Consider the following 57,671-nt stretch of genomic DNA (forward strand, 5'->3'; position numbering starts at 1 on the left):
TTCTCATACCGCTTCCCTGTTCTCAGAAGAATGCTCTGGATCCGTTGCTTGGCTACTTTGGTGTCTTTCTTTGCACAACTTCTGGCTCGAACAAGATCCCGCATAGCTTCATGTGTCATGTCTGGCACCCAAACATCAACCAACTCGCCAGCTCTTAGCAAACGCGCTAGAGCAACAGCATCTCGATGATCATTTTTGATCTTGTTAGTCGATATTTTGGGAATTCTGGAAGGCGCCACAACAGTACAGTCTATATTCATGCTGAGTAGCAATCGATAGAGACCATAGCCAGTAGGTCCCGCTTCGTAACACACAAGAATTGTGCCGTGGAGTTTGATGAGCTTCTTCATCAGCCGAATGACGGCATCTTTCGCTGAAGAAATATTTCCATAGAATCGAACTTCCCCTTGGCGTTCCGGATTTGCAACCGCAACGGCAATGGTGTCCTTGTGTACATCTAGCCCAATGTAAGCAGAGTAGTTGACGGATTTCATATTGATGACCTCCAAAAACGCACCATAGGTGAGTCTTAGTATATAAGGTCATACCATCTGGTTGTTCGCGGATAACTCGCGAGGTGCTGATGCCAGCGCAATGCTTTACAGCATCATCGAAACGGCAAAAGCGAATGACCTAATCCTCTACAACTACATGGTTCATTGCCTGAAAGAGCTTGCCAAACCTGAGCCAGATATCGACTCGCTGCTTCCTTGGAACTTCGATTATTAAAGCGCACCACGTGGGATCGTGGGGCGCTTACAAAAGATTAAATAGATCAGCTAGATTTTGTCACCACAAACCCCCGAATTCAACTGCGAAGTGCGACACTCTCCAATATCAAGCAGCTAAAGCCATTTTGGTAAATACAATGGCTGGCTGTTTGAAGCCTAAACACTTTCTTGGTCGATAATTTATCCGCGATAAAGCAAACTCTATATCAATGTCCGTCACCGTCGATAGATCGGTTCCTTTCTTCACATATTGCCTCAAAAGGCCGTTCGCATTCTCATTAGCACCTCGCTCCCAAGAGCTATAGGGATGAGCAAAGTACACATCTGCCTCCAACTCTTTTGCGATAGTTTCATGACCTGCAAACTCTCGCCCGTTGTCCGCGGTGATGGTATGCACATGCTCCTTGTAAGGCATGAGTAGCTCTATTGTCGCCTGGGTAACGTCATCGGCTGACTTAGATGGTACTTTCTTTACCAAGTAAAACCGGGTCTTACGCTCTAAAATAGTTACCATTGCGCCTGTACCATGCTTACCTAGAACAGTGTCAATTTCCCAGTCACCAAACCGCTCTCTGCCGTCAACAATGCTTGGTCTGTCATCAATTGAAACGGCATTCTTAATCGCAGGAGCTTTCTCTTTTTGTAAGCGTTCACCTGCCCCCTATTGACACAGAAAATGTGACTAAGAGCACTTGATCCACTTTTGCCTATTGATTGATCATTCCGCTGGCTCATGCTGGAAACCATGAAAAAGAAAAAAGCCAGCTTTAAACTAGCCCCGCCTGAGGTCTCTAATCTAAGTGAGGCAAAGGCGCTTATTGACGAGCTCTGGGAGCAGCTTCGGTTTTATGAGGATAAGCTTGCGACCAGTTCACGGAACTCCTCAAAATCACCTTCATCGGACGGCCCTAAAGAGCGAGCCGAAAGAAAAAAGCTCAAAGCCCTAGTAGTGGCAATACGCGAGGAGCTCAACAAGGCCACACAGGGCATCGACGAGAAATCAGCAAACTAAAACCCACTGACAACGTTGTTAAATGCTTGCCTGACTCTCAATGTCCATGTTGTGGAAAACCCGACGTCAAAATAAACTCGTCGCCATTTTATCGCCACCAAGTTCACGAAATACCCGAGCCTGTTGTTCACATCATCGAATATCAACTTTATTCTGGCCATTGCTCCCACTGTCAAACCCAAGTTCGAGCCAAGAAACCAGATGATGCCCCACAAGGTATCTTGGGTCCGAATTTATTAAGCTACATCGCCTTGCTTGCGGGGCAGTATCATCTCAGTGTCCGTAAAATCCAATCTCTACTCAAAGAGCATTTGGGAACAACCTTTTCGATTGGTGCTATCAGTGAAGCTCAAACCAAAGTGGCCTCAATGCTAACACCACTGCACCAAGCCATTAAACTGGCAGTGAACAAAGCGCCGTTAGTTCATATCGATGAAACCTCACACATCCGTAATGATGAGCAGAGTCTAAGATGGTGTTGGCTGGTTGCCAGTGAGGATCTTGTTTATCAGAAGATCTTATACTCCCGCTCCATACACTCTGCCAAGCTTGTGCTCGGAGAAAAATACACAGGTATCGTTGTCTCTGATCAATATGCCAGTTACAACTGGCTACCTAGCGAAAACCACCAACTCTGCTGGGCTCATGTAAAACGAAACTTACAGCAGATGGCCGACTACAGTGGTGGTGGGCATACGGCCTTTATTGGTCAGCACCTATGCTTTATTGTCAACTTGGTCTTCCGTAATCGTCACAACTTAGAAGAAGGCCACATCACAGAACTTGTCTACCTTCGCAGAATGCAGCGCTTGAGGAAATCGTTACATAGTTGGCTCAACAAAGGCACAGATGTGATGGTTAAGCGATATCGAGGAAGGTGTGCTCACTTACTTAAGCATGAAAGTAGCTTGTGGGTCTTCCTCAAGGATCTCACGATCCCTCTGACCAATAATGAGGCGGAGCGACGTCTTCGAGGTTGCGTGATCATGCGTAAAATTAGCTATGGAACCACTTCTGATGCTGGTGACAAGTTCCGAAGCCGGATCCATACGCTTATCGAAACCTGCAAGAAACGCGGCCTATCAACAATGGATGTGTTGAGTCAGATTATCACTGCTGTTGTGCACCGCCAACCATACCCTGATGTCTTTGAGCTTGCTACTTGAGTCAAGCTACTCCGGTGAACGGTTACCTCTTTTTTACCGCGACGATACCGCTTATGGCCTTGCCTCAAGTGGCGATATAATTTACCGCCTGAGCGCTTGTCGCTAGCAACAAAACGATAAATCCACTCATGGCTGACTGCTGCGCCGGCTTTCGTTAAGACGTTGGATATCTGCTCTGGACTCCAATCCGCCTCTAGAAGAAGACGAATAAAGTCAACACGTTCCTTTGGAATTCGGTATTTTAGTGCAGCTCTCCGTCTGGTGATGGACACCATCTGTGCCGTGCTTGGACAGTAATGATTGCTCTTACGGCCTCTTTTTAGCTCTCGATAAACCGTCGAGCGATGGCATTGAACTGTTTTAGCGATTTCAGAAACTGAAATTCCCCGTTCCAAAAGAGCAGAAATCTGGTATCTTCTGCCCTCGGTCAACTGCTGATAATTCATGGTAGTACTGCTTGTTTCTTTGGCGAGAAGAGCGTACCACTTTCAGCAGTTGGCTTCCTCTTCTACACCTTCCCATGAATGTCGCACTTATTATCTGAAATCGGGCCCATCTTTCTTCACACACTCTATTAGCTTGAAAATGTTCCTCATGAACAATCTTGTTTCATGCCCCGTCAGCAAGCCTTTGGACAAAACTGTTTTATAGGTTTTCCTAAATTAGCACTTGATGGATTACCTGATGTATAGCGAATCTTCTAAACAATAGACTAAAACCAGTCATCCACTACAATTGGACGATTTCGGACGAAAGGCGGTAAGCAATGGTATTTATAAAGATACTGGTCTTGTCACCCTGACACAGTAACTTTTTGAACAGCATCCTAGAATCTTACGAAAATGTAGAATTTCTCATTGAAAAATAAACTCGGCCTTCCGGGCGAGTTTATTTTTTATTAGTCTGGAGCGGTATTAAAACCTCTTACGACCGTTCGAAGAAACAACAAACTAACTTAATCCGTAAGTGCTTCAACTTGTTTTTCTTGTTTTTTTGAAAACGCTTTTTCAAGCTCTTCAACACATGCAGTACCACTATTGATTAAACCAGCAAGTGCCACGGCCATTGCACTATCAGATTTGGTTTTGCTCATCAGGTTTTCTAATACACCTTGAATGCTTTCCCAAGCGCCAAGGAAGATGCTGGCACTTGATGGCTCTGTAGGCCAATCAGGAATAGGAGAGGGGTCAAATGTATGTGTTGGCTTTTTTCCTGCCTCCATATCTTTGATGCCATCAATAAATTCTTTATCTACACCCTGCAGGGCAATATGAACCGAGGTGATCACACCACTTACTTTTTTAAAGTCTGAAGCCTTCACTTTTTTCTTACAAATCCCCATAGTCGTCAATAAAAGTCCATCGACGGCTAAAAGATAGTGAGTATAACCAGTCCAAACCTTGATTTGTTCTTGATATTGGTTGGTATCGTTCATCGCATATTTCCTTATGTAATGGATAATTATCACCTTTATAAAAAGTGAAGCCTATTTAATCCTCGAAACTGATATATCCAGCTTCCTCGGCATCCTTTTGAATTTGTGTGAGTAAGTCTTGAGCCTTTGTAGCTAGGGCTTGATCGATAAAACTATTCGCAATAGTGATCGTTTCACCTGCTTTATTGGTTGATGAGAACGCCTGTGTGTGCTTCATGGCTGCAGGTAAGTCATGCAACGCTGCTTGTAGCCCCACTTGTGCTTGGTTAAAGGTTGCTTGTTTCTCTTGTACTTGCTTTTGGATGACTGCAATATCGCGGGTGATTCTATCGGTGTGTAGTTCATATGAAAGAGCGGACTCCAGTAATTCTCTAAGCACTTTATCCTGTTTGGAAATAAGTGTATTTGCAGTGTTTTTGAAGGTTTCAATACTACTTGCCGCACCTTGTTTAACCGGATCATGTTTATCAACACAATCTAGATGTTGTAACAAGCCTGATAGCGGGTCAAGTATAGAGACGAGGGTATGTAGGATATGCATTGATTTTGCGATCTTCGGCTGCGCAATAGATGCGATGAATTCAGCGTCGTGGCTTAACGCTGAGAGTGCAGAGGCATAGTCAATCAATATTTCATGAATGATTTGGCTGGAATTTAAAGATTGATGAGCTAAGTTCTCAACGTTTTCGATTTGTTCAACAACACATTGAACACTGTGATCCAACTCTTGCTCAAGTGATTTTAATCTGAACTCATATTTTTTATTCAATTGATTATCTAGCGTATAAGCTTGTGCTATTGCAGAAGAGAGTGTGGCAGCGCCGAGCGCGATTTCATCAAAATAATCTAACGAAACGGCCAGAGTTCGTGAAGAAGGAACTAAGTCAGTCGTTTGTTTTAAAAGGCTATCCATGACTTTTCCTGCTTGAATCAACTCATCACAAGCTTTCACAATATCGAGCATTCCTTGTGCTTGATGAGTGAGAGGCGCTTTTAAATCTTCAATCAGTCGGTTTAAAAATCCAAACTGTTCAATGAAATCAAAGCTTTTTGCACAGTCTTCCATAAGATTTTTTAAATCAATAGAAGCCAAATGGAAGTTTGCAGGTACTGTACACGCAGTATCATAGGTATTCAGATCTTGAACGAGTCTTGAGCCTATCTGACGGAGGACGGCTAAATCATCATGAGCTTTACTAGCACGGAGATGAAGCTCATGTAGTGGTGTGATGCAATCAATAGGTGTTGCGGCATAGACAAGAGCAGAGATATGCTTGGTAATACTGACGTCTTGTGTATCTATTTGATAGGCTTGAGTCGAGCGCTTGCTAATGCTTGCAAGGGACTGAAATCCTTGTAAAAGCTGTGTGCCATACATGGCTTTACTGAGAGGAGCTGATTGTGTCAGTGATTGTAATTGAGCAACCGCACCTTTTCGGTGGGTATCTAAGGGGTATGTATCACTTGCAACATTTACGTTAGGTTGATTTGGCCAATCAGGAAGCGTTGCGGGACTATTAGGATCAATGGCCGTACCCGAAATTGCGCTAATAAGTAAATTGATATCCAGACTGAAGTTTTTATTGTCACGTGTATTGTATTGCTTCATTATACTTGTGACTTCACTCCAAGCTTTAAGGCCTTCGTTTGCTGTATCTTCACCACCTTGAGATTTCCATTGCTTAGGACTCCCATCATTGATATTATCTTGGAGCAGATCAATAATCGGCTTAATCCCGATTTTTTCCTCAACTTTTTCCGTTAATTCATTAATTAAATTCTCAAGCCCTGTGTATTTCAAAATTTCATGAATAATAGGTTTGCAGACTTTTTCAAATATCCAATGGACAGCATCTAAGGCCCAGCGAATAGGTTTAATGGCATGCACCACTTTATGAAAGCCATCAATAATCGGCTGAAAAGCATGCTCAACCCATTCAAGACCCTGATCGATCATCTTCATCGTCGATTTCATCTTTTTAAAAGCATGGCTTAATGCTTCACCAATTGAGCCTATAACTTTGGTGATTTTATTTAAAAATTCAGCCAAAGGCGCAAGTGCTTTGCCTACATCATCTTCTACTTTATTAAGTGCAGTTAGCAACTTATTTAATCGCTCAGCAGGTTCGCTCCCTTTTAATATTTTAGTAAGAGGGACTGCAATTTCTGATAAATAATGAAGAATTTCAATTGTGTTGAGGTAATCCGGGATCGTCATACTAATGGTATTTACAATGTCATGCGCTTTGGATAACCCTTTATTTAAGTCATCAAATGCAGTTTTACAGGGTTTAATAACACTATGGTCGATACTCTGGCATGTATCATTAGTTTCAGTGACAATTTGTCGACTCGTGTCAACGACTTGGGTGCAAGGTCCTGTGACAACATCAACCAAAGGCACAGCATCAAGGATGTCCAAAACGCCTTCAAGCCCGGTGAGCATTTCACCAATACCGCTAAGCAAACTAGGAACTTCATGAAGGTCAATCAGAACTCTATCCACAACATCTACAATTTCATGTGCTTCATCGATTGGGAGTTCGAGTGCTTGAACTTTTTTTGCTGACTGACTTAAGGCGTCTAACGTATTAATAAAAGGTTCTGAGCGGGTGATTAAAGCAACAGCCATAGATATTATTCCTTATATAAGTAAAGGGACATGATTTCTAAAATCGCGAGCAGTGTTCTACTTTATTTATAGTAAAAACAATTGCTAGTGAATGGTGTTTTATTTATATATTACTCACCTCTTTCACTCATTGCTTTTGATGCAGTGAAATATAAAGCGTAATTTGTTACTAAGGTGGTGGAATTTTGTGAGCTTACGACAGAATAGCTCAACCTAGTCGATTAAGCATTCGTATCACCCCAGGAATCTATACACGATCTAATTCATAAAACACAGTCTTTCATAATCAATGTTAGTATCATTGCATACTTTTTTAGGCAAGTAACTATTTCAAATAGTAAAGTTGGATTAGTGACAAAAAATGAGACGAACCGCATGCAAATTGGTAGCGGGCTCAAACTGACTAGATGTTAAGTTCAAATTAATACCCCTCAATATCTTCAAAATCATCATCAGATAATTGCCCTGAGACATCGAACACTACCGTAGTTTCTTGTTTAACTGGAGTCGAATTGATTGAGCTTGGCCCGTCTGATCCCACATCATTAAACTTTGCTAATTTTGAAGTATTGCCCGTTTTGGGCAAGCTAGCCTTATTGCTTTTTGCACTGCGGAATCTATCGGTCTCTTCCTGAATACGTTTTTTCATGTACAGGAACGTATCCGCAAGCGCCTCATCATCAGCAAGCTGCTTAGTATTAAGCCTACGTACTTTTTGTATTCGCTCATGCTCAAAAAGGGACAGCCCTTTTGTATATCCGCTGTTGTCTACCGCTGGAACTTTTGTGTACCTCTTTTCCGATTCTAGGTAAACATGAATAGAGCTGATATCAGAAGGGTCTGTTTTGGTCTTAACAAAAAGCTTTTTACCATTATTGGATGCCCAATATTTACGGTATTCAATAAGTTCGGAGGACTGATAGCGTAGGTTATGAAGCCTAATTCCTGCTACTCCGATGGTTCGGTGTCTAAGTAAGCCTAGCTCAACTCTAAGCTGCTCCTCCTCGGCACTATCGTAGTAGGAGGGAGTCCACTCTGATTGATTCCACTTGTGATATGGAATGTCACGTTCTCTTGAGTCTGGTGCCATATGGTAGTAATCGATAATCCACTTGTGGAGCAACTCAAGAAACACAGAAACTCTAACCACCGCATCCTTCTTTGGGTTGTATTCTTGCAGTTGAGTGGGATTGGTGAATGTTTTTCCAGGCAGTGCATTCACTAACCCTTTGTTCATCTGATCAAACAGCTTTTCGATCCCAGACTTTCGCCAAGGCTTAGCTGCTTGACTGTATTGGATGTCTGATACCAGAGGCCGCAAAGAATCTTCCAAGCTTTGACTCCAAAACTCGGCACCATTATCGACAACTAAACAGTCAATCTTACCGTGACAAGGCCATTCATTTTTAATTGCGTATTTCGGAGCATTCCGATCAGTCATTTCGGGATTATCCGATCACCTATTTCGGTTTAAACCGATCACTGATTCCGCGATTATCCGATCACTTTTAACCTAACTCTGAAATCGGTGATCGGAATAGCGAAAACCGCGATCGGAAAGTCCGAAATCCTACCTTTTTCTCTTTTAAATCAATAGCTCGCTATTCTTTACTTCTTAAACAAGAAGGTAAGGAAGCGACAATGGCAAAAAAGAGAACTCCAATGAACAAAATCAAAGAGGTATTACGCCTTAAGTACGACTGTGGTCTCTCAAATCGCAGCATCGCTTCTTGCCTTAAACTCGGCCCTTCCACCATATCGGAACTCCTTACTCGCTTTAAACAAAGCAAACTTGGTTGGCCTCTACCTGAAAGTTGTAGCGATGCTGAGATCACTCAAGCTCTGTATCACGGCAAGAAAGCCAGTCGCGATAAAGTCATGCCAGACTTCACTCAATACGCAGTCGAACTCAGACGTAAAGGCATGACGAAGATGTTGCTCTGGCAGGAATATCATGAGCAATATCAAGAGCAAGCTTACGCTTACACTCAGTTCTGCGAGCACTTCACTCGTTGGTTCAAAACCCAAAAGCGCAGCATGCGTCAGCTCCATGTTGCAGGTGACAAGCTGTTTATCGATTATTGTGGACCTCGACTTCAAGTGGTCAATCCTGATACAGGTGAAGTACGCGAAGCAGAAGTGTTCGTGGCGACCTTAGGTGCGTCCAATTACACCTATGTTGAAGCCTTCCCTAGCCAAGGGAAGTCCTACTGGTTGGAGGCTCATGCGAATGCGTTCGAACACTTCGGCGGCGTGCCACAACTCTTAGTTCCCGATAATCTACGTAGCGCGGTCACCAAAGCGAACCGCTATGAGCCAAGGCTTAACGACAGCTATCAGAAACTGGCGAATCACTATCAAACCGCAGTGATGCCAGCTCGCCCCTACAAACCGAAAGACAAAGCCAAGGCAGAGAATGCCGTGCTCCTAGTGGAACGCTGGATCATGATGCGGCTGCGACATCAAACCTTCCATACCTTCAAAGAACTGAACCTTGCTATCCATGAGCTTATGAATGACTTAAACGAACGTGAGATGAAACAGTATGGCGCGAGTCGTAAAGCGCTGTTCGACAAACTCGATAAACCCGCTCTAAAGCTTCTGCCCAAACAGCGTTACCTGTACACCGAAACCAAACGAGCCAAAGTTGGGCCTGATTATCACATCGAATATCGTCGTCACTACTACTCGGTTCCACATCAACTTGTTGGTCACCATGTCGAACTGGAAGCCTCCAACCGTCTGGTGCAGATCTACCATCAAGGTAACTTGGTCGCCCAACATCCACGCAGCCAAAGAGAGCGCGGCAACAGCACACAGCCTGAGCACATGCCAAGCAATCATCAACATCAAAAGTGGTCACCTGGTCGGTTACTCAACTGGGGCGCCAATATTGGCCCAGCCACACGAGAAGTCATCCATAAGATGCTGAACTCTAAGCCTCACCCAGAGCAGTCTTATCGCTCTTGTCTTGGGTTACTCAACCTAAGCAAAGCCCATGGTAAATCGCGCCTAGAGCAAGCCTGTAAAGATGCGCTGATGCTAACAAAACCCAATTACACCTTCATCAACAACCTGCTGAAGCACAATCGTGAAGGCCAACTAAGCAAAGACAAAGTGAGTACACCAAACCTCGTTCATAGCAATGTTCGTGGCCCGAACTGTTACCACTAGGAGAAGAAAGATGAACGCACTGAACGACCAACTCAAAACTCTGCGCTTGAGCCATGCCGCGAAAGCGCTAGAGCAGCAACAAGAGCAACTAACCACCTACGCAGAGCTGGACTTCGAGGAACGGTTAAGCCTGCTTCTGGAAAGTGAGATCTTGAACCGTAACCAGTCCAAAATCCAAAGGCTAAAACGGCAAGCCAAGCTGAGAGTGGATGCTCAGCCGAGTCAGCTCATCTACAAGGAGGGACGAAACCTGAACCGCAAACAGATGAGTGAACTACTAACGGGCAGTTATCTACACAAGCACCAGAACATCTTGATCACAGGCCCAACGGGAGCAGGCAAAACGTATCTTGGCTGCGCACTAGCAACCAATGCCTGTGACCAGCAGCAAACAGCAAGGTACTACCGACTAAGCAGACTACTGGACGACCTGACCGCAGGTCGTCTGGATGGCAGCTATCAAAGGCAACTTCAGTCCCTTGCTAAAAAAACACTGCTAATCCTTGATGACTGGGGAATGGAAAAACTGACTCAAGAGCATGCAGGCCATCTTCTGGAAGTGCTGGAAGACCGCTACCAAAACAGCAGTACGATCGTTATCAGTCAACTGCCCGTTAAGGAATGGTACAACATGATCGGTAATGCAACCGTTGCAGACGCTCTCATGGATCGGCTGGTACACAATAGTCATCGAATAGAACTGGGAGGTGAGTCAATGAGAAAACTGGCGTAATCCGATCACTTAGAGTAAAAATAGGAAGAGAGAAAAACGGCAGACTCATGTGATCGGAATAAACCGAAATGAGCGATCGCAATCACCGAAATACGCATTAATCGATGGGTACTTTCGCTTGACCCAGTTCTTGTCTAGCAGTGAGTTCAATAGTGCCTTTCTAACAGAGTCAAAACTAGGCTCTCTAAAGTTGACACTGCATCCCACGATACATTTACTGAAACGGTCATAAAGCATCGTCAGATAGGGCCGCCCTAAAGGAATCTCTAACTCATCATCAATCAAAATCACTGGAACTGGGGTATGGTCAATTTCGACATATTCCATTGGTTTAGTCGCAGCAACTTGTTGACCAATCGCTCGAAACTCCCGATCTGCATATCGTTTGCCAAACCTTGCAATCGCTACTTCATAAGGAGGTAGTTTGTGTATTCGATTATAAAAAGAGCGCTCAGAAATTGGTTTGATTTTCTCCTCGACAATCCCGCGATTTATTTGAATCACTCGACTCTTATAGTACCGATATGCTTCAGCAACACTTAGTCGTTCACGAGTCAGATATATATTGTTAATTGCTTCATCAATTAGGGATTGAGAGTCGATTTCTCTTTGTCTGTTCCCCTTATAGGTATGCTTCGGAATAAGTGCACAAAGGTCTTTACCCGCTTCAAAGTAAGATTTTTTCCAGGTTGCTAAAGTTCGCCAACTCGGGGGAGTGAGCTGTAATTCCGATTCCACGAGACTTAAGATAGGGTTCAAGTTTTTCTCGGTCCATCCACCTTTTAAACGCTTCTCCACGAAAACGATGATTTTGATACGACGGATAACTTCTTGTTGTACCCTTTTCGACTGGCTGTCTAGGGTTGATAAAATTTCAACAGGCTCTTGAAATAGCTCTATTGGAGGCTGTTGCGACTCTCCCTCAGAAGCTTCAAACTCATCAAAGAACCCAAATATGCTATTAGAGTTCGATGACATAATTAACACCAAACGTAGGTTTCAAGACCAAAGCCAATGCCGATTAGGTCTGTTTTAACTTGCCCCGAAGAGATCCAAGGTAGAGTAGAGATAAGTGTGTCCTGCTCCGATAAACCGAAATACAACGATACCTCTTGTAACTTCACCATTTGTTTACGTTGAATAAACGCCAACACTAACTTTTGAAACTCAGTCACGGTTCGCAATCCGGAGTAACGGTGTAGTAGCTTGAAGTTATCTAAAGTTGGTCCCATTCTAATTTGCTTCTCAGTAACTAAAACTAAGCGTCTGTTAAACTCATTCAATGCAACTCTTTGTTTCTCTGTGAATCGGTCTCTGAAGTCAGGTTTGAGAATCTGGCTAGAGTGTTTTACTTCGAAGAAAGTTGAACGGTCATCCTGATCTGTCACCAAAAAGTCGGGGGTATATCGGCACTTTCGATTATTGAATTGATAGTGGAAACCAAAAGGTTGGGAGGTCAGGGTGAGATCGTGAACGTTTTATAATCAAAATAACGATCGATTTGACGATCACATCTACCTGTGATCATATACTCCCTTTTTAGGGAGCATACGATGCACATTGACCACTTCAAAGAACATTTCCAAACGATGACCGACCAACGCCAAGGAGCAAAGGTAACTTACTGCTTGTTTGAAGTTCTTTTTGGCTCGCTATGTGCCGTGATTGCCGGTGCAAAGGGCTGGTTTGATATTCGTGAGTACATTCTCGGACACCACGATTGGTTTAAACGCAATGACCTCTTTTTGAATGGTATTCCTGCCGATGACACGATTGCCCGCATAATATCTACGATAGAGCCCGAGCAATTCCATAAGTGCTTTGTTAGCTGGATATCGTCGATACATACACTCACCGACGGCCAAGTCGTTGCGATAGATGGCAAAACGCTTCGCGGCTCCTACAATCGCGAAGACAGAGCAAGCACTATTCACATGATCAGCGCCTATGCCTCATCAAATAAGCTCGTATTGGGACAGCTAAAAACCGAGCAAAAAAGCAATGAAATAACGGCAATCCCAGAGCTGATAAAGATGCTCGATATCAAGGGGGCTCTCGTCACCATTGATGCAATGGCCTGTCAAACCAAGATAGCCAAAGTCATTGTAGAACAAGGAGGCGACTACTTGCTTGCAGTGAAGTGTAACCAAGGAAAACTTCGACAAGCGATAGAAAAAGCGTTCTCCACTGAGCGAGCAAATGTGGCAGAAGACATTGTGCTTGAAGACGGGCATGGGCGTATAGAGTCTCGCCAATGCTATGTATTTGACAGTGCCAAACTTGAAGGTAACTTCTCTCGTTGGAAAGGCTTGAAGAGCATTGTTATGGTTGAAAACTTCCGCTTTGAGAAAGGAAAAGCAATAGGCCTAGAGTATCGTTACTACATCAGCTCCAAAGAGCTTAGCGCCGAGCAAGCAGCGACAGCAGTCAGAGAACATTGGGGTATAGAGTCAATGCATTGGGTGCTTGATGTGAGTATGAATGAAGACGCGTGTCAGATATACAAAGAGAACGGCGCAGAGAATCTGTCTTGCTTACGCCATATGAGCTTGAATATGCTCCGTGCAGAGCCAACCAAGTTGAGCATTGTTGGGAAACAAAAGCGATGCATGATGAATACAGCCATGCTAGAGGCGGTATTAAGTGCTGGTTTTAATCTGGCGGTGAAAAACTAGACACTCATGCGGTCGCCCTGGTTGGGAGGTAAAGCTTTTTATGTCTGCGTTATATTCGAGGTGAAAACAGAAATCAAACTCTAAAATGGACAGAGTGCGAACAACAGCACCATTCTTCAAGCTCATGAACTTACAGATGTTGTGTACGTGAGATGACTTCTTGGTTTGGTCGAACATAGCAAAATCACTTTTGTTGTAAACCTACAACAAAAAAATAGACTATGAAGACTTATGGTGCAAATATGAAGAAAGCCTGCAATTTATGCAAACATATATTGCAGGCTTCAGAAGGGTGGAAGCCCCAGCCACATCCCGGCACACAAGTCACTCGCTGCGGCTGCTTCCTTCCGGACCTGACCGAGTTCACGAGCTATTGTTGCGAGAGGACCAGGGCCTCCATAGATTCGTTTGTTGGAGGAGCTTGCCTCTCAACGTGTGGGCATTATTCATTATCCGCTGGCTGAATGCAAGGGCTTCACAAGCCATTTGCTTTCAAATGCCTAACTCTTATACAAAAGACGCCCACCGTATTACCTGTTAATCGTGATAACAGCGCCTAAGACGATTAGTCTTCTGACTCAAGCTCCATCGTACGCAGGATATAGTCCGTCATCCATGCGCTGCCTAGTAAACAGAACCACAGTACAAATACGGGATGAGGAACATCAACATTAGGATGAACAATCAGTCCTGCAAAACCCACGGTTGGCAGTGTCCAGGTCAACAGTTTGCTCCAGCGAAAGTCTCTCAGGGCAGACAGGCGCTCAACAGAGCCCATTATCGCAGTGATGCATAGCGTCACCAACGCAGGATAAATCAAGCCAGAAATCCACATTGGGACTAAAAGACCCAACGTCCACCAACTGTGCGCGCGGGATGGCTGCCAGTAATGCAGGCACCAAGAGATCGACACCACACACAGGGTTTGTACGACTGTGAGTAGTGGAGTTCCATCAAGTTCGCCGGCGGCTTGAGTGTAGGTGATGCCGCTCAGCAAAGCCATCGCAATCGCACCATTCATAGCGATCACCCAAATACTGCTGCGGCGTGAAAACACCACCATCAACATTGGAGTTAGCATCCACAAGCTTATTGATAGTGAGACGGGCTGGTGGGACAAGGTAAATCCATAGATCACCATAGTGACCACAAACCAAATCCCGGCAAAGCGTAATCGACTCGCGAGCCAAAGTGCAGGGATGATCACGACAAGTGCCGGCAACTCTCCTTGGCTGAACATCATCGCCTGCGAACATATGATCGCTAGAAAAACGGTGGCTAGGAACTGAATCGTCGCATAAACCATATACTCTCCTTATGGCTCTCCCCGATGGGGTTATTATCTGTGAGCAATAATGCTGCTAACTCGATATCGATGGGTACTAGATTCCCTGTACCCGGGTAAGCGGCTTTTCATTTTTACGTATTTCAGTGTTAGGCTGAGGCGATAAATAACTCAGTAACACGGGTACAAATTGAGTATGAATGAATTTTTAGCGCAAATCTTTGCTGTAATTCAACAAATTCCTCATGGAAAAGTCTCTACCTACGGAGATGTAGCAAAACTTGCCGGTTATCCCGGCTATGCACGTCAGGTGGGTACCGCACTTTCACGCTTGCCAGAAGGCACTAAATTGCCGTGGCACCGGGTGATCAACAGTCAGGGTAAAATCTCGTTAAGTGGCGATCGCTTGGCAGTGCAAATGGAAAAGTTGCGTGCAGAGGGCATTCTAGTCGCTGAGGGAGGAAAAATATCGCTAAGGCATTATCGGTGGTTGGTAGAAACGAAATAAAGGGAGCCTTAGCTCCCTCTACAAATCCTTGTTTGTGCTAACGAACGCCAATCAGACGCAGGTCTATGGTGTGCGTTTTGTTACTGTCCGTGATCACCGGGTTTGAGGTATCAGTGATAAAACGAAGTCGTCCATCCACCTCAATTCGGGCGCTGACGCTATATCGATGGCGTTGCTCGATCTCTGACACTGTGTACGGCAGTTCGAACTTAAATGGCACTTGTGCACCATTGGTTTCAAAGCGCTGACGCGCTAGAACTCGAGCTTTCGCATCGGCCAGTGACACGTCTTGCAATGTCACCTCAACGACGGCGTTTTCAGGAAGCGCAATGCGCTCGCGATAGGTAATTGTCCCTGCTACCATTTTTACTTGAGAAACTAACTCCTGTTTCTCGGACTGCTGACAACCAACTAGCGTTGTGGTCCCTAGTATGACTGACGCAGCCAACAGTAGTGCTTTTTTCATAAAGCCTCTAATATTCAAAAGGACGCAAGGAGTATAGTTATACGCGAATTTCATGTCTCTAGTGAGTATTATTTTTTACAGTTATCTGACGCGGTGGGAAAAGTGTGATCTTTCCTCGACCTTCTCCACCAAGTTATTGAGTGCCAACTCACTTTCGCAATCTCATTAGTGTTGTTATACCCTGTCATATATTGAAAAAAGAAAACACATGTGAGGTTTTATGAGCCGTTCTCTTGATGAATTGTTAAGGCTTCTGCAACTAGAGAGGCTCGAAAAGGGATTATTTCGTGGCGATAGCCAGAATCTAGGTTTGCCGCAGGTCTATGGAGGCCAAGTGATCGGTCAAGCCTTATCGGCTGCTCGCTATACGGTGCCAGAAGATCGCTATGTGCACTCCTGCCATAGCTACTTTCTCCATCCTGGTGACCCAGAAAAACCGATCATCTACGACGTCGAAAACCTGCGCGATGGTCGCAGTTTCAGTACTCGGCGGGTGAAAGCGATCCAAAACGGGCGCTCCATCTTTTTCCTTACCGCCTCTTACAATCACAACTCCGAGGGATTTGAACACCAAAATGTGATGCCCGAGGTACCCGGCCCTGAAAATTATGCCTCTGAGAGCGAGTTGGCCTCTCAGATAGCCCATATCTTGCCGGAAAAGCTCAAGCAAACCTTTTGTGGTGAAAAACCCATCGAGGTGCGACCAGTGACTGTGATCAACCCCCTCAAGCCGCAAAAAGCCGAGCCAACCCAATACTTATGGATCAAAGCCAATGGCCAGTTGCCTGACAACCAATTACTTCATCAGTACTTGCTCGGTTATGCATCCGACTGGGGCTTTTTAGTCACGGCGCTTCACCCCCATCAAGTATCATTGATGACGCCCAAGCTGCAGGTGGCGACTATCGACCACTCCATCTGGTATCACCGTCCGTTTAACTTTGACGACTGGCTGCTGTTTGCGATTGAAAGCCCGACTGCCAGTAACGGTCGTGGTCTTGTAAGGGGCGATATTTATAACCGTCAAGGGCACTTGGTGGCGAGCGCGGTTCAAGAAGGGGTGATGCGCTACACCTAAACCTACTCGACTTGGGGCTTATTTTTCGGGCCGAGCACTCGCTCTGAGATCCCATCGGTAGCATCACCAATCAGACTAAATGGGGTCATTACGACCCCTTTGACCGCCCCTTGAGTGGCCTGCTCGGTGATTTTTTTACTGTTCTCAACCAGATGGTTGGCATTGGCGAGCATGACCGGTACCTCTTGCCGAAGTTGCTGTGATTCTTGGATGACACTCGGCACCACATCGGTTCGATAGCCCTGCAGCTCAGTCACCAAGTCAGGAAGGGTCTGTTGACGATACTGACTGAGCTCCTCTAGCGTCGCGGGCATGGTTTGTGTCTGCAGTAACTCAACTTGGCTTAATATCGCCGGAATTTTGCTGTCCACCGAACGCACGGTTGCTTCCACCTCACTCATCACCTGATTCACTTCAGTTACAGCCCCAATAACCTCGGGCAAAGTGTCATCAAACGAGCGACTGAGTGCCAACCACTCTTCCACTTGCAGGCTTTGAGTGATCTGCTCGATATCGGCTACGACCTCGGGATAGACCGTCAGAACTTGGTCGAGCTTTTGTCCCACTTGATAGACCGAGAAGCCGAGATAACCAATAGCCACCGCCATAGTAAGGCGGCTCAGTGAGGCGAAATAATCCTTCATTTCATCGTCCTTTGTTAATCAATCGGCAACGCTGTGGTGTACTTTAATGGTTCCATCGCAAAGGTTGAGGTCACGTTGGAGATCCCCTCCACACTGTTGACCAACTTCTTATAAAATGCATCAAAGCACTTCATGTCCTTGACTTGCACTTTCATCATATAGTCATACTCACCCGCCATGCGATAAAACTCCATCACCTCAGCGAAATCTTTGACCGTAGTAACAAAGTCCTGATACCACTGATGGGAGTGGTTGCTGGTTTTGACCATCACAAAGGCGGTAAATGCCAACTCAACTTTCTCAGGGTCAAGCAGCGCAACGCGCTTGCCAATCACCCCACTCTGTTCCAGTTTCTTTAATCGCTTCCAGCAAGGTGTGGTGGTTAGGTTGACGGCTTCGGCCAACTCGTTCAAGGAGAGCGTTGCATCTTGCTGCAGCAACTTGAGTATTTTTCGATCAATGGAATCTATCATATCGAGCGATTGGAGAAAAATTTTCTACATATAGGTAATTTAGCAATTAATATAGCAAAGTTTTTCTCGCAGTAACGATATACATTATCCCTAATATCTCAAAAAACTAGGACAACCCCATGTGCACCGATCACCAGTGGATTAAATCTGCTATCCAAAAACTCGATGCAGATTTTCAACGCTCTGCCGACACCCACCTAATCAAGCTTGATTTACCAAGCCTAAGCGGTGTGGATATCTATCTGAAAGATGAGAGCACCCACCCCACTGGCTCGCTGAAACACCGTCTGGCTCGCTCGCTGTTTTTGTATGCGATCTGTAATGGCTGGGTTGGCCCTAACACGCCAATCATTGAATCCTCTTCGGGCAGCACCGCGGTTTCAGAAGCCTACTTTGCCCGTTTGCTTGGCTTGCCCTTTATTGCAGTGATGCCAAAAACTACAGCCAAGAAAAAGATCGAACAGATTGAGTTTTATGGTGGTCGAGCTCACCTAGTGGATCGCTCAGATGAGATTTATGCTGAGTCGCATCGCTTGGCAAAGGAGCTTGGTGGTCACTATATGGACCAATTTACCTATGCTGAGCGCGCAACCGACTGGCGCGGTAACAACAACATTGCCAACTCTATCTTCAGTCAGATGACGATGGAGACTCACCCTGTGCCGACTTGGATTGTGATGAGCCCGGGTACCGGCGGCACGTCTGCCACCATCGGTCGCTTTATTCGCTATCAACAACACAACACCAAGCTATGTGTGGTTGACCCTGAGCAATCGGTGTTTCACCGCTATTTCCAGACTGGGGATTGCAGTGTCACCCATCACTGCGGGAGCAAAATTGAGGGCATTGGTCGTCCACGTGTAGAACCAAGCTTTATCCCTGGCGTGATTGATGAGATGCGTACCATCACCGATGCTGCGAGTGTCGCGACCGCACACTGGTTGGAAGGCATCCTAGGGCGCAAAGCGGGCCCATCGACTGGCACCAATTTGTATGGTGCGCTGCAGCTGGCAACCGAAATGAAGCACCGTGGTGAGACCGGTTCTATCGTTACCCTGCTCTGTGACAGTGGTGAGCGTTACCTAGACACTTACTTCGATAGAGAGTGGGTGGCGAACAACATCGGCGATTTAACCCCGTATCTTGAGCAGCTAGAGGGCTTGCAACAAACGGGCAAGTTGGCTGCGCTATAAGCAATAAAGCCTCCCATCGCTGGGAGGCCTCGTTCTTTTCAAGAATAAGTAGACGTTGTTAGTTAAACAGCCCTTTCAGCAAGCCATCTACCGCCTTACGAGTCTTTTCATCCTTTATTTTATCACCGAGTTTTTCATCCAATTTTTGTAGGCCGCGGTCAATCTCTTGCTGCGCTTTTTGCTTCATCACATCATCAAACACCAGAGCAAACTTCGGCTCTGCCCACTCACCGTGAATGCGAATCGGGATAGTGACATCTTTAAGCTCATCGATATTCTCACCACCCTGACCTTTCAATGAGCCAACAATTGAGGTGCTGATGGTCATGTCCATCGACTCTTTGATGTAGTTTGCCTGCCCATCTCCACTCACACGAAGCAGCGGTGATTGTGCCGCCAAATCGTTGGTTGTCACTACCCCTTGGTTGAGTTTCAGCGTTGCAGTCATGGCCGAGAAGTCGGTTTTTTGTGGGCCATCAACCCCGTCGATCTGCTTACCGGTGAAACGGGCGTAGTTTTCACGGATAAGCTGCGCAACATTAATCCCATTAACGGCCCCATCGGCAAAGTTAATCACCACAGTGCCAGCTAGATTTTGCTTGATCCCGGCCGGAGTCAGGCTTTGACCTGTGATATCAATATCGATATTACCCGTGCCCTCGAGCAGATCGACCTCGGCAGCATCAGTAAGCAACGGCTTAACCTGAACGCCCGTCACTGTCGCTTTCTTGCTGTAGGTCGCTGGTGACCGATTCGTGTTGAGTTGCCCAGAAGCTTTGACTGAGCCTTGGTAGAGGTTGGCAGAGAAAGACGACAGTTTAGCAACACCTTTGCGCACCGACATTGTAGTCTCAACATCGCTCAGCTTGACATTACTTGCCTTAAACTGACCAATAGTCACTTTACCTTCAAGATCGAGCCCTTGTAATGCACTTAAATCAGGCTCAACCTCCTCGGTTGACCCAGACTGAGTTGAGCCAGATGAAGCTTGCTCTTGACTCTCTTGCGCGGGCAACAGCGCATCAAGATCAATCTTTGGACTTTGCAGATCAAAGCGGATCTTGGCGATCTCCGACAATCCAACCGACACACTGCCCATCAACTCCGTATCCAGTGCACTCAACCGCTTCAGTGCCACCTCCAGCTGACTGGCCGGAACATCAAACTGGATATCACTGCTCAGCGTAGACTCAAGCGGGGAAACCGGCAAATCATCCCCAGTCACGCTTGTTGAGAGCTCGAGATCGGTCAGCTCAACAAGCTCGATAGCCTGATCAATATTTAGGCTAGCACTGCCCGTCGTATTCAGACCGAGCTCCGCTAGCTGGCCAATCAGTTCAAAGCTCAATGCGTTGTCTTGATCAAAAGCAAAGGTATCCAACTTGAGTGCAGCACGCTCAATCTGATTAACCGGGTCTTGCATACTGGCTTCAAGGTTAATTTCGCGCAGTTGATAACTTGCCAACCCTTCAGCAAGTAAAAGCTCCAGTCGGGCTGACGCTGAAAATGTCTGCTGATTAAGCTGACCTTTGAGTGACGCCTCTAGCTGTGACCATTGGTCAAACGCAAACTCAGTCAATCTCAAATTGACATCAGAAAGTGCGATATCCTGCCCTGTTTGCGCGTCTTTCATCATAAAGGCGGCATTGCTTATGGTGATACCCGCTAAGTTGATATCCCACGCCTGGTTTCCAACAGAAGTCTCGGCTGGCGCATCGGCTGCTGACTGAGTCGCTGGGGCTGGCTGCTCAGATGGCGCCATGAGTGCATCGAGGTTGCTGCTGCCATCGCTACGACGCTCAAGCGCAATGTTGGCACCATCGAGCACAACATTACCAATCTCAAGGCGCTGATCAAACAGGGGCATGACTGAGACGTTGACCTCGACTTGCTCCACCTCAAACAGGTTGGCTTGGCTAAAGCCTTGGGGGTTACGCAGTTCAGTGTGTCCAATTGCAAGACCAACCGATGGGAAGAACTGCCAACTGATATCACCGTCAATCACCAGCGACATCCCAGTATGTTGCTCGACTTGCTCAACAATCAGTGGCTTAAATTGATTGGGGTTGACCATGGTTACCAGCGCGATGATTGCACCGCTCACAACCACAACCAACACACCAAGGATGATTAAGAGTTTTTTCATTAGCTTCGTCCTTGCTAAAAACAAAAAAAGTGGCGCCGAAGCACCACTTTTTTATAAATATTAGAGACTTGTCTCAATGGGCTTTGCCCTAAAGCATTACCTAATTCTAGGCTTTTAGCAACCTAGCAATGTGTGCCTTGAGCACATCGATGGCGATACGGTTCTTACCACCGCGTGGCACAATAATGTCGGCATACTGTTTTGATGGTTCAATGAAGCGCATGAACATCGGACGTACCGTTTGCTGGTACTGCTCTAGGACAGATTCCATCGTACGACCACGCTCTTCCACATCGCGCTTCACGCGGCGCAAAAGGCAGATGTCGAGTGGAGTATCCATAAAGACTGATGCATGCATTAGGTCACGCAGGCGCGGGTCAGTCAACAACAAGATACCTTCAAGGATAATCACCTTTTTCGGTGTCATGGTACTGGTGTTAGCGGTACGGGTATGTTCAGAGTAGCTGTACTCTGGTACTTCCACTGACTGGCCGCTAACCAACTGCTGAAGGTGTTCGCACAAAAGGTCATGATCAAGCGCTTTTGGGTGGTCATAGTTGGTTTTTACACGCTCTTCCATGCTTAGGTGACTTTGGTCGTTGTAGTAACAATCCTCTGTTATTACACCAATTTGGTGATCACCCACTTTTTCACGCAATTCTTTGTAGATGGTACTCGCAATAAGGCTCTTGCCTGAAGCCGACGCTCCTGCGATACCGACAATTACGCATTGATTATTATCAGACATTATGTGCACCCGATGATGATGGACTGAGAAAACCGGCCGATTATAGGCGCTGACAAGCTCGGTTGCCAGCACTTACGTGAACTTCATCACAATTAGCTGCAATTGAAGCTTATTTCATCATTTTTTTTTGGCATCAATATCAAATTGAGTGAATATTGAATGCACTCATAATTCCAGACTTATCGTATTCAGGTTTTCACTGCTCATGTCTTCCGTTATCAAGCCCTCAATTATCAAGCCCTCAATTATCAAGCCCTCAATTATCAAGCATAGTAAAGGTGATTGAATCCGGTCGAGCTTTTCCATGCCAAAACAGCTTACTGCATACATGATCAGCCAGTTCGGCATACAGATATCCGTGCTCGCTGTCCGGTCTTCTCACCACCGTAGGCTCACCATAATCAATATCCTCTCGTACATCGATATGCAGAGGCACTTGTGCAAGCACATCAAGATGGTAGTCCGCTGCCAGTTTCGCGGCGCCGCCAGTTCCAAAGATCGCTTCTTTATGACCACACTGACTGCAAATATGATAGCTCATGTTTTCCACCAGCCCGACGACCGGCACATTGACCTTATCAAACATGGCCGCTCCCTTGCGCGCATCGGCAAGGGCAAGGTCTTGCGGTGTGGTGACGATGATTGCCCCGGTCACCGGGATCTGTTGCGACAGAGTCAATTGGATATCGCCGGTTCCCGGTGGCATATCCAGTACCAGATAGTCTAACTCCGGCCACTCGGTTTCATTCACCATCTGCGCCAATGCCTTGGATGCCATCGGACCACGCCAAATCGCAGCCTCTGCCTGATTGACAAGGTAACCTATCGATTGCGTTGCGATACCGTGCTGAATGATTGGTTGCATCCATTTGTTGTCTCGCACCTGTAACTTAGCATCCAATGTCCCCATCATCAGTGGTATCGAAGGGCCATAGATATCCGCATCGAGGATCCCCACCTTTGCGCCCGTCTGAGCGATGGCTAGCGCCAAGTTGACCGCAGTGGTCGATTTGCCCACACCACCTTTGGCAGAGGTCACAGCAATGACATTTTTTACTCCTTTGATTGGTGGGGCCTGAGTCTCTAATGCTTTGGGCACTAACTCAACCTCAACTGCAGGCAGTTGATAATGCTGATGTTGGGCGGAAATCCAATCCGATAGTTGGTGCACTAAGGTGTGGGATGCGAAAGGGACACGCACTTGGATTACCCCTTGCGCGTTGGCAGTGATAAGACCTGGCTGCTTTGCCCAGCCAGCGATCAGGTGTGGGTGCTCAAACTGCTCCAGCAGTTGCTGAAAGTCTTGAAGAGAAGAGATTTGGTGCATTCGGCCTCCTTGATGCCTGCCCTACCTCACTGATGAACGCGTTTTTAGAGGCGGCTTAGGTCTATTAATACTAGCAGTATCAAGGGGTTTGCAGAACCATAAATATAATATGGCTTATTGCGCCGAGGGGCAGAATAAAACTTCATCACTCCCCTGCTTGACGCCTTGGCGTGACGAGCGTCATGGGGTAGTATATTGCATCAATTTTATACCTATCACTAGAAGCGAATTATTAAGTATGGCAACCGATCCAAGAAAACTTTTGGTAACTTGTGCCCTTCCGTACGCTAACGGTTCAATCCACCTTGGTCATATGCTTGAGCATATCCAAGCTGATATTTGGGTTCGTTACCAGCGTCTACGCGGCAACATTGTAAACTTCATCTGTGCTGACGATGCACACGGCACGCCAATCATGCTTAAAGCGCAACAGATGGGTATCACCCCAGAAGAGATGATTGCTGCTGTCAGTGACGAGCACCAAAAAGACTTCGCTGGCTTTGATATCAGCTTTGATAACTACCACAGCACGCACTCAGAAGAGAACCGTGAGCTGGCATCGCATATCTACCTCGAGCTGAAAAAGAACGGATTTATCTCAAGCCGCACCATTTCTCAGCTGTTTGACCCTGAAAAAGAGATGTTCCTACCGGATCGTTTCGTTAAAGGTACTTGTCCAAACTGTAAGTCGGAAGATCAGTACGGCGATAACTGTGACAACTGTGGCGCGACCTACAGCCCAACAGAGCTTATCAACCCACAATCTGCCGTTTCTGGTGCGACACCAGTAATGAAAGACTCAGAGCACTTCTTCTTTGACCTGCCTCAGTTCGAGAGCATGCTGCAAGAGTGGACCCGCTCAGGCTCACTGCAAGCAGAAACCGCAAACAAGATGCAAGAGTGGTTTGAATCAGGCCTACAACAGTGGGACATCTCGCGCGATGCGCCTTACTTTGGCTTTGAGATCCCAGGTGAAAAAGACAAGTTCTTCTACGTATGGCTGGACGCACCCGTTGGTTACATGGCGTCGTTCAAAAACCTATGTAACAAAACTGAAGGTCTAGACTTTGACGAGTATTGGAAGAAAGATAGCACCACTGAGCTATACCACTTCATCGGCAAAGACATCGTCTACTTCCACTCGCTATTCTGGCCAGCAATGCTTGAAGGCTCGGGCTTCCGTAAGCCGAACAACGTGTTTGTTCACGGTTACGTAACCGTAAATGGCGCCAAGATGTCAAAATCAAAAGGCACCTTTATCAAGGCAGCGACCTACCTTGATCACCTCGACCCAGAGTGTCTGCGTTACTACTACGCAGCAAAACTGAACAGCCGCATCGATGACCTTGACCTTAACCTTGAAGACTTCACTCAGCGTGTCAACGCCGACGTCGTGAACAAGATTGTTAACCTAGCATCACGTAACGCGGGCTTCATCAGCAAGCGTTTTGACGGCAAGCTGTCTGATAACTTCGCTGAGCCTGAGCTGTACAACGAGTTCGCTGCTGCTGCCGATCGCATCGCCGAGCTTTTCGAGAGCCGTGAGTTTGGTCGCGCTATCCGCGAAATTACCGCACTAGCTGACAAAGCGAACCAGTACGTTGACGAAAAAGCCCCTTGGGTTGTGGCGAAACAAGAAGGTAAGGACCAGGAGCTCCAAGATATCTGCTCTGTGGGCATCAACCTATTCCGCGTACTGATGACTTACCTGAAACCAGTCATGCCAGCGCTTGCTGCACGCACTGAGGCTTTCCTAAACCAAGAGCTGACTTGGGAAGGTATCGCAGCACCATTGACCGGCCATGAGATCACTAAGTTCAAGGCGCTATTTAACCGCATTGATCCGAAGAAGGTTGAGGCTATGGTTGAAGCATCAAAAGAAGATGCAGCAGCAGAGCAAGCAGCTAAAGCGCAAGCAGAAGCGGCAAAAACCGAGACTGAGCTGAGCAAAGACCCAATTGCGGATGAGATTGAGTTTGATGATTTTGCCAAGGTTGACCTGCGTATCGCCAAGATCGTTGAGTGTGAAGAAGTGCCAAAAGCCAACAAACTGTTGAAGCTGCAACTCGATATCGGCGGCGAAACACGCCAAGTGTTTGCTGGCATCAAGTCTGCTTACAAGCCAGAAGATCTGATTGGTAAGCACACCGTAATGGTAGCCAACCTCAAACCACGTAAGATGAAGTTCGGTATGTCAGAAGGTATGGTACTCGCCGCTGGCCCTGGTGGCAGCGACCTGTGGATCCTAGAGCCACACGAAGGCGCACAACCAGGCATGCGCGTGATGTAATCACGCCTGGTTCGATCTCGCGAAAAAATTGATAAAGCCAATGGTGTTTTTGCGCCATTGGCTTTTTTATGTCCTGCGAAAAAGAGGCGAGAGGCGAGAGGCGAGAGGCGAGAGGCGAGAGGCGAGAGGCGAGAGGCGAGAAAATCTTTCGGGATTGACGTGACAGTGTCAGTTCTTTTTCAAATGGATGATTAATAAAACCTTGAGGAGTTTAGCTTTTCACCCGACAGCACAACGCACTCCCCTCGCCTCTCGCAGGGCAAAGCCCGATCTCGACTCTCGCCTCTATTTCCATGCAATACCGCACCACTTCAGTGCAAGCTCCACAACGAAAATATACTAACAAATTGATTTAATTAACTTTAATTTCTGGCATGGTAAATGCTTAAGTTAGAGTATGGATGTTTTTTCGGAGGGTTGGCTATGTTCGTTGTTATCTCGATTGTTATCTCGATCAGCATCATTGCGCTGTTGTTGTTTCTCTCCAAGCAAAATTCTACGCTATCGGCACGTCGCTATCACTTAGTGATGAATATGCGTCAGGTACTGTTGCTTTGCCGTCAGCACCGAGGGCTGTCACACAAAGTTAAGCTGCGCAAAGAGGCGGATTACACGGTATTACAACAGGTTGAGGCAGAGCTTATCCGGCGGGTGACCCAGCTGGTCGATGATGCTCAGTTTGAGAGTAAACCGCTGTACCGGGTATTGGAAATCAAAGTTAAGGCAATGCTTAACCAGTGGCAAGACGTCTCGGTGGCCAAGAATCAAATGGTGCATGGCAAAGTGATCCGCCACTGCATGTACCTGCTCGATGATGTCGTATTGGCGTGGCTGGCGGAGTCAGGCCGTGATGATCTCTATGAAACCTACCACTACAACTGGCAAGCCGTGCTTGATGCTATGGAGACACTGACGCGTCTGCGTATCGCTATTCAAGAGCAAGATACGTCTTGTGCATCCGATCAAGTACGTTACTACTGCGGGCACATCTTACAGCGTATGAATCGGCTTAAAATCATTGACCCAGATATCGCCTTTACGTCGCAGTGCCAAACCGCCATGACTAAGCTGAATGAGATCAGTGAGTCTGAGTTAGAGGCAATAGATGCCAATACACTTTATGGTTTGACCAGCGAGATCTCGACCGCTATTTCCGATGTGTATGATAATATCCTCAAGTCCTTTTCCGAGCAGATCTACCAACCCTTGACTGAGGTTGAGCCCGTCACCGCCGCTCTCTAGCATAACGGCGCCCAAACGAACAACGAGGTGCCTAGCTAAGATCGAAACGACCACCAGCAGGCTTTGGCTACCAATCGAGTTTCTCCCCCTTCCCTTAAATGCCTCCATGGGAAGGGGTATTTTTATCTTTGATGCTTTTTGTTGCACAAAGGTGCTTACAGAGTGGAAACTTAAAGACCAGTGACTTAAAGGCTAGTGGCTTAAAGAGTCGTTAATTAAGCATTTTGCGCGCCGCTTCTACCACGACCTCAATCGAGCGCGTCTCAGCCAGCTTAAGTGTGTCGTGATCTGGCGTCTCTTTTTGGGTACGATTGATTATCACGCCCGCCACACAACCCGCTTTGAGGCCAGAGCTGGCACACATGGTCAACAGCGTTGCCGACTCCATTTCAAAGTTTAACACCCCCATATCTTGCCATTCTTGCATCGAGCCTTGGAAGCGCTTGACCACGCGACCAGAGAAGGTGTCATAACGCTCCTGCCCAGGGTAGAAGGTGTCGCTTGAGGCAGTGACGCCAAGGTGCACATTAGCCCCACTCTCCTCCGCTGCCGCTTTCATCGCACTGGCGACGGCGAAATCAGCGACCGCTGGGAATTCCATTGGCGCAAAATGTAAGCTTGCCCCATCTAATCTGACTGAAGCGGTGGTCACTATCATGTCACCCACTTGAACATGTGGCTGAATCGCCCCCGTCGTTCCTACGCGTAAGAAGGTATTGACCCCTAGCTGGGCAAGCTCTTCCACGGCTATTGAGGTCGACGGGCCGCCAATGCCTGTCGAACAGACCACAACAGGCTTTCCATCCAGTAGTGCACGATAAAGCGTATATTCTCGATGGCTGGCAAGAAAGGTCGGCTGCTCCATCTGTTGGGCAATTTTCTCAACCCGGGCCGGATCGCCAGGAATGATCGCAAGGGTTGCGCCCGCAAGGTCGTCGGCTGTGATGCCTAAATGAAAAACAGGCTGTGTCATAAGGGCTCCTTATTAAAAGAAGGTTTGAAAGCGGCTCACTCAGTGATTGATGTGAGCTCATCGCTACGATGGCTTCACTGTAGACCCTCCACCCGTAGATTTTCGTGATCAAGCTCCCAGCCCACAGAGGAGTGTGAGTATGACTTTCACGCCTAATCGATTGGCATCACAACATTCGCACCAGGGTATCAACATTGACCGCTCTGCCTTCACTCGGACGTGCGCGGCAACTCTTGCTCCAACTCATCTACCGCTAGATGAACCTCATCAATAACCAAGGCATCATGACTACAAAATGGCTGGTTGTTCACACAAGTGATTTGTAGCTCTTCTTCCAACTGAGGCTCCTCGCCTTTGGCGACATCGCTAAGGTGTTTACGCAGTACCACCAGCGCGAGCAAACCAAACACTACCGTACCAACCGCTTGCCCATACATAACGCCTAAGGCACCAAACCACTGGGCACCAAAATGGACAAAAGGAATGGTTCCCAGACTCGCTTTACCTAGATTTAATGCGGTTGAATAGAGTGGCTTGCCTAGGCTGTTAAATGAGGTATTGGCGACAAATAGGGTGCCATTGAAGATAAAGCTGATCGCAACAAAGGTGCAAAACGCGACAATCACTGATGCGGCGTCACCCTCGAGGCTAAAGATTAATACAATCCAATCTTGAACAAAGTACAGCACGACACACACCACTAGCGTATAGACGATTGTGACTAGCAACGAGTTCTTGAGGGTCTCCTCAACCCGGTCGAATCGCTCTGCACCAAAATTCTGTCCTATGATCGGCCCTACAGCGCCAGATAGTGCGAAAATCACCGCAAAACACACCGGAGTCAAGCGACCAATCACGGCGAACCCAGCGACAAAATCCTCGCCAAACTGTGCCATGGCCGAGGTGACGATCGCATTGCCAATTGGGGTGGCTGTATTGGTGATAATCGCCGGGATAGCGATGGCGAGGACCGGTTTTAGATGCCCCAGCCAATGGGTATAAGAAGGTATGGCAACCAAGTTGTGCACACGAATAAGGGGCATGAGTGAAAAATAGAACACGGTAAAGCGCGCCACTACCGAGGCAGTGGCTGCCCCCTCCACATTCATATCAAGAGCAAAAATAAAGATCGGATCTAGGATAGCATTAACAATCCCCCCCCAAAGGGTAGCCCACATGGAACGTTTGGCATCGCCGGCCGCTCTCAGTCCTGCGCCTGCCGCCATCGCTAACGCAACCAATGGACCACTAGGAATGATGATGCGCAGATACGCCTCTGCCCGCTCGGCTGTGTAGCCTTCAGCGCCCAGCAACTCGAGCATTTCGGGGATATACAGGTAGAATATCAAGCTGACAAAGCTGCTGATGATTAAGGCCGTGATCAAAATACTCGCGGCGACCCGCTTGGCCTGTAGCCTGTGTTTCGCACCCAGCGCCTTAGACACCAAGGCCCCCATCGCAATAGACGTGCCAATCGAAATCGAGGTCGGAAAGAACACTAGCGTGCCGGCAAACCCTACCGCAGCGGCGAGTTCATCCTGGCCAAGCATACTGATAAACAGCATATCAATCAGGTCAACGATGAACAGTGCCATCAGGCCAATCGAGCTCGCACCTGACATCACCAAAATGTGTTTCATTGTGGAGCCTTGAGTAAATTTTGCTTCTTGATCTGGCTTTTGCTGAGTATTGGTTTTTTGGCCCATCGTAACCCCAGAGGTAGGTAAAAACACAAAGGCGCCGAATGGCGCCTTGATTATCTTATAACCCTTCGCTTAGACGGGGTTCTTGAAGCAGAGGTCAATGTTCTTCGCAATCGCTTTCAGCACATCTCTTCGCGTAATGATGCCGACCAACTTTTCGTTTTCAACCACCGGATAGACCTTAGGCTTGCCGACCTTCATCATATCGGCCAGCTCAATCACCGACATTTCAGGGGATACGGTTAACACCTCTCGGTACATGCAGTCAGCAACAATATGGGTATCCTGACACATGTAACTAACCTTGATCAGCTTCTCGAGCAAATCTTGCCCAGAAATAAAGCCGACCACCTTTTTATTCTCATCAAGAACCGGCCCACCAAGATAGTCAGAGGTTAACACTTTGTCTAACGCAGCACTCAAGGACATGTCCGGTGTGAAGGTCACTGCTTGGAGCCTCATGTAGTCACGAACTTTTAATGATTGCATCTTCTACCCTCGTTATACATCCATTGCTTATACGTTAAGTGTTGCCTAATTTCCTGATTTTACTAAATAGAAAATTGCGATTTTAACAATTGGTGTAACCAATTAGAGCACGGAACGCGTTGTGACAAGGGCTGTGAGCTCGGATTGCAAACAATAAAAAAGAGCCGTGTAGACTCTTTTCCGGACTTTTTACGCTCAAACCATGGCTCAAGACTCACCACCCTGTTGCCAACGCGCCGCTGCTATCGCGTCACAATCACGTGATTCAATCCAGCGACTGTCATCGCCCGTGCGCTCTTTCTTCCAGAATGGAGCTTGAGTTTTTAGATAATCCATCACAAACTCGCAGGCCTCAAAGGCTGCTGCGCGATGAGCACTAGACACGCCGACAAAAACAATCTGATCGCCTAGGTCGAGATCACCAATACGGTGGATAACGCGAATCGACAATATTGGCCAGCGCTGCTCTGCTTGATCACAAATCGCACTGAGGGACTTTTCCGTCATACCTGGGTAGTGCTCGAGATGCAAACCCGTCACCTTATCACCAAGGTTCATATCACGCACCTTACCGACAAAGGTCACCACAGCACCGGCTGCAGTTCCGGCGGACAAGGCCGCGTATTCATCCGCTACACTAAAGTCGGATTGCTGCACTGCAATACGAGGGTCTACCATTGTCTAACCACCTGTCACAGGTGGAAAGAAGGCAACCTCATCACCGTCTTTAATCGTCGTGCTCAGGGGCACAATCGACTGATTGACGGCCGATAACAGCTTACCGGACTCTAATGCTAGCGACCACTTGCCACCCTGCTGAGCGAGATGCTCACGCAGGGCCTCAACACTCTCAAAGCTTTCAGCCACCTCAAGCTCATCTTGACCAAGCAGCTCACGAGTTTGCGCAAAAAACAGTACCTTAATCATGACTCCACCTTAAAGTGTCCCGATTTACCACCCGTCTTCTCCAATAGTCGCACTTGACCAATCACTATGTCTTTTTGCACCGCTTTACACATGTCATAGATCGTCAGTGCCGCAACCGACGCAGCGGTGAGCGCCTCCATTTCGACCCCAGTTTTTCCCGCAAGCTTGCACAGCGATTCGATGCGCACATAGCTGGTTGATTCGATAGCTTCCAGCTGCACCTCTACCTTAGACAAAAGCAAGGGATGACACAGTGGGATCAGATCCCAGGTCTTTTTAGCGGCTTGAATACCGGCAATCCGCGCGGTGGCAAATACATCCCCTTTGTGGTGCTCTCCTGAGACTATCAAGGCCAAGGTCTCTGGCGCCATATGCACAAACGCCTCTGCGCGTGCCTCACGCACCGTCTCCGCCTTGGTAGAAACATCCACCATGTTAGCCTCGCCGCTGGCGTTAATGTGAGTAAATTCGCTCATCTTAACCCCTTAAACCGACAGGTGCGGCATAAAGTTACATGGACGATGGCTGGCATCTAACTGCTGTTTGATGATCTTGGTCCAACCAGTACGGCAGGCCCCTGTCGAGCCAGGCATAGCGAAAATCACTGTGTGATTGGCAAAGCCGGCCACTGCACGAGACTGGATAGTTGAGGTACCAATCTCTTCGTATGACACCATACGAAAGAGTTCTCCGAAACCCTCGACCTCCTTATCAAATAGAGGCTTAAGCGCTTCAGGCGTGCTATCACGTGAGGTAAAACCGGTTCCCCCTGTCAGCATAATTGCCTGAACCTGTTCATCGGCAATCCACTGCGAAACTATTGCACGAATCTTGTACATATCATCGATCACGATCTGTTTCGCTACCACCTTATGCCCCGCCGCCTCGGCCGACTCCACCAAGAATCGACCGGAAGAGTCGTTCTCTTCGGTGCGGGTATCTGATACCGTCAGTACGGCAATATTTGCCGGTTGGAATTTGCTCTCTGCGTGTCCCATTAACTTTACCTGTCCATTTTTCGTTATAGTGTTGTGGTCCTTCCAAGACAAGGTGCTCTGTCCTTAAGTGCTATGTTTCTAGGAGTTAGGCCTCTAGGAACTATGTCCCGAGAAGCAATGTCCCTAGAAGCCACGTCTCTGGGTACTTGGAAGGGGGGTTATTTGGTCTTTTTTGCTGCTAAGCTAGCCGCCAATCGACGCTAAATTGGGCGTCATTCCCGGGTTACCATCATGAAGGAAGTGGCTCACTTTTTTGGTCTGTAGATGCTCTTGAATACGCGCTATCAACTGCGGCTCTTGCTGATCGCTCTCGAGTAAATCACGCAGATCAACCCCATACTCGCCAAACAGACACAGATGCAACTTACCCAATGCCGATACACGAAGTCGATTGCAGGTTTCACAAAATTCTTTCTCGTAAGGCATGATCAGGCCAATTTCACCAAGATAATCCGGGTGATAGAAAACCTGAGCGGGCCCATCACTTTGGCCTCGAGGACGCAAAAGCCAGCCATCAGCAATCAGTTGATTGCGGATCGCCACGCCCGAAACATGATGGTTACGAAATAGATCATTCATATCACCAGTCTGCATCAGCTCGATAAAGCGTAATTGAATTGGGCGAGTCTTGATCCAGTCAAGAAATTGCGGCAACTGTTGATGATTAAGGTCTTTCATCAGTACCACGTTGACTTTAACCTGCTCATACCCCACCTCAAAGGCGCGCTCAATGCCATCCATCACATCGTGGAATTTGTTTTCACCAGTGATCTGGTGAAACAGGCGTGGATCTAGGCTATCAACACTGACATTGATGTGGGTCAATCCAGCCTGACGCCAATCTTGGACCTGACGCTTCATGCGATAGCCATTGGTGGTCATAGCGACCTTCTCAATACCTGAGGTTTGCGAGATTAGACCAACGATATCGGTGAAATCTTTGCGCAGCGTTGGCTCGCCGCCTGTGATGCGCACCTTAGAGGTGCCACAATCAGCAAAGGCTTTGACCACCCGACTGATCTCATCGAGCGATAGGAATGACGAGTTACGACGCCCCGAAGGTTTATAACCATCAGGCAGGCAGTAAGTGCATTTGAAATTGCACACGTCGGTCACCGACAGGCGCAAGTAATAAAACTTGCGGTGAAAAATATCTTCTAATTGTTGAGCCACGGAACACCTTTCCAAACACGGGAGGCGTCGTCATTTCTAACGAAGCCCTGGTGGTACTTGACCACTGGCTATGAAAGCATATCAACTGCATTACGACTAGTTATCACATCCGCCGAGAATCACCTCTTAAGTGACCACGGCCTATATGAATCAATACCTCAATGCATCGACGTAGCTGTCACAGCTCGGAGTTATGGCAATTATCCCGGCCATCGTTGCGACCTAGGTTGGATAACAGCTTCAACTAAAATACTGAATAATGACTTTGTTGGCTAGAGGATTTACCAATAAACGTAGCTTATAGTATGGGACAGCTCCGATTTTGCGGCTAACCACTGTGCAACAGGTCATCATTAAGATAAAGTTTAGCCCAAATACGCCACTTTATAAGAAGAACTATGACTATCTATCGCAACAATAAAATCGTTGCAGTCGGCGGCGGCCACGGGCTAGGGCGAATGCTGGCAGCATTAAAGGATTTCGGTTCCAACGCTACCGGTATCGTAACCACAACGGACAATGGTGGCTCCACCGGTCGGATCCGTGAGTGCCAAGGCGGGATCGCTTGGGGAGATACTCGCAACTGTATCAATCAGTTGATCACCCAACCTTCCATCAGCTCAATGATGTTTGAATACCGCTTTCGCGGCGCGGGAGAGCTCAACGGTCACAACCTTGGCAACCTGATGCTCACCTCCCTAGATAATCTTTCAGTCAGACCCCTTGATGCCATCAATTTGATCCGGGATATGCTCAAGGTTAATACCAATATCGTACCGATGACCGAGCACCCGTCAGATTTGACCGCTCTGTCTAAAGACGGTGTTTGGGTGACCGGTGAGACCTCAGTCGATGAGATGGAACAAGACCTGTTGCGTATGGATCTTTCTCCTGAAGTGCCGGCAACGCGAGAGGCTGTCATTGCTCTCGAGGAGGCAGATTGCATTATCCTGGGACCAGGCAGCTTTCTCACCAGTATTATGCCGCCACTTTTGCTTCCCGAGATTGGCCGAGCGATTGCTAAAAACACCAAAGCAAAACTGGTTTTCGTTGACAACCTATCCCCAGAGTATGGTCCAGCGGGAAGAATGAGCCTGGTCGAGAAGCTACAGTGGTGTGAACGCGCCTGCCAAGCACGTAAAATCGATGTCATTGTGGCGCAAGAACCCGATACTGATGTGGCGAACGAGTGGGAATATTTCATTACCCCCCTAGCCTCAGCCAACCGCGACTGGCGCCATGACCGCGACAAACTCAAACTGGCGGTTGAATCGCTCTTAAATTAAACCAGGGGGGCGAGGTTCGAGTTCGGGCTTTGCCCTACGGGGTTCGAGGAGTTACAAGCGTGTGGTTGATGACTTGGCACGAGGATCTTCAAGCGCGCGCTAAATTACTCGCACCTCGGAACGAAGTGTTACCCGCTCCTCGAAACTCGTGTTATGTAGTCGATGTAGGCGTGCTTGGTCTCTGCTAGCATTGCGTTGGTTTGCTCAACATAGTCTCCCAAACTAAGATCGGTGCCTAACTTATAAAGCCGATCCATTTCTCTCGCGTGTTCACACAGGGTGTCAGCGCCAAAACTCGCAGCGCTGCTCTTGAGGGCATGACAGATTTCAGCCAGTTGCTTTGAGATTTCGTTCGCCTCACACTGCGATAATATTTGCTGATAGTCAGCCAGTTCCTTGGTAAAGATCTCAAACAACGGAGTGAGATTCTCCTGTCCGATTTGCTCACCAAGCTCGTCGATTGCCACTCGATTAATGATACTCACTCGCTAACCTCTTTGCGTTGCTCCCATGATTGGAGTTTACGATATAACGTCGATGGGCTGACCTCTAAATAACGCGCTGCGCGTGGAATATTGCCATCACACAGCTCTATCGCTCGCTCAATCGTACGTTTTTCACTCTCCCACAGAGGCATGATGTCAGCGACTGAGAGAGTCGCTTCCACACCCTCACTTTCCATTGGCAGCACAAGTGCACTCGCAACATGATTGCTTGCCTTGTTTGGCACTGGCTGATTGAGTGGTGGTGGCAACATATCTAGACCAATCTCTTTGCCACTGTTGAGCACTACAATGTTGCGTAGCACATTTTGCAGTTGGCGCACGTTACCGGGCCACTCATAATTTATGAATCGATTGACCACCTGCGGCGACATAGTCGTGAACTCTTTCCCCTCTTCATTAGACATAAAGCCAAGCAAGGAGTAGGCAATTTCAATAATATCCTCTCCACGCTCACGCAGTGGGGGTAGGTGCAGTGGGATCACATACAGTCGGTAGTACAAATCTTCACGAAAACGCCCCTCCTGAACCTCTTTCCAAGGGTCACGGTTGGTCGCACACACAAAGCGAACATCAACACTCTTCATCTTGGAAGAGCCCACTTTTTGAAAGGTACCAGTTTGGATAAAGCGCAGCAGCTTTGTCTGAAGATCCAAATCCATCTCACAGATCTCATCGAGGAACAAGGTGCCCCCATCAGCCATCTCGGCCGCACCTTGGCGATCGGTTGAAGCGCCAGTAAATGCGCCTTTCACATGCCCAAACAGCTCGCTTTCAATCAAGTCTTTAGGGATCGCTGCACAGTTAATCGCAATAAAGGGGTTGTCACTGCGATTGCTCGCGGCATGCACCGCTTCCGCACATACCTCTTTACCAGTCCCACTCTCTCCAGTGATAAAGATACTTGCCTTACTGGTGGCAGCTGAATCGATCACCCGATAAACAGACTGCATACTGGCACTACTACCAATAAAACCCTGATAACGGCGGTTTTTGGGATTATCATTATCGATCTTAAGCTTAGATGCCTTACGCATTGCGTTGTTGACGGTGATGCGCAACTGATCGGCCTCACAAGGCTTGATCAAAAAGTCTTGTGCGCCAAGGCGCATCGCTTCAACCGCAGTCTCGATCGAGCCATGAGCGGTCATAAAGATCACTGGCACGTCTTTATGCTTGCGTTTGACGGCGGCAAGCACATCCATCCCGGTCATATCTGGCAGGCGCAAATCAAGCAAAATAAGGTCAGGAATACGATGCTCAAGACTCTCGATGGCATCTTGTCCGTTGACTACGATATCAATATCAATGCCGAGCGGCGTTAGGTAGGTCCGATATAGGGTCGCGACTGATGCGGTGTCTTCTACCATCAACAGGTATTTGTTGTTTTTATCTGTAGTTTGCATAACTAAGCCAAGTGCGTTGCAATATGATAATTATTTGTCGCTCATTTTGCATTTTGCAATTGCATATATCAAATTTTTCTTTGCAAGCAAAGCACTGTATCGTCAAGTGTCAGTGACATCCGTTCCAAATATAAGCACAAAAACATTACATAACAATAACTTATATCTGATGAAATAATTATTCTAAAAACTGGCATGGATAGTGCTTTATAACGTCTGACCCGCAAGGGTCACCTAGCCAACTGACGTTGTTAGTGAAAATTTTTCACATATAGAGCCAATAGACAATTCTATTGGCTATTTTTTTGCCCGCGTTTCAGTCTATCACTCAGCGACCTAGCTATTAGCGATAAATTGCTGACGTAGTTTCTCAATCTGGTCACGCTTTTCGGCCGCCAATTCAAACTCTAGGTCTTGCGCATGTTTGTACATCTGCGCCTCGAGTTTTCCGATCTCTTTGTCTAACTCCTGTGGCGACAGCGCCCCGTAATCTGCGCCCTGCTCGGCAACGTTCGAAAGTGGCACCACCTTCGACTTACGCTGATTTTTCGCTTTGGTGATGTCTCCAAGTTCCATGATATCTTTGATATTACGCTTGAGTGCCTGTGGCTCGATCCCTTGCTCTAGATTGTGTGCCTGCTGCTTCTCTCGACGACGATTGGTTTCATCCATTGCTCGCTTCATCGAGTTGGTGATTTTGTCCGCATACAGAATAGCCTTACCCTGCAGGTTACGTGCTGCGCGACCAATGGTTTGAATCAATGAGCGTTCAGAGCGCAAAAAACCTTCCTTATCGGCATCGAGAATGGCCACCAGTGAAACCTCGGGCATATCCAATCCCTCACGTAACAAGTTGATCCCAACCAAGACATCAAACTCGCCCAAGCGCAAATCACGAATAATCTCTACCCGCTCGACGGTATCAATATCTGAGTGTAGATAACGCACCTTGACGTCATGTTCATGCAAGTATTCCGTGAGATCCTCTGCCATTCGTTTGGTCAGTGTCGTCACCAGTACTCGCTCGTCCTTCACTGATCGGATACGGATCTCCGATAATAGGTCGTCCACCTGCGTTGCCACCGGGCGCACCTCAAGTTCAGGGTCAAGCAGACCGGTTGGTCTGACAACTTGATCAACGATATCCCTACTCGACTTCTCCAGCTCATAGTTACCCGGCGTGGCAGAAACAAAAATCGTTTGTGGTGAGATCGCCTCAAACTCATCAAACTTCATTGGACGGTTATCCAGCGCTGACGGCAAGCGGAAACCATATTCAACCAAGGTTTCTTTGCGCGAGCGGTCCCCCTTATACATGGCACCAATCTGCGGGACGGTCACGTGGGACTCGTCGATGATCAACAAGCCATCTGCGGGTAGGTAATCAAATAGGGTTGGTGGCGCCTCCCCTTCGGCTCGACCACTGAGGTAACGCGAGTAGTTCTCGATCCCAGAACAGAACCCCAGTTCAGTCATCATCTCAATATCAAACTGAGTACGTTGAGTAATGCGCTGCTCTTCGAGTAACTTGTTATTGTCTTTGAGGTATTTCTGACGATCCTCGAGCTCTTCTCTGATCCCCTCTATCGCCTCTAAGATTCGCTCGCGCGGCGTCACATAGTGGGTTTTGGGATAGACGGTGATCCGTGGAAGGTCACGCTGTTTGACCACGCCTGTCAGGGGGTCAAAGATGCTGATATTGTCCACCTCGTCGTCAAACATCTCAATACGCACCGCGTCTTGATCAGACTCAGCTGGGAAGATATCAATCACCTCGCCACGCACGCGAAACTGACCGCGCTCAAACGCGATATCGTTGCGACTGTATTGCAGTTCAGCCAAGCGGCGCAAGATATCACGCTGACCAATCACATCACCACGACACACATGCAGCATCATTTGTAAGTATGACTCGGGATCACCCAGACCATAAATCGACGATACCGATGCGACAATAATCGCATCCTTACGCTCCAGTAGCGCCTTAGTTGCGGATAAGCGCATCTGCTCGATGTGTGCATTAACCGACGCATCCTTTTCAATAAAGGTGTCGGTGGTTGGTACGTAAGCTTCGGGTTGATAGTAGTCGTAATAAGAGACAAAGTACTCAACCGCATTATTGGGGAAGAAGGCCTTCATCTCACCATAAAGTTGCGCAGCAAGCGTTTTATTCGGGGCTAAAACCAACGCGGGACGCTGCGCTGTGGCGATAACATTGGCCAAGGTAAAGGTTTTACCCGATCCCGTCACACCCAACAGCGTCTGATGGGCAAGACCAGAGTCCAAACCACTGAGCAATTTTTCAATCGCCGCTGGTTGGTCCCCCGAGGGCTGGTAATCGGATTTGAGCTCGAAGACTTTACTCATTTGGGTCGCTCTCATTTGTTATTGTTTATCTCGCCAGTATACCCGAGTTAGATAGATACCCAAGTCACTGGCACAGTGAATAAAAGATAGCCAAATGAGAGTGAACTTGGTATAGTTCACGCCCCTCGCAGCAGAGCTGTCGATTTCCCTTCAAGCTAAAGTCACAGCTTTTCCACATATACAAAGCTACTCACAACTTATTCAGTTTGCACTCTCCAAACCATTTTGAATGATAGTCGTTCAACTTTTAGTTAATTGCTTTTAAATTAGCAGATTAGATAGCCATCTTAGTTTAAACACCAGCACGTAAGTCGATTGATTGCTTGTTGTACAATTGTATTAATAGTCAATTAACACACTTATCCACAAATATGGTGGATAAGTTTAGCCAAGCCTTTGCGCCCAAGGGGTTGGTATAAGTAAATACTCTAATAGCGAAAATTATTTCCGTTTTTTGGTTGACAGCTACGCTGAGCCTCGATAAGATTCGCCCCGCTTTCGAGCAATTCCCCCTTAGTTCAGTTGGTAGAACGGCGGACTGTTAATCCGTATGTCGCAGGTTCGAGTCCCGCAGGGGGAGCCAAATTCATAAAAAAAGCCACGTCGTTTGACGTGGCTTTTTTTATGAATTCAGAGGCGAGAATCGAGAGGCGAGAAGCGAGATGTTGGTTAACGTAGCTTCTACGCTCATTCTCAACAGCACTGAACGCAGCGCATTCTATCCATACTTCTACCCACACGTTAATCCTCGCCTCCTTCTAGATAAGGATGTTGCGTTTCTACATTCAGAGTCGAGAATCGGATACCGAAACATTAGGTAACGCAACTTCAAAGCTCGAGATCACAATACGCTGCGTAGCCTAATGTTTTCTGCGCTCTATCAACGCAAGAGTGACCCCCTCGACTCTCGCTTCTCGACTCTCGCCTCTCCGCAGCAGGAGGATTTTTCACCAACAGAATAAAACCTTAGCTTTACTCGGTTGTTATTAGCCTCACAAAGCACGATAATATTGGGATCAGATAATTATGCAGAAACCATCATGACCGAGTATTTCTTGTTGCTAGTGGGTACCGTTTTAGTCAACAATTTTGTTTTGGTAAAGTTTTTAGGCCTGTGCCCGTTTATGGGGGTATCGAAAAAGCTTGATACCGCGATAGGAATGGGCTTGGCGACGACCTTTGTATTAACACTCGCCTCGGTGAGTGCGTATCTTGTTGAAAGTTATATACTCGCCCCTCTGGAATTACAGTACCTGCGCACCATGAGTTTTATTCTTGTGATTGCGGTTGTGGTCCAGTTTACTGAGATGGTGGTACACAAAACCAGCCCGACGTTATATCGATTATTAGGTATCTTTCTTCCCTTGATCACCACCAACTGCGCGGTTTTGGGTGTTGCGCTGCTCAATATCAATGAAAATCATACCTTTATCGAGTCGATTATTTTTGGTTTCGGTGCGGCTGTCGGCTTTTCTTTAGTCCTAGTCCTATTCGCCTCCATGCGTGAGCGTATCGCAGCGGCTGACGTCCCGCAGCCATTCAAAGGCGCCTCAATCGCAATGGTGACTGCCGGCCTGATGTCGCTCGCCTTTATGGGCTTTACTGGGCTGGTGAAATTCTGATGAATACTATTGTCATTGCTATTTTAGCTATCGCTGCCCTCGCTGCTCTGTTCGGTGCCATACTCGGCTTTGCTTCAATTCGTTTTAAGGTTGAGGCAGACCCAATTGTCGATCAAATCGATGCGATATTACCCCAAACTCAGTGTGGTCAGTGTGGTTACCCAGGCTGTCGCCCGTATGCTGAAGCAATTGCCAACGGCGACGAGATCAACAAATGCCCCCCTGGAGGTCAAGCCACGATTGAAAAACTGGCTGATTTAATGGGTGTCGATGTGCCTGATTCGGACGAGGGCCCAGAGCAGGCGATTAAAACCGTCGCCTTTATTCACGAGGATATGTGCATCGGCTGTACCAAGTGTATTCAAGCCTGTCCCGTGGACGCGATTGTGGGTGGAACCAAAGCCTTGCATACCGTAATAAAAGATGAGTGCACTGGCTGTGACTTATGCGTTGCACCCTGCCCAACGGATTGTATCGAGATGATCCCAGTCAATGCGACCACAGACACCTGGAAGTGGCAAATGAACGCGATCCCAGTTGTGGACGTAACGAATTCTCAACCATCATCTGAAATTAGTGACCGATAAGTAGTGGGTATGTTGTCTTTAGTTGAACAAATTAGAACCGGAGCTCTATGGGACTTTCCTGGTGGGATCCACCCACCGGAGAACAAAGTCCAATCTAGCCGTCATAATATTACTCATGCTGCCCTACCCAGCGAGTTGGTCTTGCCACTCAAGCAGCATATCGGTCGCCCCGGCACCTTAATAACGAGCGTTGGCGATAAAGTCCTGAAGGGTCAGGCTTTGACCAAGTTTGATGCTGGCTTCACCCTCCCTGTCCATGCACCGACATCAGGCACCATCACAGCTATCGAACCGCGAACGGTTGCCCACCCATCGGGTCTCAGTGAGATGGCAATCGTGATCCAACCCGATGGTGAGGACCGCTGGACTGAACTGAACCCAGTTACGGATTTTCATCAGGTAACACCCGACGAGCTTATCGAAGTCATCCGCCAAGCTGGGATTTCCGGGATGGGTGGCGCGACCTTTCCAACGGCGAGAAAGCTGCAGACGGGTCTATCACGCACTGAGATCCTGATCATCAACGCTGCCGAGTGTGAGCCATATATCACCGCGGATGATCGCTTGATGCAAGAGCACGCGGATGAGGTGGTTGAAGGTATCTCAATTCTTGAACATATCCTCCAGCCCAAGTTAACCATCATTGGTATCGAGGACAATAAACCACAAGCGATCGCAGCGTTAGAGAAAGCGGCACAGCACAAAGATATGGTTATCCGTGTTGTGCCAAGCAAATACCCTTCAGGTGGGGAAAAACAACTGATCAAGGTGCTGACTAATCAAGAAGTGCCTGCCAATGGCCTGCCTGCTGATATAGGCATTTTGGTACAAAATGTCGGTTCAACCTACGCGATTAAGCGTGCGGTGATTGATGGTGAGCCCCTGATTGAGCGTGTGGTAACCCTGACTGGTCAAGCGTTTCCGCGCCCGCAAAACGTCTGGGTTCGCCTAGGAACCCCCATTGCAGAGCTGCTCAATCAATACAGCTTCAAGCGTGCCAAACGTGACCCACGCGTGATATTGGGTGGACCAATGATGGGCTTTACTCTGCCCCACGAGAATGTGCCGATCACTAAGGGCACCAACTGCATTTTGGCACCAAAAAAACGTGAGATCCCGCATCAAGGTACTGAGATGGCGTGTATCCGCTGCGGTCAATGCGCTGAGGCCTGTCCTGCCTCACTGCTGCCTCAGCAACTCGTGTGGTATGCCAAGGCACAGGACTTTGATAAGTGTGAACAACTTAATCTTAAAGACTGTATTGAGTGTGGCGCGTGTGCCTACGTATGCCCAAGCGAAATCCCTCTCGTTCAGTATTACCGCCAAGCAAAAGCGGAGATCAAAGAGCGTAAAGCCGATGCCGAGTCGGCCGAGCGAGCTAAGCAGCGCTTTGAAGATAAAAAAGCCCGCCTTGAGCGTGATAAGGCCGAGCGCGAGAATCGCTTTAAAAAAGCCGCCCAAGACCGTCGTCAAGAGATGAAGGCCTCTGGTGACTCTGATGCGATTGCCGCTGCAATTGCCCGAGTCAAGGCACAGAAAAGCGCTCAAACTGGTGCAGATGAGCCCACTAAGACTAAGCCTGCCGTGGCCGCTGCTATTGCTCGAGCCAAGGCGAAACAAGCGCAGGCAGCTGGACAAGCAGAGCCAGATAACAGCGAAATGATCAAGCTGCGCGAAGAGCGTAAGCGTCAAGCTCGCGAAGCAAGAGCGGCAAAAGCTGAGACGAATAGCTCTGTGCAAGCAGAAGGTGAAAGCAAGTCAGCTGCAGTTGCGGCGGCGATTGCTCGAGCCAAAGCACGCAAAGCGGAGCAACAAACACCATCTGATAATGCAGCGACAACCTTGCCTTCATCATCAGAAGACCCCAAAAAAGCGGCAGTGGCAGCGGCTGTCGCTCGCGCTAAAGCACGCAAAGCGGAGCAGCAAACTCAACCTGATGATGAAGCGACAACGTCACCAGTAGAGGACCCGAAAAAAGCCGCGGTGGCGGCAGCCATCGCTCGCGCTAAAGCGCGCAAAGCAGGGCAACAAACACAACCTGGTGATGAGGCGACAACGTCACCAGCAGAGGACCCGAAAAAAGCCGCGGTGGCGGCAGCCGTCGCTCGCGCTAAAGCGCGCAAAGCGGGGCAACAAACTCAACCTGATGATGAGGCGACAACGTCACCAGCAGAGGATCCAAAAAAAGCCGCGGTGGCGGCAGCCGTCGCTCGCGCTAAAGCGCGTAAAGCCGAGCAACAACCTCAACCTGATAATGCAACGACAACGTCGCCAGCAGAGGATCCGAAAAAAGCTGCAGTGGCAGCAGCCGTCGCTCGCGCTAAAGCGCGCAAAGCGGAGCAAAAAGCACAATCTGCTGATGAAGAAGCAACAACTTCACCAACAGAAGATCCCAAAAAAGCCGCGGTGGCGGCAGCCGTCGCTCGCGCTAAAACTCGCAAAGCCGAGCAACAAGCACAATCTGCCGATAAAACGACAACGTCACCAGCAGAGGATCCAAAAAAAGCCGCGGTGGCGGCAGCCGTCGCTCGCGCTAAAGCTCGCAAAGCCGAGCAACAAGCACAATCTGCTGATGAAGCGACAGTTCCAGCAGCTGAAGACTCAAAAAAGGCTGCTGTAGCAGCGGCCATAGCTCGCGCGAAAGCTCGTAAAGCACAGCAAGCTAACAACCATCACGAGGATCAAGAATAATGGCATTTTTTATTGCGAGCTCACCGCACGCGCACAGTCGACGCAGTACTCCAACACTGATGAAGTTGTTGGCAGTGTGTGCCGTGCCGGGGCTGCTAGCACAAACCATGCTATTTGGTTGGGGAACCGTCATCCAGTTGGTTTTTGCCATCATGATTGCGCTTATGCTCGAGGCACTAGTGATGTTGGTACGCAAGCGCTCACCAATTAGTGCGCTAAGAGATTACAGCGCACTTGTTACCGCTTGGTTGCTGGCCATCGCCATACCTCCCTACTCGCCTTGGTGGGTGCTCGTCATTGGATTGATTTTCGCGATTGTTATCGCCAAACACCTCTATGGCGGCATTGGGCAAAATCTGTTCAATCCAGCGATGGTTGCCTACGTGGTGCTGCTGATCTCTTTCCCTGTACAGATGACAAGCTGGATAGAGCCACTAGCACTGCAAACCATCGAGGTTAATTTTCGCGATGCCCTTGGACTGATTTTCACGGGCTTTGATACCGATGGTTTATCACTCCAGCAGGTTCGCGCGGGCATTGATGGTGTATCGATGGCGACACCACTCGACGGAGTCAAGACCGGGCTTCACTCTGGTCTAACACTAAGTGAGATTCTTGCCCAGCCTCAGTTTAACGGTTTTGCCGGCGTCGGCTGGCTATGGGTTAATATCGCCTATCTCATCGGTGGCGTGGCCATGATCAAGCTGCGAGTCACCAACTGGCACATTCCAACTGGCGTGCTTGGTGGTTTGCTGGTTTCCAACTTACTCGGGATGTTGCTATTTCCGGGTGAAGTGGCCTCGCCAATATTTCATTTGCTTTCGGGCGCGACGATGCTCGGTGCTTTCTTCATCGCTACCGACCCCGTCTCAGCATCAACCACGGTAAGGGGACGTCTTATCTACGGCGGACTTATTGGGGTGATGATTTTTGTTATTCGCTCGTGGGGAGGGTTCCCCGATGGTGTCGCCTTTGCAGTTTTGCTCGCTAATATGTGTGTTCCACTCATCGACCACTACACTAAACCTCGTACCTACGGACACGAAAAATAACCATGATCAACGCAATTAGAAACAACGCCTTAATCCTTGTCATTTTTGCTTGTGCCGCAACGGGGTTAGTCGCATTCACTAATCTTGCCACCAAAGACCGAATTGCGCAGCAGCAGCAACAGCAATTGCTGCGTGTGCTCAATCAAGTTATTCCAACCCGCATGCATGACAATGAGCTTTACCAAGCCTGTACCCTGGTTCAAGACCCTCTACTTGGCACCTCTGAGCCTCTACTGGCGTACGTTGCAACTTTTGAGGGTGAGCCTGTGGCAATAGCCATTGAAGCTGTTGCCCCGGACGGCTACAACGGTTCAATTAAGCTGATCGTTGCCACGACGATGCGCGGACAGATCCTCGGCTCTCGCGTGCTTGAGCATCAAGAGACGCCTGGACTCGGTGATAAAATCGATCTCCGTGTCTCAGAGTGGATCCTAGATTTCTCGGGTAAGTTCGTCAGTTCAACCAATATTGATCAATGGAAAGTGCGTAAGGATGGGGGTCAATTTGACCAGTTTACCGGCGCGACGATCACCCCTAGAGCGGTCGTCAATGCGGTTAAGAATGCCAGCCTGTTTTTGAACGAAAACCGTGACACTCTGGTGACTCAACCAACAAACTGCGGAGCCAAGCATGACTAAACATCGCACCTTAATTAAAAATGGCTTGTGGGATAATAACCCAGCCCTTGTCCAACTGCTGGGACTCTGCCCGCTGCTGGCCGTGTCATCGACAGTGACCAATGCTCTGGGTCTTGGCCTGGCAACCCTGTTCGTGTTAGTAGGTTCAAACCTGACTGTGTCGCTGGTCAAGAACTATGTCCCGAAAGAGGTTCGCATCCCGATCTTTGTCATGATCATTGCCGCTCTGGTAACCTGTGTTCAACTATTAATGAATGCGTTCGCCTATGAGCTGTACCTATCATTGGGTATCTTCATTCCCTTGATCGTCACCAACTGCATCATTATTGGTCGCGCCGAAGCCTTCGCCTCGAAGAACCCGTGGCTACCTGCGGTTCAAGATGGCTTTTGGATGGGCATGGGCATGGGCTCAGCCTTAGTTGTCCTCGGTGCATTGCGCGAGTTACTAGGGAATGGGACTCTGTTTGATGGAGCGGACTTATTGCTGGGTAGTTGGGCAACCGCACTACGCATCGAAGTCTTCCAAACCGACAGTCAATTTCTGCTGGCCCTACTGCCTCCGGGAGCGTTTATCGGTGTGGGCTTGTTGATTGCAGCGAAAAACGTCATCGATAAACAGATTGCATCGCGCCAGCCAAAACAACCCAAGGCTGTCATAGAGCGAGCGCGAGTAACCAGCTAGCCAACCGTTACCAAAAAGAATCGAGTCATCAAACAGAATTGACTCACCAACAACAATAAATTGAAAGCTCAACTATGAACAACACCAAACGCGTCGAAATACTGCAGCGACTGAGAGAAAACAACCCCAATCCACAAACAGAGCTCAACTGGTCAAGCCCATTTGAGCTGCTGATCGCCGTGCTATTATCAGCACAAGCAACCGATGTCAGCGTCAACAAGGCGACCGATAAGCTCTATCTGGTCGCTAATACGCCAGAGGCGATGCTCGAGCTTGGGGTGGATGGCGTTAAAGACTATATCAAGACCATTGGCCTGTTTAACTCGAAAGCGGAAAACGTGATCAAGACGTGCCGCATTTTGATTGAACAACACAACAGCGAAGTGCCGGAGAACCGTGAGGCGCTCGAAGCGCTACCCGGCGTTGGCCGTAAGACAGCCAATGTGGTGTTAAATACCGCATTTGGCTGGCCGACGATTGCCGTCGATACCCATATCTATCGTGTCTCCAATCGTACCAAGTTCGCCATGGGGAAGACCGTTGATGATGTGGAGAACAAGCTGCTTAAAGTGGTGCCCAAAGAGTTTAAGCTTGATGTCCATCACTGGCTGATCCTTCATGGCCGCTACACCTGTGTGGCGCGCAAGCCTCGCTGCGGGAGTTGCATTATCGAAGACCTTTGCGAGTTCAAAGAAAAAACAGAAGTTTAGGCCATATTCTTATTTTAGTTTGGTCAAAAAATCCCGCATATTGATGCGGGATTTTGTGTCGAAGTGATTACGCTAACTTAAATTTCGCTAAGTCTTGTTTCTGCTGATTCGACAGTTTGGCAAGCTCGGCTGAAGCCTGCTGCGTTTGCGCGACCGCGCTGGCGTTTTGATTGACCAAATCCATGATCACCTCAGAGCTCTTGGCCACCTCTTGCGTCACACTGAGCTGCTCCTGTGAGGCGCTGGCGACCAGAGCGTTAATCTCTGAGATGGACACCACCGACGCTTGTATCTCTTCGAAAGCGGTTTCTACTGAGTTTGCTCTGCTTACTGAATTCTCAATCAATTTTTGATTATCGAGCATCGTTTGATTTGCGAGTTCCGCTTGCTCCTGGAAGCTTGCGATCATCGACTGAATACGTTGAGTCGATTGCTGAGTCTTGGCCGCTAGATTGCGAACCTCATCCGCCACCACGGCAAAGCCACGTCCCTGCTCACCCGCTCGGGCGGCCTCGATAGCTGCGTTCAAGGCTAATAAGTTGGTCTGCTCAGAAATCTGGCTGATCACGTCCACCACTTCCTCGATATTCTGAGTGTCGTCTTTTAGCTGTCGCAAAGCCTTGGCTGTTTGATTGATTGAGCGATCAATCTCTTGAGTTAGTGCGACAGAGTGCTGCAACTCGGTGCTGCCAAGATTAACGCTTTGAGTTGCCAAGTTTGCGGCTTGTTCCGCTTCATGAGTGCTGCCTGTCATTTCATGGACCGTAGCTGAGAGCTGAGTGATCGCCGTCGAAACCGCCTCTATCTGCACCTTTTCCTGTTGCGCATTGGCGGCAGTCTCTTGCATCACACAGGATAACTCCTCTGCAGCCGAGGCGACACTATTGCTCATCGAATGGCTGTTTGTTAATAGCACATTTTGACCATTAGCCAGTTCAATCAGTGACTTATAAACCCCAGTAGGCTTAACTGTGATTGGAGTAAAGTGGCTAAAATCCCCTTTAGCCATTTTTCTGAGGTGACGTGAAATTACCTCAGGCTCTGCGCCAAGCAAGCCAGAAATGGATGAGGTTATTTTGTAGGAGATGACCGCAAATAAGATTATCCCTAAAGGGATCACCGAGATACGCACCTTGTGAAACTGCTGTTCGGTTTGAGCCGAGGACTGGTAAATCTCTTCAACCACCTCCAGCTGAAGCTCAATTAGCGCATCAATACGTCCACTGAGTTCATCGATATCGGTGTAAGTATCAAGAATCATCTCAGACAAGGTGAGGCGATTATCTCTTAAAGCTTGTTGGCGCGTGGAAAGATTACTCACCACCGTTTCCAACTGCTGCTCAGCACGATCAGCCAAGACGTGCTCTTGCGCCGTCAGGTTTGTCTGACGGTATTGCTGCCAATCTCGATTCGCCGTCACAAGCGTATCATCGATCTGTCTGAACAGGCGATTGAGATCCCCCTGCTCAAGGTGAGTTTTGTTCAATGCATCGATGACATTGACGGCATAGGCATCTGAGATAGACTTGAGCTGAGCCAGCGGAATCGCGCGATCAACTTGAATGGTTTGGATACTGTTTAAGAGTCGGTGTGAGGTCAGATAGCTTGATACGCTAACCGCAACGCAACAGACAATAGCAATAATGCTAATTGACCAGATTTTCTGTGAAATTTTCATCTACTACCACGGCAATAAGCGCCAGCATTATATCGTTGGCGTTCAGTTTATAGGTTGGAGTACGGAAATTAACGACAAAAAGTGTAAGATTGTTTAACTTTGGCATAAAATTCATTGAATTAGCCGGATAGTGACTCTTTATTCGAAACAAAAAATCCCGCTACATAGCGGGATTTTTTGCGTCAAGCAGCAAGGTGATTAAAGGAATTTAACCTTAGTCACTTCTTTAATCGCTGACAGTACAAATGTTGGTACTGCCGCCGCGCCGATGATCATCATTAGGTGACCGAACTCAACGGCTTCTGTGCTAAATACTAGCTGACCGAAGCCTGAGTACACAACGCCTAGAGAGAGTAGAGCTGATACCGCTACTGCGCCTAGTAGGTAGTTGTTTGTGAACGGGTTCTTACGGTAAATCGTTGTGAACGTACGTGCATCGAACAAGCTCCATAGCTGAGCAAAGATAAGCGTTAGGAATGCAACAGTCTGTGCATACTGAGCGCTGTAGCCATCGCCTAGTGCTACTGAGAATGTGAAGTAACTTAGACCACCGAGTGCCAGACCACGAGTCACGATACGTGCGCCTAGGCCATCAGAGAAGAAGCCTTCGTTACGTTTACGTGGCTTACGCTCCATAAGGTCTTTCTCTTCAGGCTCTACACCTAGCGCTAGCGCTGGTAGACCATCTGATACTAGGTTAACCCATAGGATCATTAGTGGCGTTAGTGGCAGAATCGCTTCTGGGCCCATTAGTAGGAACGCAAATAGGATTACCGATACTTCACCCACGTTAGCCGTTAGTGCCTGACGGATAAACTTACGCAGGTTATCGAAGATTTGACGACCTTGGCGTACCGCTTTTACGATGGTGCTGAAGTTGTCATCCAGTAGGATCAGGTCACCAGAGTCTTTTGCTACTGACGTACCTGTGATGCCCATCGCTACACCGATGTCAGCACGACGTAGAGCAGGTGCATCGTTTACACCGTCACCGGTCATCGAAGCCACTTCGTTGTTCTCTTGCTGCGCTTTAACGATGCGTAGCTTGTGCTCAGGGGTTACACGCGCAAATACCGCAACCTTAGGACAGATAGCTTTGAGCTTGTCATCATCCATTTGGTCAAGCTCAGCACCTGTCACGACTAGGTCGTCTTCGCTGCGGATAATGCCGATTTCACGGGCAATCGCTGCTGCTGTTACGGCGTGGTCACCGGTGATCATTACCGTGCGAACACCTGCGTTGTAACAGCTGTCTACCGCGTCACGTACTTCAGGGCGTGGTGGATCCATGATGCCGTAGATACCAAGGATGCTGACATCTTTCTCAAGCTCTGGGAAGTCAAGCTCTAGCTCTTCTTCTTTTAGCTCACGGAAACCAACCGCTAGTGTACGCAGAGCGTCGTTACCGAACGCTTGAATTGCTTGTTCGAAGTTAGTTTGTAGCTCTAGTGCTGGAGCAGTATCTAGCGCTAGGTTACCCACGGTTGCTGCCTCTGTGCCCACTGTTGGGACAAAGCCGCCGTCAACCATGTAGCTAGTTGATTTACCTAGAACTACGTCTGGCGCACCTTTAAGCGCTAGGAAGTGCTTACCTTGTGGGTCACGCACGATGACTGAAGCCATCTTACGACCAGAGTCGAATGGGAACTTCTTAACGATAGAGTAACCACCAGTGCTTAGCATCTCAGATTGGTTCAGACCCGCTTTTGCTGCTGCAACAATCAGTGCGCCCTCAGTTGGGTTACCACGTACTGTCCAGTTACCTTTTGATTCTACGTATTCTGCATCGTTACAAAGGGTAGCAACCACTAGACCTTTCATCATTGCTGGGCTGTTAGTTGCCGCAACGTCGTGGTCTTTTGCGATGAATTCGCCTTTCGGATCAAAACCTTTACCAGATACATCCCAGTAACGGCCAGATACGTCGTAAGCCTTCATCACCTGCATTTGGTTTTGAGTTAGCGTACCTGTCTTGTCTGAACAAATCACAGTCGTTGAGCCAAGAGTCTCAATCGCCGCGAGCTGTTTTGCTAGTGCGTTGCTCTTGACCATCTTCTGTGAACCCATCGTTAGTACGATAGTCACAACCGTTGGAAGACCTTCAGGGATTGCCGCTACAGATAGAGAGATACCTGTGGTTAGAATTTCAAGCCATGGCATGCCGTGGTAGAAGCCGATCGCACAAACGATAGCGACAACCACTAGAGCCACAACTAGAAGCGCTAGAGCGATAGTGTCCATACGCTCTTGCATTGGTGTTTTGGTCTCTTCCGTTTGGTTCATCATATCAGCGATGTGACCAACTTCTGTTTCCATGCCTGTGCTAGTCACTACAGCAAGACCGGTACCGGTCGTCACGATAGTGGTCATGAAACCCATGTTCTTCTGATCGCCAAGACCTACTGTCTCATCATCAATGGTTTCAGATTGCTTGTTGACTGGCTCAGATTCACCGGTCAGTGCTGCTTCATCGACAGTCAGACGGTTCGCTTCAATAATGCGCACGTCAGCAGGCAGAATGTCACCAGTGTTAATCTTGATCATGTCACCAGGTACAAGCGTTTTCGCCGGTACGCTGATCCATTTACCATCACGCATCACTTCTGCTTCTGGAGCCGCCATCTCTTTTAGCGCTTCCATACCCTTCTGAGCTTTGAATTCTTGCCAGAAAGCGATACCGGTGTTGATTAGAATGATAACCGCGATTGCGATCGCATCGATCATATGGCCAGTGAAGCCAGAGACAAGTGCGCCGATACCAAGGATAAAGATGAGTGGGTTTTTGTACTGATGAATGTACAGCTCCCATGCAGTTGCTGATTCCTGCGCAGTCAGTTCGTTTGAACCGTACTTCTCTAGGCGCGCTTCTGCTTCAGCAGTCGATAGACCTGTATTCTGATCTGTATTCAATGTGTTCAGAACATCTGAACTATGTTGTGTAAACCATTTACTAGTCACTTTAAGGACTCCACATCAACGTCCGCTTCCTTGGACAAATGTATTAATATAAGACTTATTGTTTTTTATTTCCCGAATCCAGCTTGCTTCTGCTAGTGCATAACTAGTCGTTATCAAGTCGGTTTTTGAATATATACCAAGCTATTTTGGATTGGCAAAGATCTGCTGTTAACACCAAACGCACACTTGACAACCAAATGCATTGCGCGCTTGAAATATTTTAGAAACGAAAATAAACCATGAGAATAACAACTAATCTTAAGTCATTGTAATAACGAGTAATATTGAATTTTTGTGATATTGCTCATTATTCGTTATTTCTTTCTAAAACTGGCGGTTAAATCGAAAAATCCTTAATAACGAAATGATAATTCGGAATAACCTGTAAAAAATGCTAAACTTATCGGTGGAATCATAGATTGAAAAAATGGAAGCAAGTGAATAGCTAGTTAGATTCTGAGCTAATAAGCAACAAACCGGGAACGACTCGCCACTAATATTTACAACGCTAGGTTTTTAGACCTAGTTTTGAATAGCATGTATTCAGTCAGATTTTTATTCAAACTCGTCTTTCAATACTCGAAGTCATTGTGGTTTTGTCGACCTGATCATCAGCAAACTCACCCACCCAATTGTCTTATAATTGTAAGGTGTCCGCTGTTTTTGTCTGATTTGCAGCTTGATTACAGCCTTTAATAAAATCAATAATTTAATATTATTGTTACTCTTCGGACTGGGTTGCGTAATATAGTGTTATACCCAAGTGACCTCGCTGAAACTGCATCGTGAGGTTGCTTGGGTATAAAGTTTTCTATCAAACACATTTAGGAGCAAGGATTATGGCTAATGGTCGCGTTCTGCACACCATGCTAAGAGTGGGTGACCTCGATCGCTCAGTTGAGTTTTACACTAAGGTCATGGGAATGAACCTACTACGCACCAACGAAAACAGTGAATACAAGTACACACTGGCGTTTGTCGGCTACGGTGACGAGTCTAGCGGTGCAGTGATTGAACTGACTTATAACTGGGGTACAACAGAATATGACTTAGGCTCAGCCTTTGGTCATATCGCGATCGGTGTTGATGATATCTACACCACCTGTGATGCCATCAAAGCCGATGGCGGCAACGTAACCCGTGAACCAGGCCCAGTAATGGGCGGCACAACAGAGATCGCCTTTGTTAAAGACCCTGACGGTTACATGATCGAGCTAATTCAAAACCGTCAAGCGCAGGCTGGGATTGACGGCTAACTCTTAATTAGAGGCGAGAGGCGGGATCGCTTCGCTGCGAGAGGCGAGGGGTGCTCGTTGAAACTTCTCACCTCTCAATCCGCGGGTCTGTGTCGGTAGAATTCTAAGATGATAGAACTGATTCAGAACCATTAGCCGCAGGCGTGTATTGACGGCTAACCTGAAACACAAGCGAGTGGCGGGCTTACTTTTCTGCGAGAAGCAACGGGCGATCGCTGAAACTACTCGCCTCTCGTCTCTCGATTCTCGCCTCTGTCTTAAACGTGAGTTCGCCCAAGCGAGATCACCACACGGCGGTTTTTGTCGCGGCCGATTGGTGAGGTGTTGTCGGCGACTGGGCGTCGGTCTCCGTAGCCTTGTACTTGGATGCGATGCTCTGGTAAGCCTAGGGACTCGAAATAGTCACGTAAGACCTTGGCACGCTTATCCGATAAGCTCTGGCTTACGCTGCGGGCCTCTTCGGTTCCAGTGTAGGTCGACACCAATACCAGGTCGATATCTGGGTTATGACGAATATATTCAGCGATCTGCTCTAGGCGCTGCAACGAGGCCTTGTTGAGATTAACGCTTTCACGGTCGTAATGAAGAATGGTGAAGGCAATGTCCTCGAAGCTGTACGGCAGCAAGTTGGCGACACAATCGCTGAATACGGAATATTTTGCCTTAAAACTAACAGGCGATAGCGCGACTTCGATACGTTGATCGCGACTCTGCCACTCCTGGTAGCTAAAGGTTGGAAAGCGCCCTTTTTCCAGCTCACTTAAGATCCCCCATGCGGCCTGGCCGCCAATGTAGCCATCAAACTGCTGGTAGAATTGGACATTCGCTACACGATCGGCGCTGTCTCCCGGCTGCCAAGCAGCAGGCATCGATATCAGACTCACGTCTCGGGTCTCACCCATCGGCCGGCGCATTTTGAGCTCAAAATCAAGGTTAATCCGCTTACTTGCCCGTGAAGAAAATTCTGCATCCCCATAGCTTGGGATCGGGTGTACCATTCGGCACTCTAACGGCGTATTGGCGATCATTTCCCATGTCGATTGCTCTGGGGTCGAACCATATTTTTTGGCGACGGCTTGCGCATCAAATGCCACGAATACCATCGCTGGCAACAACCAACCTAGAACTGACTTCATTAAAAAACCTTCACCTGTACCTGCTAGCAACTAAAAGAGGCAAACCTTGCCGCTGTGAGAAATGATGCAATTTTCTCGCCATATTGTCCAACGCCTTAACAGATTATTGTCGAGATCCCGGCTATGATAATCATGCTGTTTCAAGCAAGTATTAAACCCCTCACCTGAGCTTGTAACACGTCATCGCTTAACAAAATCGATTCAGAAATGCCTCTTTTTCTGTAATAATGCAACGCCTTAATTTGCAGAACCAAATTGATATGAGTGTAGTAAACGAAGCATTGACGCTTAAAAAGCGCTTTAGAGGTTATTTCCCTGTGGTAATCGATGTAGAAACCGCAGGATTTAACGCCCAAACTGACGCCTTGCTTGAAATTTGCGCAGTCACCCTTCGCATGGATGAAGAGGGCAATCTACACCCGGCGTCGACGATTCACTTCCATGTCGAGCCATTTGAAGGCGCTAACTTGGAAAAAGAGGCGCTCGAGTTTAACGGTATTCGTGATCCTTTCAGCCCACTACGCGGCGCTGTCAGTGAGGGGGAAGCACTCAGAGAAATCTATAAACTGGTTCGCAAAGAACAAAAAGCGGCAGACTGTAGCCGCGCGATCATGGTTGCTCATAATGCCAACTTTGATCACAGCTTTGTTATGGCGGCCAGTGAACGCTGCAAATTAAAACGCGTCCCTTTTCATCCCTTTGCTACCTTTGATACAGCGGCACTAAGCGGCCTTGCGTATGGCCAAACCGTGCTTGCCAAAGCGTGTAAAGTCGCGGGGATGGAGTTTGACAATAAGGAAGCACACTCAGCCCTATACGATACACAAAAAACTGCTGAGCTGTTCTGCGGCATCGTCAATAAGTGGAAAGCGCTTGGCGGATGGCCAATCATTGAAGAAAAATAACACTACACGAGAATAATATGAATCCGGTTGTAATTTCAGTCTGTATCATGCTGCTGCTAGCATTGATGCGCGTTAATGTTGTCGTGGCATTGACCTTTAGTGCCATTGTCGGTGGCCTCATCGCAGGAATGGGCCTTAACGATACCGTGGCCGCATTTGAGAGCGGTCTTGGCGGTGGCGCGACTATCGCACTTAGCTATGCGATGCTCGGTGCCTTTGCTGTCGCTATCTCACGTTCGGGTCTGACGGACCTACTCGCGCAAAGCGTGATCAAAAAAATTCATGGCAAAGAGCATGGGGCTGCCTCGATGGGCCTCAAATATCTGGTTTTGATTGCTCTGGTTCTAGTCACCATGTCGTCACAGAATGTTGTGCCTGTGCATATCGCGTTCATTCCAATTTTGATCCCACCTCTGTTAGGCGTGTTTGCCAAGCTCAAGCTTGACCGCCGTTTGATCGCCTGTGTGCTGACCTTCGGTCTAGTTACACCATACATGGTGTTGCCGATCGGTTTCGGTGGTATCTTCCTCAACAACATTCTGTTGACCAACCTGCACAACAATGGCCTTGAGGGCGTGACCGCCGCGCAAGTCCCTACGGCAATGCTGCTACCTGCTGCCGGCATGCTGTTTGGTCTACTCACTGCGACTTTCTTTAGCTACCGCAAACCTCGTGAGTATCAAGAAACTGAGCTAACGCACGTAGAAGAAAACCCTGCTGCAGTCGATAAAAAGAATATCTTGGTTGCCGTACTCGCGATTGTCGCGACCCTGTCTGTTCAACTCTCAACCGGCTCTATGGTTATCGGTGCCCTAGCCGGCTTTATGGTCTTCACTTTTGGCGGCGTGATCGCATGGAAAGACACCCAAGACGTGTTTACTCGCGGCGTGATGATGATGGCGATGATTGGCTTTATCATGATCGCGGCTGCAGGCTTTGCGGCGGTAATGAAGCAAACTGGCGGTGTCGAGACCTTGGTTGATGCGCTATCCACCTCGATTGGTGACAACAAACCACTCGCGGCGCTGCTGATGCTGATCGTGGGTCTTTTGGTGACCATGGGTATTGGTTCATCATTCTCTACCATCCCAATTATTGCCACCATCTACGTTCCGCTTGCGGCGGCATTTGGTTTCTCACCAATGGCCACCATCGCGCTGGTTGGTACAGCCGCGGCACTAGGTGATGCAGGCTCGCCTGCCTCAGACTCGACGCTCGGCCCAACGTCTGGCCTAAACGCCGACGGTCAACACGAGCACATCTGGGAAACCGTTGTTCCGACCTTCTTACACTACAACCTACCGCTTATCGCCTTTGGTTGGCTTGCGGCTATGATTCTCTAAAATAAAGGTGGGCGAGGTTCGAGGACGGGCTTTGCCCTACGGGGAGCGAGGAAAAGCAGAGGTGAGAAAAGCGTACGCCGCACTCCTCAATACTCGGAACGAAGTGATACTCGCACCTCGAACCTTAAAAAAGGCTTGGGAATCCCAAGCCTTTTTTGATCTTATGAGAAAATTACCAGCCGGTTACTTGGCGTAACGCTGAGCCTATGTCGGCTAGGCTTTTTACGGTGCGCACGCCAGCCGATTCTAGGGCGGCGAATTTCTCGTCGGCGGTGCCTTTACCGCCTGAGATGATGGCGCCTGCGTGGCCCATACGCTTGCCTGGAGGGGCGGTGACACCGGCAATGTAGGAGACGACAGGTTTGGTGACGTTGTCTTTAATAAACGCCGCTGCCTCTTCTTCGGCTGTGCCGCCAATCTCACCGATCATCACGATCGCTTCTGTGTTTGGGTCTTCCTCAAACAGCTTGAGGATGTCGATAAAGTTCGAACCTGGGATCGGGTCACCACCAATACCAACACACGTTGACTGACCAAAGCCCTCATCGGTGGTTTGCTTAACCGCCTCATAGGTCAAGGTACCTGAGCGCGATACAATGCCCACTTTACCTTTCTTATGGATGTGACCTGGCATAATGCCGATCTTACACTCATCAGGGGTGATGACACCTGGGCAGTTTGGACCAATCATCTTAGTGCCAGTTTCCTCAAGCTTAACCTTCACATCAATCATATCCGTGGTTGGGATGCCCTCGGTGATGGTGACAATCAGCTCGATACCCGCATCAATTGCTTCTAGGATTGCATCTTTACAGAAAGGTGCAGGTACATAGATAACGGATGCGGTTGCCCCAGTGACCTCAACAGCCTCACGGACGGTATTGAACACAGGTAAGCCTAGGTGCTCTTGTCCACCTTTACCCGGAGACACACCACCGACTAGCTGGGTGCCATAAGCCAAAGACTGCTCCGAGTGGAACGTACCCTGTCCACCAGTAAATCCCTGGCAGATAACTTTGGTGTCTTTATTGATTAGTACTGACATTATTTACCCTCCGCAGCGGCAACCACTTTCTGTGCAGCGTCTGTAAGTGACTCTGCTGCGATAATATCTAGTCCTGATGTTGCAAGCACATCACGACCAAGATCGGCATTGGTTCCTTCAAGACGTACCACCACAGGTACAGTCACACCGACTTCTTTCACCGCGCCGATGATCCCCTCAGCGATCATGTCGCAACGTACGATGCCGCCAAAGATATTCACCAAGACCGCTTTTACGTTGTCGTCGGACAGAATAATCTTAAACGCCTCTGCCACACGCTCTTTGGTCGCGCCGCCACCCACATCAAGGAAGTTGGCTGGCTTACCGCCATGGAGGTTAACGATATCCATGGTGCCCATTGCCAGACCCGCACCATTAACCATACAGCCGACGTTACCGTCCAAGGCTACATAGTTCAGCTCCCATTGAGCAGCGTGCGCTTCACGCTCATCTTCTTGGCTGGGATCGTGCATTTCACGCAATTTTGGCTGACGGTAGAGTGCGTTAGAGTCGATATTAATCTTGCCATCGAGACACAGAAGATTGCCTTCACCTGTGATCACCAGCGGATTGATCTCAAGTAGG

At 48.1% G+C, this 57,671-nt stretch carries 45 protein-coding genes, 1 tRNA gene, 1 other RNA gene, 8 pseudogenes and 1 riboswitch (2 of these 56 running past the window's edge); of the genes and pseudogenes, 22 read left to right on the forward strand and 33 right to left on the reverse strand.

The features are described 5' to 3' along the window. Positions 1–494, reverse strand: a pseudogene (locus tag ACZ5R2_RS13785) (IS110 family RNA-guided transposase); its annotated part reaches 208 nt to the left of the window's first position; the annotation flags it as partial. A 46-nt stretch (positions 495–540) separates the two neighbouring features. On the opposite strand from ACZ5R2_RS13785, the pseudogene ACZ5R2_RS13790 reads away from it, so the two are divergent. After that, positions 541–729, forward strand: a pseudogene (locus ACZ5R2_RS13790) (transposase domain-containing protein); the annotation flags it as partial. A 108-nt stretch (positions 730–837) separates the two neighbouring features. On the opposite strand, the pseudogene ACZ5R2_RS13795 reads toward ACZ5R2_RS13790, so the two are convergent. Beyond that, positions 838–1,368, reverse strand: a pseudogene (locus ACZ5R2_RS13795) (IS30 family transposase); the annotation flags it as partial. A gap of 108 nt (positions 1,369–1,476) precedes the next feature. Here ACZ5R2_RS13795 and tnpC point away from each other — a divergent pair. Next, positions 1,477–2,909, forward strand: a protein-coding gene (gene tnpC, locus ACZ5R2_RS13800; protein WP_464899933.1) for an IS66 family transposase whose coding sequence is annotated in 2 segments (ribosomal slippage) — positions 1,477–1,666 and positions 1,666–2,909 — 1,434 coding nt in all. Because the reading frame shifts where the segments join, the coding sequence is not laid out codon by codon here. A 26-nt stretch (positions 2,910–2,935) separates the two neighbouring features. On the opposite strand, the pseudogene ACZ5R2_RS13805 reads toward tnpC, so the two are convergent. From ACZ5R2_RS13805 to ACZ5R2_RS13820, 4 genes and pseudogenes are all read right to left on the reverse strand, one after another. Next, positions 2,936–3,355: pseudogene (locus tag ACZ5R2_RS13805) on the reverse strand (IS30 family transposase); the annotation flags it as partial. 509 nt (positions 3,356–3,864) lie between these two features. Next, positions 3,865–4,344, reverse strand: coding sequence for a hypothetical protein (locus ACZ5R2_RS13810; protein ID WP_464899934.1), 480 nt, complete (start codon positions 4,342–4,344; stop codon positions 3,865–3,867). Positions 4,345–4,399: 55 nt separating this feature from the next. Beyond that, positions 4,400–6,976: a hypothetical protein gene (locus tag ACZ5R2_RS13815; RefSeq protein WP_464899935.1), complete on the reverse strand. Its 2,577-nt coding sequence runs from the start codon at positions 6,974–6,976 to the stop codon at positions 4,400–4,402. 421 nt (positions 6,977–7,397) lie between these two features. Then, positions 7,398–8,390: pseudogene (locus ACZ5R2_RS13820) on the reverse strand (Mu transposase C-terminal domain-containing protein); the annotation flags it as partial. Between the two features lie 227 nt (positions 8,391–8,617). On the opposite strand from ACZ5R2_RS13820, the gene istA reads away from it, so the two are divergent. Next, positions 8,618–10,150: an IS21 family transposase gene (istA, locus tag ACZ5R2_RS13825; protein ID WP_464899936.1), complete on the forward strand. Its 1,533-nt coding sequence runs from the start codon at positions 8,618–8,620 to the stop codon at positions 10,148–10,150. A gap of 10 nt (positions 10,151–10,160) precedes the next feature. Then, the gene (gene istB, locus ACZ5R2_RS13830) at positions 10,161–10,883 is read left to right on the forward strand and encodes an IS21-like element ISVch3 family helper ATPase IstB (RefSeq protein WP_464899937.1); all 723 of its coding nucleotides are present in this window, start codon (positions 10,161–10,163) and stop codon (positions 10,881–10,883) included. Between the two features lie 96 nt (positions 10,884–10,979). Here the strand turns inward: istB and ACZ5R2_RS13835 are convergent. Beyond that, positions 10,980–11,861 (reverse strand): annotated as a pseudogene (locus ACZ5R2_RS13835) (Mu transposase C-terminal domain-containing protein); the annotation flags it as partial. Between the two features lie 2 nt (positions 11,862–11,863). Next, a pseudogene (locus ACZ5R2_RS13840) lies at positions 11,864–12,346 on the reverse strand (Tn7 transposase TnsA N-terminal domain-containing protein); the annotation flags it as partial. 90 nt (positions 12,347–12,436) lie between these two features. Between ACZ5R2_RS13840 and ACZ5R2_RS13845 the strand changes: the two are divergent. Continuing rightward, the gene (locus ACZ5R2_RS13845; protein ID WP_464899841.1) at positions 12,437–13,558 is read left to right on the forward strand and encodes an ISAs1 family transposase; all 1,122 of its coding nucleotides are present in this window, start codon (positions 12,437–12,439) and stop codon (positions 13,556–13,558) included. 18 nt (positions 13,559–13,576) lie between these two features. On the opposite strand, the pseudogene ACZ5R2_RS13850 reads toward ACZ5R2_RS13845, so the two are convergent. The 3 genes and pseudogenes from ACZ5R2_RS13850 to ACZ5R2_RS13860 form a co-directional block, all read right to left on the reverse strand. Beyond that, positions 13,577–13,735 (reverse strand): annotated as a pseudogene (locus tag ACZ5R2_RS13850) (TnsA endonuclease N-terminal domain-containing protein); the annotation flags it as partial. 119 nt (positions 13,736–13,854) lie between these two features. Then, positions 13,855–13,951: signal recognition particle sRNA small type (gene ffs, locus ACZ5R2_RS13855), an RNA gene on the reverse strand. 172 nt (positions 13,952–14,123) lie between these two features. Then, a complete protein-coding gene (locus ACZ5R2_RS13860; protein ID WP_438457679.1) occupies positions 14,124–14,864 on the reverse strand; it encodes a VP0952 family biofilm-associated protein in 741 nt (246 codons plus the stop codon). 175 nt (positions 14,865–15,039) lie between these two features. Here ACZ5R2_RS13860 and ACZ5R2_RS13865 point away from each other — a divergent pair, with 175 nt between their 5' ends. Next, complete coding sequence (locus tag ACZ5R2_RS13865; protein WP_464899938.1) at positions 15,040–15,351, forward strand: MGMT family protein; 312 nt, start codon at positions 15,040–15,042, stop codon at positions 15,349–15,351. Positions 15,352–15,388: 37 nt separating this feature from the next. On the opposite strand, the gene ACZ5R2_RS13870 is transcribed toward ACZ5R2_RS13865, so the two are convergent. After that, on the reverse strand, positions 15,389–15,817 hold the full coding sequence (locus ACZ5R2_RS13870) for a YbaY family lipoprotein (RefSeq protein ID WP_464899939.1): 429 nt from the start codon (positions 15,815–15,817) through the stop codon (positions 15,389–15,391). Between the two features lie 220 nt (positions 15,818–16,037). Here ACZ5R2_RS13870 and tesB point away from each other — a divergent pair, with 220 nt between their 5' ends. Then, a complete protein-coding gene (tesB, locus tag ACZ5R2_RS13875) occupies positions 16,038–16,895 on the forward strand; it encodes an acyl-CoA thioesterase II (protein WP_464899940.1) in 858 nt (285 codons plus the stop codon). Positions 16,896–16,897: 2 nt separating this feature from the next. Here tesB and ACZ5R2_RS13880 read toward each other — a convergent pair whose 3' ends face one another. Together ACZ5R2_RS13880 and ACZ5R2_RS13885 are read right to left on the reverse strand one after the other, a co-directional pair. Beyond that, complete coding sequence (locus ACZ5R2_RS13880) at positions 16,898–17,539, reverse strand: hypothetical protein (RefSeq protein WP_464899941.1); 642 nt, start codon at positions 17,537–17,539, stop codon at positions 16,898–16,900. 14 nt (positions 17,540–17,553) lie between these two features. Beyond that, complete coding sequence (locus ACZ5R2_RS13885) at positions 17,554–18,012, reverse strand: Lrp/AsnC family transcriptional regulator (protein WP_464899942.1); 459 nt, start codon at positions 18,010–18,012, stop codon at positions 17,554–17,556. 119 nt (positions 18,013–18,131) lie between these two features. On the opposite strand from ACZ5R2_RS13885, the gene ACZ5R2_RS13890 reads away from it, so the two are divergent. Continuing rightward, complete coding sequence (locus ACZ5R2_RS13890; RefSeq protein ID WP_464899943.1) at positions 18,132–19,205, forward strand: PLP-dependent cysteine synthase family protein; 1,074 nt, start codon at positions 18,132–18,134, stop codon at positions 19,203–19,205. A gap of 58 nt (positions 19,206–19,263) precedes the next feature. Here ACZ5R2_RS13890 and ACZ5R2_RS13895 read toward each other — a convergent pair whose 3' ends face one another. The 3 genes from ACZ5R2_RS13895 to apbC all read right to left on the reverse strand — a co-directional run bounded on the left by ACZ5R2_RS13895 (position 19,264) and on the right by apbC (position 23,426). Then, positions 19,264–21,351, reverse strand: a complete 2,088-nt coding sequence (locus tag ACZ5R2_RS13895) for an AsmA family protein (protein ID WP_464899944.1) — start codon at positions 21,349–21,351, stop codon at positions 19,264–19,266. Between the two features lie 106 nt (positions 21,352–21,457). Next, positions 21,458–22,099, reverse strand: coding sequence for a uridine kinase (udk, locus tag ACZ5R2_RS13900; protein ID WP_464899945.1), 642 nt, complete (start codon positions 22,097–22,099; stop codon positions 21,458–21,460). Positions 22,100–22,355: 256 nt separating this feature from the next. Further along, positions 22,356–23,426 (reverse strand): iron-sulfur cluster carrier protein ApbC, encoded by a 1,071-nt coding sequence (gene apbC / locus ACZ5R2_RS13905; RefSeq protein WP_464899946.1) that lies wholly within the window; start codon positions 23,424–23,426, stop codon positions 22,356–22,358. 238 nt (positions 23,427–23,664) lie between these two features. On the opposite strand from apbC, the gene metG reads away from it, so the two are divergent. Both metG and ACZ5R2_RS13915 read left to right on the forward strand, forming a co-directional pair. Further along, on the forward strand, positions 23,665–25,716 hold the full coding sequence (metG, locus tag ACZ5R2_RS13910) for a methionine--tRNA ligase (RefSeq protein ID WP_464899947.1): 2,052 nt from the start codon (positions 23,665–23,667) through the stop codon (positions 25,714–25,716). Between the two features lie 423 nt (positions 25,717–26,139). Beyond that, positions 26,140–26,958: a hypothetical protein gene (locus ACZ5R2_RS13915; protein WP_464899948.1), complete on the forward strand. Its 819-nt coding sequence runs from the start codon at positions 26,140–26,142 to the stop codon at positions 26,956–26,958. Positions 26,959–27,169: 211 nt separating this feature from the next. Here the strand turns inward: ACZ5R2_RS13915 and udp are convergent, their stop codons facing one another. From udp to moaA, 8 genes are all read right to left on the reverse strand, one after another. Further along, positions 27,170–27,931 (reverse strand): uridine phosphorylase, encoded by a 762-nt coding sequence (gene udp / locus ACZ5R2_RS13920; RefSeq protein WP_464899949.1) that lies wholly within the window; start codon positions 27,929–27,931, stop codon positions 27,170–27,172. Between the two features lie 209 nt (positions 27,932–28,140). Continuing rightward, positions 28,141–29,637 carry an MATE family efflux transporter gene (locus ACZ5R2_RS13925; protein WP_464899950.1) on the reverse strand — a complete coding sequence of 499 codons (1,497 nt, stop codon included), beginning with the start codon at positions 29,635–29,637 and terminating at the stop codon, positions 28,141–28,143. A gap of 69 nt (positions 29,638–29,706) precedes the next feature. Continuing rightward, positions 29,707–30,123, reverse strand: coding sequence for a CBS domain-containing protein (locus tag ACZ5R2_RS13930; RefSeq protein WP_438457665.1), 417 nt, complete (start codon positions 30,121–30,123; stop codon positions 29,707–29,709). 207 nt (positions 30,124–30,330) lie between these two features. Continuing rightward, positions 30,331–30,801, reverse strand: a complete 471-nt coding sequence (moaE, locus tag ACZ5R2_RS13935) for a molybdopterin synthase catalytic subunit MoaE (protein ID WP_464899951.1) — start codon at positions 30,799–30,801, stop codon at positions 30,331–30,333. Between the two features lie 3 nt (positions 30,802–30,804). After that, entirely contained in the window at positions 30,805–31,050 is a 246-nt protein-coding gene (gene moaD / locus ACZ5R2_RS13940) for a molybdopterin synthase sulfur carrier subunit (protein ID WP_464899952.1), read from the reverse strand. Further along, entirely contained in the window at positions 31,047–31,526 is a 480-nt protein-coding gene (gene moaC, locus ACZ5R2_RS13945) for a cyclic pyranopterin monophosphate synthase MoaC (RefSeq protein WP_464899953.1), read from the reverse strand. Before moaC ends, moaD begins: the two co-directional genes overlap by 4 nt. A gap of 9 nt (positions 31,527–31,535) precedes the next feature. Further along, positions 31,536–32,048 carry a molybdenum cofactor biosynthesis protein B gene (gene moaB, locus ACZ5R2_RS13950; RefSeq protein WP_438457661.1) on the reverse strand — a complete coding sequence of 171 codons (513 nt, stop codon included), beginning with the start codon at positions 32,046–32,048 and terminating at the stop codon, positions 31,536–31,538. A 183-nt stretch (positions 32,049–32,231) separates the two neighbouring features. After that, positions 32,232–33,221, reverse strand: a complete 990-nt coding sequence (gene moaA / locus ACZ5R2_RS13955) for a GTP 3',8-cyclase MoaA (protein WP_464899954.1) — start codon at positions 33,219–33,221, stop codon at positions 32,232–32,234. Then, positions 33,210–33,424: riboswitch (molybdenum cofactor riboswitch) on the reverse strand. (Overlaps the previous gene by 12 nt.) 195 nt (positions 33,425–33,619) lie before the next feature. Here moaA and ACZ5R2_RS13960 point away from each other — a divergent pair. Continuing rightward, complete coding sequence (locus ACZ5R2_RS13960; protein WP_464899955.1) at positions 33,620–34,507, forward strand: YvcK family protein; 888 nt, start codon at positions 33,620–33,622, stop codon at positions 34,505–34,507. A gap of 128 nt (positions 34,508–34,635) precedes the next feature. Here ACZ5R2_RS13960 and ACZ5R2_RS13965 read toward each other — a convergent pair whose 3' ends face one another. From ACZ5R2_RS13965 to uvrB, 3 genes are all read right to left on the reverse strand, one after another. Beyond that, positions 34,636–34,992 (reverse strand): Hpt domain-containing protein, encoded by a 357-nt coding sequence (locus ACZ5R2_RS13965; RefSeq protein WP_464899956.1) that lies wholly within the window; start codon positions 34,990–34,992, stop codon positions 34,636–34,638. Further along, complete coding sequence (luxO, locus tag ACZ5R2_RS13970; RefSeq protein WP_464899957.1) at positions 34,989–36,416, reverse strand: quorum-sensing sigma-54 dependent transcriptional regulator LuxO; 1,428 nt, start codon at positions 36,414–36,416, stop codon at positions 34,989–34,991. Before luxO ends, ACZ5R2_RS13965 begins: the two co-directional genes overlap by 4 nt. Before the next feature lie 336 nt (positions 36,417–36,752). Beyond that, positions 36,753–38,783, reverse strand: coding sequence for an excinuclease ABC subunit UvrB (gene uvrB, locus ACZ5R2_RS13975; protein WP_464899958.1), 2,031 nt, complete (start codon positions 38,781–38,783; stop codon positions 36,753–36,755). 507 nt (positions 38,784–39,290) lie between these two features. Between uvrB and ACZ5R2_RS13980 the strand changes: the two genes are divergently transcribed. The 8 genes from ACZ5R2_RS13980 (at position 39,291) to nth (ending at position 46,765) form a co-directional block, all read left to right on the forward strand. After that, positions 39,291–39,366, forward strand: a tRNA-Asn gene (locus ACZ5R2_RS13980). Positions 39,367–39,823: 457 nt separating this feature from the next. After that, the gene (gene rsxA, locus ACZ5R2_RS13985) at positions 39,824–40,405 is read left to right on the forward strand and encodes an electron transport complex subunit RsxA (RefSeq protein ID WP_464902371.1); all 582 of its coding nucleotides are present in this window, start codon (positions 39,824–39,826) and stop codon (positions 40,403–40,405) included. Then, positions 40,405–40,992 (forward strand): electron transport complex subunit RsxB, encoded by a 588-nt coding sequence (gene rsxB, locus ACZ5R2_RS13990; RefSeq protein WP_464899959.1) that lies wholly within the window; start codon positions 40,405–40,407, stop codon positions 40,990–40,992. The genes rsxA and rsxB overlap by 1 nt, the downstream gene beginning before the upstream one ends. A gap of 9 nt (positions 40,993–41,001) precedes the next feature. Continuing rightward, a complete protein-coding gene (rsxC, locus tag ACZ5R2_RS13995) occupies positions 41,002–43,683 on the forward strand; it encodes an electron transport complex subunit RsxC (protein ID WP_464899960.1) in 2,682 nt (893 codons plus the stop codon). Further along, entirely contained in the window at positions 43,683–44,735 is a 1,053-nt protein-coding gene (gene rsxD, locus ACZ5R2_RS14000; protein WP_464899961.1) for an electron transport complex subunit RsxD, read from the forward strand. Before rsxC ends, rsxD begins: the two co-directional genes overlap by 1 nt. A 2-nt stretch (positions 44,736–44,737) precedes the next feature. Then, positions 44,738–45,373, forward strand: coding sequence for an electron transport complex subunit RsxG (rsxG, locus tag ACZ5R2_RS14005; RefSeq protein WP_464899962.1), 636 nt, complete (start codon positions 44,738–44,740; stop codon positions 45,371–45,373). Then, positions 45,366–46,055, forward strand: coding sequence for an electron transport complex subunit E (locus tag ACZ5R2_RS14010; protein WP_464899963.1), 690 nt, complete (start codon positions 45,366–45,368; stop codon positions 46,053–46,055). The genes rsxG and ACZ5R2_RS14010 overlap by 8 nt, the downstream gene beginning before the upstream one ends. Before the next feature lie 74 nt (positions 46,056–46,129). Next, entirely contained in the window at positions 46,130–46,765 is a 636-nt protein-coding gene (gene nth, locus ACZ5R2_RS14015) for an endonuclease III (RefSeq protein WP_464899964.1), read from the forward strand. A gap of 67 nt (positions 46,766–46,832) precedes the next feature. On the opposite strand, the gene ACZ5R2_RS14020 is transcribed toward nth, so the two are convergent. After that, the gene (locus tag ACZ5R2_RS14020) at positions 46,833–48,443 is read right to left on the reverse strand and encodes a methyl-accepting chemotaxis protein (RefSeq protein ID WP_464899965.1); all 1,611 of its coding nucleotides are present in this window, start codon (positions 48,441–48,443) and stop codon (positions 46,833–46,835) included. A 198-nt stretch (positions 48,444–48,641) separates the two neighbouring features. Continuing rightward, positions 48,642–51,401: a cation-translocating P-type ATPase gene (locus ACZ5R2_RS14025; RefSeq protein WP_464899966.1), complete on the reverse strand. Its 2,760-nt coding sequence runs from the start codon at positions 51,399–51,401 to the stop codon at positions 48,642–48,644. An 839-nt stretch (positions 51,402–52,240) separates the two neighbouring features. Between ACZ5R2_RS14025 and gloA the strand changes: the two genes are divergently transcribed. After that, positions 52,241–52,657, forward strand: coding sequence for a lactoylglutathione lyase (gene gloA / locus ACZ5R2_RS14030; protein ID WP_464899967.1), 417 nt, complete (start codon positions 52,241–52,243; stop codon positions 52,655–52,657). A gap of 257 nt (positions 52,658–52,914) precedes the next feature. Here gloA and motY read toward each other — a convergent pair whose 3' ends face one another. Further along, a complete protein-coding gene (motY, locus tag ACZ5R2_RS14035; protein WP_464902372.1) occupies positions 52,915–53,760 on the reverse strand; it encodes a flagellar protein MotY in 846 nt (281 codons plus the stop codon). A 293-nt stretch (positions 53,761–54,053) separates the two neighbouring features. On the opposite strand from motY, the gene rnt reads away from it, so the two are divergent. Both rnt and ACZ5R2_RS14045 read left to right on the forward strand, forming a co-directional pair. Beyond that, positions 54,054–54,698 carry a ribonuclease T gene (gene rnt / locus ACZ5R2_RS14040; protein WP_464899968.1) on the forward strand — a complete coding sequence of 215 codons (645 nt, stop codon included), beginning with the start codon at positions 54,054–54,056 and terminating at the stop codon, positions 54,696–54,698. Positions 54,699–54,715: 17 nt separating this feature from the next. Further along, positions 54,716–56,041 carry a Na+/H+ antiporter family protein gene (locus ACZ5R2_RS14045; protein ID WP_464899969.1) on the forward strand — a complete coding sequence of 442 codons (1,326 nt, stop codon included), beginning with the start codon at positions 54,716–54,718 and terminating at the stop codon, positions 56,039–56,041. A gap of 172 nt (positions 56,042–56,213) precedes the next feature. On the opposite strand, the gene sucD is transcribed toward ACZ5R2_RS14045, so the two are convergent. Together sucD and sucC are read right to left on the reverse strand one after the other, a co-directional pair. Further along, on the reverse strand, positions 56,214–57,086 hold the full coding sequence (sucD, locus tag ACZ5R2_RS14050; RefSeq protein WP_464899970.1) for a succinate--CoA ligase subunit alpha: 873 nt from the start codon (positions 57,084–57,086) through the stop codon (positions 56,214–56,216). Then, a protein-coding gene (sucC, locus tag ACZ5R2_RS14055; RefSeq protein WP_464899971.1) for an ADP-forming succinate--CoA ligase subunit beta crosses the window boundary here: on the reverse strand, positions 57,086–57,671 show its 3' portion. Its footprint extends 581 nt past the window's final position; the window shows 586 of its 1,167 coding nt (coding positions 582–1,167); the start codon falls outside the window, past its right edge; its stop codon occupies positions 57,086–57,088. Before sucC ends, sucD begins: the two co-directional genes overlap by 1 nt.

The sequence above is a fragment of the Vibrio sabulosilitoris genome, assembly GCF_055391395.1.

Excerpts from the sequence above, each read along its gene's own strand:
- ACZ5R2_RS13885 (WP_464899942.1), bottom strand. The coding sequence starts at position 18,012 with ATGATAGATTCCATTGATCGAAAAATACTCAAGTTGCTGCAGCAAGAT.
- istA (WP_464899936.1), top strand. The coding sequence starts at position 8,618 with ATGGCAAAAAAGAGAACTCCAATGAACAAAATCAAAGAGGTATTACGC.
- istB (WP_464899937.1), top strand. The coding sequence starts at position 10,161 with ATGAACGCACTGAACGACCAACTCAAAACTCTGCGCTTGAGCCATGCC.
- rsxA (WP_464902371.1), top strand. The coding sequence starts at position 39,824 with ATGACCGAGTATTTCTTGTTGCTAGTGGGTACCGTTTTAGTCAACAAT.
- sucD (WP_464899970.1), bottom strand. The coding sequence starts at position 57,086 with ATGTCAGTACTAATCAATAAAGACACCAAAGTTATCTGCCAGGGATTT.
- metG (WP_464899947.1), top strand. The coding sequence starts at position 23,665 with ATGGCAACCGATCCAAGAAAACTTTTGGTAACTTGTGCCCTTCCGTAC.
- ACZ5R2_RS13815 (WP_464899935.1), bottom strand. The coding sequence starts at position 6,976 with ATGGCTGTTGCTTTAATCACCCGCTCAGAACCTTTTATTAATACGTTA.
- moaD (WP_464899952.1), bottom strand. The coding sequence starts at position 31,050 with ATGATTAAGGTACTGTTTTTTGCGCAAACTCGTGAGCTGCTTGGTCAA.
- udk (WP_464899945.1), bottom strand. The coding sequence starts at position 22,099 with ATGTCTGATAATAATCAATGCGTAATTGTCGGTATCGCAGGAGCGTCG.
- apbC (WP_464899946.1), bottom strand. The coding sequence starts at position 23,426 with ATGCACCAAATCTCTTCTCTTCAAGACTTTCAGCAACTGCTGGAGCAG.
- nth (WP_464899964.1), top strand. The coding sequence starts at position 46,130 with ATGAACAACACCAAACGCGTCGAAATACTGCAGCGACTGAGAGAAAAC.
- motY (WP_464902372.1), bottom strand. The coding sequence starts at position 53,760 with ATGGTATTCGTGGCATTTGATGCGCAAGCCGTCGCCAAAAAATATGGT.
- rsxC (WP_464899960.1), top strand. The coding sequence starts at position 41,002 with ATGTTGTCTTTAGTTGAACAAATTAGAACCGGAGCTCTATGGGACTTT.
- ACZ5R2_RS13880 (WP_464899941.1), bottom strand. The coding sequence starts at position 17,539 with ATGAAGGATTATTTCGCCTCACTGAGCCGCCTTACTATGGCGGTGGCT.
- rsxD (WP_464899961.1), top strand. The coding sequence starts at position 43,683 with ATGGCATTTTTTATTGCGAGCTCACCGCACGCGCACAGTCGACGCAGT.
- moaC (WP_464899953.1), bottom strand. The coding sequence starts at position 31,526 with ATGAGCGAATTTACTCACATTAACGCCAGCGGCGAGGCTAACATGGTG.
- moaE (WP_464899951.1), bottom strand. The coding sequence starts at position 30,801 with ATGGTAGACCCTCGTATTGCAGTGCAGCAATCCGACTTTAGTGTAGCG.
- uvrB (WP_464899958.1), bottom strand. The coding sequence starts at position 38,783 with ATGAGTAAAGTCTTCGAGCTCAAATCCGATTACCAGCCCTCGGGGGAC.
- udp (WP_464899949.1), bottom strand. The coding sequence starts at position 27,931 with ATGACACAGCCTGTTTTTCATTTAGGCATCACAGCCGACGACCTTGCG.
- ACZ5R2_RS13865 (WP_464899938.1), top strand. The coding sequence starts at position 15,040 with ATGAATGAATTTTTAGCGCAAATCTTTGCTGTAATTCAACAAATTCCT.
- ACZ5R2_RS14010 (WP_464899963.1), top strand. The coding sequence starts at position 45,366 with ATGACTAAACATCGCACCTTAATTAAAAATGGCTTGTGGGATAATAAC.
- tesB (WP_464899940.1), top strand. The coding sequence starts at position 16,038 with ATGAGCCGTTCTCTTGATGAATTGTTAAGGCTTCTGCAACTAGAGAGG.
- ACZ5R2_RS13860 (WP_438457679.1), bottom strand. The coding sequence starts at position 14,864 with ATGGTTTATGCGACGATTCAGTTCCTAGCCACCGTTTTTCTAGCGATC.
- ACZ5R2_RS13845 (WP_464899841.1), top strand. The coding sequence starts at position 12,437 with ATGCACATTGACCACTTCAAAGAACATTTCCAAACGATGACCGACCAA.
- ACZ5R2_RS13930 (WP_438457665.1), bottom strand. The coding sequence starts at position 30,123 with ATGCAATCATTAAAAGTTCGTGACTACATGAGGCTCCAAGCAGTGACC.
- ACZ5R2_RS13890 (WP_464899943.1), top strand. The coding sequence starts at position 18,132 with ATGTGCACCGATCACCAGTGGATTAAATCTGCTATCCAAAAACTCGAT.
- gloA (WP_464899967.1), top strand. The coding sequence starts at position 52,241 with ATGGCTAATGGTCGCGTTCTGCACACCATGCTAAGAGTGGGTGACCTC.
- rsxB (WP_464899959.1), top strand. The coding sequence starts at position 40,405 with ATGAATACTATTGTCATTGCTATTTTAGCTATCGCTGCCCTCGCTGCT.
- moaB (WP_438457661.1), bottom strand. The coding sequence starts at position 32,048 with ATGGGACACGCAGAGAGCAAATTCCAACCGGCAAATATTGCCGTACTG.
- ACZ5R2_RS13960 (WP_464899955.1), top strand. The coding sequence starts at position 33,620 with ATGACTATCTATCGCAACAATAAAATCGTTGCAGTCGGCGGCGGCCAC.
- ACZ5R2_RS13925 (WP_464899950.1), bottom strand. The coding sequence starts at position 29,637 with ATGGGCCAAAAAACCAATACTCAGCAAAAGCCAGATCAAGAAGCAAAA.
- ACZ5R2_RS13895 (WP_464899944.1), bottom strand. The coding sequence starts at position 21,351 with ATGAAAAAACTCTTAATCATCCTTGGTGTGTTGGTTGTGGTTGTGAGC.
- ACZ5R2_RS13870 (WP_464899939.1), bottom strand. The coding sequence starts at position 15,817 with ATGAAAAAAGCACTACTGTTGGCTGCGTCAGTCATACTAGGGACCACA.
- ACZ5R2_RS13810 (WP_464899934.1), bottom strand. The coding sequence starts at position 4,344 with ATGAACGATACCAACCAATATCAAGAACAAATCAAGGTTTGGACTGGT.
- rsxG (WP_464899962.1), top strand. The coding sequence starts at position 44,738 with ATGATCAACGCAATTAGAAACAACGCCTTAATCCTTGTCATTTTTGCT.
- ACZ5R2_RS13915 (WP_464899948.1), top strand. The coding sequence starts at position 26,140 with ATGTTCGTTGTTATCTCGATTGTTATCTCGATCAGCATCATTGCGCTG.
- rnt (WP_464899968.1), top strand. The coding sequence starts at position 54,054 with ATGAGTGTAGTAAACGAAGCATTGACGCTTAAAAAGCGCTTTAGAGGT.
- ACZ5R2_RS14020 (WP_464899965.1), bottom strand. The coding sequence starts at position 48,443 with ATGAAAATTTCACAGAAAATCTGGTCAATTAGCATTATTGCTATTGTC.
- luxO (WP_464899957.1), bottom strand. The coding sequence starts at position 36,416 with ATGCAAACTACAGATAAAAACAACAAATACCTGTTGATGGTAGAAGAC.
- ACZ5R2_RS14045 (WP_464899969.1), top strand. The coding sequence starts at position 54,716 with ATGAATCCGGTTGTAATTTCAGTCTGTATCATGCTGCTGCTAGCATTG.